General features: G+C 68.2%; 60 protein-coding genes, 1 tRNA gene and 2 pseudogenes (1 of these 63 only partly in view). 11 read left to right on the forward strand and 52 right to left on the reverse strand.

Features of this window, described 5'->3' with window-relative positions:
* Positions 1-148: 148 nt before the first annotated feature.
* From glmM to E6R60_RS22345, 4 genes are all read right to left on the reverse strand, one after another.
* Entirely contained in the window at positions 149-1,507 is a 1,359-nt protein-coding gene (gene glmM, locus E6R60_RS22330; protein ID WP_136328418.1) for a phosphoglucosamine mutase, read from the reverse strand.
* Positions 1,508-1,673: 166 nt separating this feature from the next.
* On the reverse strand, positions 1,674-2,201 hold the full coding sequence (rpsI, locus tag E6R60_RS22335; RefSeq protein ID WP_136328419.1) for a 30S ribosomal protein S9: 528 nt from the start codon (positions 2,199-2,201) through the stop codon (positions 1,674-1,676).
* Between the two features lie 45 nt (positions 2,202-2,246).
* A complete protein-coding gene (rplM, locus tag E6R60_RS22340; RefSeq protein ID WP_136328420.1) occupies positions 2,247-2,690 on the reverse strand; it encodes a 50S ribosomal protein L13 in 444 nt (147 codons plus the stop codon).
* An 846-nt stretch (positions 2,691-3,536) separates the two neighbouring features.
* Complete coding sequence (locus tag E6R60_RS22345) at positions 3,537-5,156, reverse strand: ATP-binding cassette domain-containing protein (protein ID WP_136328421.1); 1,620 nt, start codon at positions 5,154-5,156, stop codon at positions 3,537-3,539.
* A 67-nt stretch (positions 5,157-5,223) separates the two neighbouring features.
* Between E6R60_RS22345 and E6R60_RS22350 the strand changes: the two genes are divergently transcribed.
* The gene (locus E6R60_RS22350) at positions 5,224-6,072 is read left to right on the forward strand and encodes a hypothetical protein (protein ID WP_136328422.1); all 849 of its coding nucleotides are present in this window, start codon (positions 5,224-5,226) and stop codon (positions 6,070-6,072) included.
* A 25-nt stretch (positions 6,073-6,097) separates the two neighbouring features.
* Entirely contained in the window at positions 6,098-7,969 is a 1,872-nt protein-coding gene (locus E6R60_RS22355) for a hypothetical protein (protein ID WP_136328423.1), read from the forward strand.
* Positions 7,970-7,990: 21 nt separating this feature from the next.
* Here the strand turns inward: E6R60_RS22355 and truA are convergent, their stop codons facing one another.
* The 31 genes from truA to rpsJ form a co-directional block, all read right to left on the reverse strand.
* Positions 7,991-8,845, reverse strand: a complete 855-nt coding sequence (gene truA, locus E6R60_RS22360) for a tRNA pseudouridine(38-40) synthase TruA (protein ID WP_136328424.1) — start codon at positions 8,843-8,845, stop codon at positions 7,991-7,993.
* Between the two features lie 88 nt (positions 8,846-8,933).
* A complete protein-coding gene (gene rplQ / locus E6R60_RS22365; protein ID WP_136328425.1) occupies positions 8,934-9,437 on the reverse strand; it encodes a 50S ribosomal protein L17 in 504 nt (167 codons plus the stop codon).
* 266 nt (positions 9,438-9,703) lie between these two features.
* Positions 9,704-10,726, reverse strand: coding sequence for a DNA-directed RNA polymerase subunit alpha (locus tag E6R60_RS22370; protein ID WP_024755423.1), 1,023 nt, complete (start codon positions 10,724-10,726; stop codon positions 9,704-9,706).
* Between the two features lie 136 nt (positions 10,727-10,862).
* On the reverse strand, positions 10,863-11,267 hold the full coding sequence (gene rpsK, locus E6R60_RS22375) for a 30S ribosomal protein S11 (protein ID WP_003956432.1): 405 nt from the start codon (positions 11,265-11,267) through the stop codon (positions 10,863-10,865).
* 105 nt (positions 11,268-11,372) lie between these two features.
* Positions 11,373-11,753 carry a 30S ribosomal protein S13 gene (gene rpsM / locus E6R60_RS22380; protein ID WP_014154579.1) on the reverse strand — a complete coding sequence of 127 codons (381 nt, stop codon included), beginning with the start codon at positions 11,751-11,753 and terminating at the stop codon, positions 11,373-11,375.
* Between the two features lie 194 nt (positions 11,754-11,947).
* Complete coding sequence (rpmJ, locus tag E6R60_RS22385) at positions 11,948-12,061, reverse strand: 50S ribosomal protein L36 (protein ID WP_003956441.1); 114 nt, start codon at positions 12,059-12,061, stop codon at positions 11,948-11,950.
* 60 nt (positions 12,062-12,121) lie between these two features.
* A complete protein-coding gene (infA, locus tag E6R60_RS22390) occupies positions 12,122-12,343 on the reverse strand; it encodes a translation initiation factor IF-1 (protein ID WP_003956442.1) in 222 nt (73 codons plus the stop codon).
* Positions 12,344-12,653: 310 nt separating this feature from the next.
* A complete protein-coding gene (map, locus tag E6R60_RS22395) occupies positions 12,654-13,490 on the reverse strand; it encodes a type I methionyl aminopeptidase (protein ID WP_136328426.1) in 837 nt (278 codons plus the stop codon).
* A gap of 277 nt (positions 13,491-13,767) precedes the next feature.
* A complete protein-coding gene (locus E6R60_RS22405) occupies positions 13,768-14,424 on the reverse strand; it encodes an adenylate kinase (protein WP_136328427.1) in 657 nt (218 codons plus the stop codon).
* Positions 14,424-15,743, reverse strand: a complete 1,320-nt coding sequence (gene secY / locus E6R60_RS22410) for a preprotein translocase subunit SecY (RefSeq protein WP_136328428.1) — start codon at positions 15,741-15,743, stop codon at positions 14,424-14,426. Before secY ends, E6R60_RS22405 begins: the two co-directional genes overlap by 1 nt.
* A 224-nt stretch (positions 15,744-15,967) precedes the next feature.
* The gene (gene rplO, locus E6R60_RS22415) at positions 15,968-16,423 is read right to left on the reverse strand and encodes a 50S ribosomal protein L15 (protein WP_018550610.1); all 456 of its coding nucleotides are present in this window, start codon (positions 16,421-16,423) and stop codon (positions 15,968-15,970) included.
* 1 nt (position 16,424) lies between these two features.
* Positions 16,425-16,607, reverse strand: coding sequence for a 50S ribosomal protein L30 (gene rpmD, locus E6R60_RS22420; protein ID WP_018550611.1), 183 nt, complete (start codon positions 16,605-16,607; stop codon positions 16,425-16,427).
* On the reverse strand, positions 16,607-17,212 hold the full coding sequence (gene rpsE, locus E6R60_RS22425) for a 30S ribosomal protein S5 (protein ID WP_136328429.1): 606 nt from the start codon (positions 17,210-17,212) through the stop codon (positions 16,607-16,609). The genes rpmD and rpsE overlap by 1 nt, the downstream gene beginning before the upstream one ends.
* A 47-nt stretch (positions 17,213-17,259) precedes the next feature.
* Positions 17,260-17,643 (reverse strand): 50S ribosomal protein L18, encoded by a 384-nt coding sequence (rplR, locus tag E6R60_RS22430; protein ID WP_136328430.1) that lies wholly within the window; start codon positions 17,641-17,643, stop codon positions 17,260-17,262.
* A gap of 3 nt (positions 17,644-17,646) precedes the next feature.
* Positions 17,647-18,186, reverse strand: coding sequence for a 50S ribosomal protein L6 (gene rplF / locus E6R60_RS22435; protein ID WP_136328431.1), 540 nt, complete (start codon positions 18,184-18,186; stop codon positions 17,647-17,649).
* A gap of 21 nt (positions 18,187-18,207) precedes the next feature.
* Positions 18,208-18,606 (reverse strand): 30S ribosomal protein S8, encoded by a 399-nt coding sequence (gene rpsH, locus E6R60_RS22440; protein WP_136328432.1) that lies wholly within the window; start codon positions 18,604-18,606, stop codon positions 18,208-18,210.
* 224 nt (positions 18,607-18,830) lie between these two features.
* Entirely contained in the window at positions 18,831-19,016 is a 186-nt protein-coding gene (locus E6R60_RS22450) for a type Z 30S ribosomal protein S14 (protein WP_024491590.1), read from the reverse strand.
* A gap of 2 nt (positions 19,017-19,018) precedes the next feature.
* Positions 19,019-19,576 carry a 50S ribosomal protein L5 gene (rplE, locus tag E6R60_RS22455; RefSeq protein WP_014047789.1) on the reverse strand — a complete coding sequence of 186 codons (558 nt, stop codon included), beginning with the start codon at positions 19,574-19,576 and terminating at the stop codon, positions 19,019-19,021.
* Entirely contained in the window at positions 19,576-19,899 is a 324-nt protein-coding gene (gene rplX / locus E6R60_RS22460) for a 50S ribosomal protein L24 (protein ID WP_018550616.1), read from the reverse strand. Before rplX ends, rplE begins: the two co-directional genes overlap by 1 nt.
* Before the next feature lie 2 nt (positions 19,900-19,901).
* Positions 19,902-20,270: a 50S ribosomal protein L14 gene (rplN, locus tag E6R60_RS22465; RefSeq protein ID WP_003966950.1), complete on the reverse strand. Its 369-nt coding sequence runs from the start codon at positions 20,268-20,270 to the stop codon at positions 19,902-19,904.
* 107 nt (positions 20,271-20,377) lie between these two features.
* On the reverse strand, positions 20,378-20,662 hold the full coding sequence (rpsQ, locus tag E6R60_RS22470; protein ID WP_073786784.1) for a 30S ribosomal protein S17: 285 nt from the start codon (positions 20,660-20,662) through the stop codon (positions 20,378-20,380).
* Positions 20,662-20,886, reverse strand: a complete 225-nt coding sequence (gene rpmC / locus E6R60_RS22475) for a 50S ribosomal protein L29 (RefSeq protein WP_136328433.1) — start codon at positions 20,884-20,886, stop codon at positions 20,662-20,664. Before rpmC ends, rpsQ begins: the two co-directional genes overlap by 1 nt.
* Positions 20,886-21,305: a 50S ribosomal protein L16 gene (gene rplP, locus E6R60_RS22480; protein WP_003966953.1), complete on the reverse strand. Its 420-nt coding sequence runs from the start codon at positions 21,303-21,305 to the stop codon at positions 20,886-20,888. Before rplP ends, rpmC begins: the two co-directional genes overlap by 1 nt.
* A gap of 5 nt (positions 21,306-21,310) precedes the next feature.
* The gene (rpsC, locus tag E6R60_RS22485) at positions 21,311-22,150 is read right to left on the reverse strand and encodes a 30S ribosomal protein S3 (RefSeq protein ID WP_136328434.1); all 840 of its coding nucleotides are present in this window, start codon (positions 22,148-22,150) and stop codon (positions 21,311-21,313) included.
* Positions 22,150-22,497, reverse strand: coding sequence for a 50S ribosomal protein L22 (rplV, locus tag E6R60_RS22490; RefSeq protein WP_073733141.1), 348 nt, complete (start codon positions 22,495-22,497; stop codon positions 22,150-22,152). Before rplV ends, rpsC begins: the two co-directional genes overlap by 1 nt.
* A gap of 42 nt (positions 22,498-22,539) precedes the next feature.
* Positions 22,540-22,821 carry a 30S ribosomal protein S19 gene (gene rpsS / locus E6R60_RS22495; RefSeq protein ID WP_015610726.1) on the reverse strand — a complete coding sequence of 94 codons (282 nt, stop codon included), beginning with the start codon at positions 22,819-22,821 and terminating at the stop codon, positions 22,540-22,542.
* A 12-nt stretch (positions 22,822-22,833) separates the two neighbouring features.
* The gene (gene rplB, locus E6R60_RS22500; RefSeq protein ID WP_024494973.1) at positions 22,834-23,670 is read right to left on the reverse strand and encodes a 50S ribosomal protein L2; all 837 of its coding nucleotides are present in this window, start codon (positions 23,668-23,670) and stop codon (positions 22,834-22,836) included.
* Positions 23,671-23,709: 39 nt separating this feature from the next.
* Positions 23,710-24,033, reverse strand: coding sequence for a 50S ribosomal protein L23 (rplW, locus tag E6R60_RS22505; protein WP_014154589.1), 324 nt, complete (start codon positions 24,031-24,033; stop codon positions 23,710-23,712).
* Complete coding sequence (rplD, locus tag E6R60_RS22510; protein WP_136328435.1) at positions 24,033-24,683, reverse strand: 50S ribosomal protein L4; 651 nt, start codon at positions 24,681-24,683, stop codon at positions 24,033-24,035. The genes rplW and rplD overlap by 1 nt, the downstream gene beginning before the upstream one ends.
* A gap of 4 nt (positions 24,684-24,687) precedes the next feature.
* Complete coding sequence (gene rplC / locus E6R60_RS22515; RefSeq protein WP_136328436.1) at positions 24,688-25,332, reverse strand: 50S ribosomal protein L3; 645 nt, start codon at positions 25,330-25,332, stop codon at positions 24,688-24,690.
* Positions 25,333-25,346: 14 nt separating this feature from the next.
* Positions 25,347-25,655, reverse strand: coding sequence for a 30S ribosomal protein S10 (rpsJ, locus tag E6R60_RS22520; RefSeq protein WP_003948644.1), 309 nt, complete (start codon positions 25,653-25,655; stop codon positions 25,347-25,349).
* 489 nt (positions 25,656-26,144) lie between these two features.
* Here rpsJ and E6R60_RS22525 point away from each other — a divergent pair, with 489 nt between their 5' ends.
* Positions 26,145-27,815 (forward strand): RNA ligase family protein, encoded by a 1,671-nt coding sequence (locus E6R60_RS22525; protein WP_136328437.1) that lies wholly within the window; start codon positions 26,145-26,147, stop codon positions 27,813-27,815.
* Positions 27,815-30,031, forward strand: coding sequence for a poly(A) polymerase (locus E6R60_RS22530; RefSeq protein ID WP_136328438.1), 2,217 nt, complete (start codon positions 27,815-27,817; stop codon positions 30,029-30,031). The genes E6R60_RS22525 and E6R60_RS22530 overlap by 1 nt, the downstream gene beginning before the upstream one ends.
* A 3-nt stretch (positions 30,032-30,034) precedes the next feature.
* Here E6R60_RS22530 and E6R60_RS22535 read toward each other — a convergent pair.
* Positions 30,035-30,154, reverse strand: a pseudogene (locus tag E6R60_RS22535) (DUF397 domain-containing protein); the annotation flags it as partial.
* Here E6R60_RS22535 and E6R60_RS37505 point away from each other — a divergent pair.
* The 4 genes and pseudogenes from E6R60_RS37505 to E6R60_RS22555 form a co-directional block, all read left to right on the forward strand.
* Positions 30,152-30,411, forward strand: a pseudogene (locus E6R60_RS37505) (hypothetical protein); the annotation flags it as partial. The pseudogenes E6R60_RS22535 and E6R60_RS37505 overlap by 3 nt on opposite strands.
* 218 nt (positions 30,412-30,629) lie before the next feature.
* Positions 30,630-31,592: a helix-turn-helix domain-containing protein gene (locus tag E6R60_RS22545; protein WP_136328440.1), complete on the forward strand. Its 963-nt coding sequence runs from the start codon at positions 30,630-30,632 to the stop codon at positions 31,590-31,592.
* A 52-nt stretch (positions 31,593-31,644) separates the two neighbouring features.
* Positions 31,645-32,232: a Uma2 family endonuclease gene (locus E6R60_RS22550; RefSeq protein WP_136328441.1), complete on the forward strand. Its 588-nt coding sequence runs from the start codon at positions 31,645-31,647 to the stop codon at positions 32,230-32,232.
* A gap of 102 nt (positions 32,233-32,334) precedes the next feature.
* On the forward strand, positions 32,335-32,802 hold the full coding sequence (locus E6R60_RS22555) for a GNAT family N-acetyltransferase (RefSeq protein WP_136328442.1): 468 nt from the start codon (positions 32,335-32,337) through the stop codon (positions 32,800-32,802).
* Between the two features lie 95 nt (positions 32,803-32,897).
* Here the strand turns inward: E6R60_RS22555 and tuf are convergent, their stop codons facing one another.
* The 14 genes from tuf to E6R60_RS22630 form a co-directional block, all read right to left on the reverse strand.
* Positions 32,898-34,091, reverse strand: coding sequence for an elongation factor Tu (tuf, locus tag E6R60_RS22560; RefSeq protein WP_136328443.1), 1,194 nt, complete (start codon positions 34,089-34,091; stop codon positions 32,898-32,900).
* Between the two features lie 158 nt (positions 34,092-34,249).
* On the reverse strand, positions 34,250-36,379 hold the full coding sequence (gene fusA / locus E6R60_RS22565; protein ID WP_136328444.1) for an elongation factor G: 2,130 nt from the start codon (positions 36,377-36,379) through the stop codon (positions 34,250-34,252).
* A gap of 38 nt (positions 36,380-36,417) precedes the next feature.
* Positions 36,418-36,888 carry a 30S ribosomal protein S7 gene (gene rpsG, locus E6R60_RS22570; protein ID WP_014154599.1) on the reverse strand — a complete coding sequence of 157 codons (471 nt, stop codon included), beginning with the start codon at positions 36,886-36,888 and terminating at the stop codon, positions 36,418-36,420.
* Between the two features lie 2 nt (positions 36,889-36,890).
* A complete protein-coding gene (gene rpsL / locus E6R60_RS22575; protein ID WP_003948652.1) occupies positions 36,891-37,262 on the reverse strand; it encodes a 30S ribosomal protein S12 in 372 nt (123 codons plus the stop codon).
* Positions 37,263-37,697: 435 nt separating this feature from the next.
* Positions 37,698-41,597 (reverse strand): DNA-directed RNA polymerase subunit beta', encoded by a 3,900-nt coding sequence (locus E6R60_RS22580; RefSeq protein WP_136328445.1) that lies wholly within the window; start codon positions 41,595-41,597, stop codon positions 37,698-37,700.
* Between the two features lie 129 nt (positions 41,598-41,726).
* Positions 41,727-45,212 (reverse strand): DNA-directed RNA polymerase subunit beta, encoded by a 3,486-nt coding sequence (gene rpoB / locus E6R60_RS22585; RefSeq protein ID WP_136328446.1) that lies wholly within the window; start codon positions 45,210-45,212, stop codon positions 41,727-41,729.
* A 595-nt stretch (positions 45,213-45,807) separates the two neighbouring features.
* Entirely contained in the window at positions 45,808-46,191 is a 384-nt protein-coding gene (rplL, locus tag E6R60_RS22595) for a 50S ribosomal protein L7/L12 (RefSeq protein ID WP_018550656.1), read from the reverse strand.
* 83 nt (positions 46,192-46,274) lie between these two features.
* Positions 46,275-46,835 (reverse strand): 50S ribosomal protein L10, encoded by a 561-nt coding sequence (rplJ, locus tag E6R60_RS22600; RefSeq protein WP_136328447.1) that lies wholly within the window; start codon positions 46,833-46,835, stop codon positions 46,275-46,277.
* A gap of 286 nt (positions 46,836-47,121) precedes the next feature.
* Complete coding sequence (locus E6R60_RS22605) at positions 47,122-48,042, reverse strand: hypothetical protein (protein WP_136328448.1); 921 nt, start codon at positions 48,040-48,042, stop codon at positions 47,122-47,124.
* A gap of 159 nt (positions 48,043-48,201) precedes the next feature.
* Positions 48,202-48,924 (reverse strand): 50S ribosomal protein L1, encoded by a 723-nt coding sequence (gene rplA, locus E6R60_RS22610; RefSeq protein WP_136328449.1) that lies wholly within the window; start codon positions 48,922-48,924, stop codon positions 48,202-48,204.
* 78 nt (positions 48,925-49,002) lie between these two features.
* Positions 49,003-49,437, reverse strand: a complete 435-nt coding sequence (gene rplK / locus E6R60_RS22615; RefSeq protein WP_010058817.1) for a 50S ribosomal protein L11 — start codon at positions 49,435-49,437, stop codon at positions 49,003-49,005.
* A 176-nt stretch (positions 49,438-49,613) separates the two neighbouring features.
* A complete protein-coding gene (gene nusG / locus E6R60_RS22620; protein ID WP_136328450.1) occupies positions 49,614-50,513 on the reverse strand; it encodes a transcription termination/antitermination protein NusG in 900 nt (299 codons plus the stop codon).
* 73 nt (positions 50,514-50,586) lie between these two features.
* Positions 50,587-50,874 carry a preprotein translocase subunit SecE gene (gene secE / locus E6R60_RS22625; protein ID WP_037687986.1) on the reverse strand — a complete coding sequence of 96 codons (288 nt, stop codon included), beginning with the start codon at positions 50,872-50,874 and terminating at the stop codon, positions 50,587-50,589.
* Positions 50,875-50,980: 106 nt separating this feature from the next.
* A tRNA-Trp gene (locus tag E6R60_RS22630) sits at positions 50,981-51,053 on the reverse strand.
* 235 nt (positions 51,054-51,288) lie between these two features.
* On the opposite strand from E6R60_RS22630, the gene E6R60_RS22635 reads away from it, so the two are divergent.
* On the forward strand, positions 51,289-52,515 hold the full coding sequence (locus tag E6R60_RS22635) for a pyridoxal phosphate-dependent aminotransferase (RefSeq protein WP_136328451.1): 1,227 nt from the start codon (positions 51,289-51,291) through the stop codon (positions 52,513-52,515).
* A 135-nt stretch (positions 52,516-52,650) separates the two neighbouring features.
* Positions 52,651-53,673 carry an adenosine deaminase gene (locus E6R60_RS22640; protein WP_136328452.1) on the forward strand — a complete coding sequence of 341 codons (1,023 nt, stop codon included), beginning with the start codon at positions 52,651-52,653 and terminating at the stop codon, positions 53,671-53,673.
* 16 nt (positions 53,674-53,689) lie between these two features.
* On the opposite strand, the gene E6R60_RS22645 is transcribed toward E6R60_RS22640, so the two are convergent.
* Positions 53,690-54,295, reverse strand: coding sequence for a TetR/AcrR family transcriptional regulator (locus E6R60_RS22645; protein WP_136328453.1), 606 nt, complete (start codon positions 54,293-54,295; stop codon positions 53,690-53,692).
* Between the two features lie 89 nt (positions 54,296-54,384).
* On the opposite strand from E6R60_RS22645, the gene E6R60_RS22650 reads away from it, so the two are divergent.
* Complete coding sequence (locus E6R60_RS22650; protein WP_136328454.1) at positions 54,385-55,020, forward strand: NAD(P)H-binding protein; 636 nt, start codon at positions 54,385-54,387, stop codon at positions 55,018-55,020.
* A 4-nt stretch (positions 55,021-55,024) separates the two neighbouring features.
* Here the strand turns inward: E6R60_RS22650 and E6R60_RS22655 are convergent, their stop codons facing one another.
* Positions 55,025-55,299, reverse strand: the final stretch of a protein-coding gene (locus tag E6R60_RS22655; RefSeq protein WP_136328455.1) for a UDP-N-acetylmuramate dehydrogenase. 781 nt of this gene lie beyond the right edge of the window; only the last 275 of its 1,056 coding nucleotides appear in the window; the start codon falls outside the window, past its right edge; its stop codon occupies positions 55,025-55,027.

Raw genomic sequence — 55,299 nt, forward strand, 5'->3', positions numbered from 1 at the left:
TCGAGCAGGGGAGACCCCATTGCTCGCCGCGTTGTCGGGGTCGCCCCGATACAGCCAGTATCGGGGCGACCCTCCGCCTTGCGATCGCACGCACCAGACGCCGCCGAGCCCGCCCTCCGGGCGGACGCCGCTACTTTCGAAACACGCCCTAGCCGAGCGCCGACTTCACCACGTCGGCCAGCCGGCCGGCCACCGCGCGCGCCTGCTCGATGTCGGCCGCCTCGACCATGACCCGCACCAGCGGCTCGGTACCCGACTGGCGCAGCAGCACCCGGCCGGTGGCGCCCAGCTCGCGCTCGGCCTCGGCGACGGCCGTGGCCAGCTCCGGGGAGGTGCCCACGCGGGACTTGTCGACGTCCGGCACGTTGACGAGGACCTGGGGCAGGCGCTCCATCACCCCGGCCAGCTCGGCGAGCGAACGGCCGGTGGCGGCGACCCGGGCCGCCAGCATCAGACCGGTCAGCGTCCCGTCACCGGTCGTGGCGTGGTCCAGGACGATGACGTGTCCGGACTGCTCGCCGCCCAGGGCGTACCCCTCGGCCTTCATCGACTCCAGGACGTAGCGGTCGCCGACGGCCGTCTGGACGAGCTGGATGCCCTCGCGCTCCATGGCGATCTTGAAGCCGAGGTTCGACATCACGGTGCCGACCACGGTGTCCTTGCGCAGCTGTCCGGCCTCGCGCATGGCGAGGGCCAGCACGGCGAGGATCTGGTCGCCGTCGATCTCCTCGCCCGCCGCGTCCACCGCCAGGCAGCGGTCGGCGTCGCCGTCGTGGGCGATGCCGAGGTCGGCCCCGTGCGCGACGACGGCGGCGCGGAGCAGCGCCAGGTGGGTGGAGCCGCAGCCGTCGTTGATGTTGAGGCCGTCCGGCTCGGCGCCGATCGTGACGACCTCGGCGCCGGCCCGGGCGAACGCCTCGGGCGAGACGTGCGCGGCCGCGCCGTGCGCCTCGTCCAGGACGACCTTCAGGCCGTCGAGGCGGTTGGGGAGCACCCCGATGAGGTGGGCGACGTAACGGTCGAAGCCCTCGGCGTAGTCGCTGATCCGGCCCACGCCGGCGCCGGTGGGACGCGCCCACGGCTCGCCGGTGCGGTGCTGCTCGTACACCGTCTCGATGCGGTCCTCCAGCTCGTCGGCGAGCTTGTGGCCGCCGCGGGCGAAGAACTTGACACCGTTGTCCGGCATCGCGTTGTGGCTGGCGGAGAGCATCACGCCGATGTCGGCGCCCAGGGCGCCGGTCAGGTAGGCCACAGCCGGGGTCGGCAGTACGCCGACGCGCAGGACGTCGACGCCCGCGCTGGCGAGGCCGGCCACCACGGCGGCCTCCAGGAACTCTCCGGAGGCGCGGGGGTCGCGGCCGACCACGGCCGTCGGCCGATGGCCCTCGAAGGTGCCTGCCTCGGCCAGTACGTGTGCCGCCGCGACCGACAGGCCGAGCGCGAGCTCGGCCGTCAGGTCCGCATTCGCGACACCGCGCACGCCGTCCGTGCCGAAGAGTCGTCCCACTGGTGTCCTCCGAAGGTGCTCCGAAACGCAAAAAATTCAGACGAAGTAAGCAACAAGCCTATGAACGCCTTATGCCGTTATATGCCCGAGGCTGTCAATAAACGAACGCCCCGGCAGCACGAGGTGTGCCGCCGGGGCGAACGTGTAACGCGGTTGAGCAGGCGGTTTAGCGCTTGCTGTACTGCGGGGCCTTACGGGCCTTCTTGAGACCGGCCTTCTTGCGCTCGACCGCACGGTCGTCGCGGGAGAGGAAGCCGGCCTTCTTCAGCGTGGCGCGGTTGTTGTCCACGTCCGCCTCGTTCAGCGAGCGGGCCACACCGAGGCGCAGGGCACCGGCCTGACCGGAGACACCGCCACCCGAGATGCGGGCCACGACGTCGTAGCGACCGTCGAGCTCGAGCACCTTGAAGGGCTCGTTGACTTCCTGCTGGTGCACCTTGTTGGGGAAGTAGTCCTCAAGGGTGCGACCGTTGATCTTCCACTTGCCGGTGCCCGGGATGATCCGGACGCGGGCGATGGCGTTCTTGCGACGGCCAAGGCCGGCCGCGGGCTGCGGGTCGCCGAAGCGGCCAGCGAGCGACTCGGAGGTGTACTCACCCTCGACGGGGACCTCCGACTCGAAGGTGGTCACCTCGGCGAAGGTCTCTTCGCCCTCGGTGCCCTCGACGGGCGTCTCTGCAGTGGTCTCGGCCACGATTCTCCTCAGATCTTTCTTTACGTCTTTTGGGGGAGGCCGGAACTACTGCGCGACCTGGGTGATCTCGAACGGCACCGGCTGCTGCGCAGCGTGCGGGTGCTGGTCGCCCGCGTAGACCTTCAGCTTCGAGATCATCTGACGGCCCAGGGTGTTCTTGGGGATCATGCCCTTGATGGCCTTCTCGACGGCCTTCTCGGGGTTCTTCGCGAGCAGCTCGTCGTAACGAACCGAGCGGAGACCACCCGGGAACCCGGAGTGGCGGTACGCCATCTTCTGGGTCTTCTTGTTGCCCGACAGGTGAACCTTGTCGGCGTTGATGATGATGACGAAGTCGCCCATGTCCATGTGGGGGGCGTAGATCGCCTTGTGCTTGCCTCGGAGGAGGTTCGCAGCCGTGGTGGCCAGACGGCCGAGGACGATGTCCTCAGCGTCAATGATGTGCCACTGGCGAGTGACATCGCCGGGCTTGGGGCTGTACGTACGCACTTCGTAGCCTTCGCTTCTTCAGTGGATGGGGTCCAGACACATGGCACCTCTGAAGCGATCATGCAGCTGGGGCACACAATGCCGGGACGCTGCCCGTATGCGAGCCACTGGTAACTGCTCCAGGGAACCTACGTAAGGCCCTTCGCGTGAGAACGACGAAGCCAATACGTATAACAATCCCTGACAGTACCCCGCCCCGCCCGGACGGGTCAAAACGGCTCCCCTCACGGGGGTGCGGGTCCCCCTCACGGGGGTGCGGGGTCCCCCTCACGGGGGTGCGGGTCCCCCTCGCGGGGGTGCGGGTCCCCCTTGGCGCGGGGTTCCGTCCTCAAACGCCGGACGGGCTTGGGTGGTGCGGGTGCTCCGCGTTGCCGAGGCGCGGTACCCGGGTGGGTGGGGGTTCGGGGTCCCTCCGGGGCGTCTCCTCAAACGACGAACGTTCGGCGGGTACGCAGCGGACCCGGGTCGATGTTCGTCGTCCTGCGGGGACTCCCCTGCACGCCCCCGAACCCGCCCGCCGTGCGTCTGCGACAGTCGCAGGGCCGGTGCGCAGACGCAGACGATGCCGGGTGGGGGCGTGCAGGGGAGTCCCCGCAGGAAATGGCGTACGACTCGGGTCGTTTTCCCACCCGCCCGCACACGCCATTTCTGAGGAGTCTCCCCGGAGGGCCCCCACCCCCACCCACCGGACAGAGGCGAACACCCGCACAACACGACGCACCCGCACCACCACAGCCCGTCCGGCGCTTGAGGACGGAACCGGCGCGCCGAAGCACGGAGCACCGCGGAGCACCGCCACCCCGCAAGGGGAACCGCACACCGCAAGGGGCACCGCGCAGAACACCGCTACCGCGCCCGCTCCACCCGCCGCTCGTCCCACACCGGCTCCGTCGTCTCGCGTACGAACCCGTCCGAGCCGAACACCAGGTACCGGTCGAAGGACTTCGCGAACCACCGGTCGTGGGTGACGGCCATCACCGTCCCGTCGTACACCTCGAGCCCGTCCTGGAGGGCCTCCGCCGATTCCAGGTCCAGGTTGTCGGTCGGCTCGTCCAGGAGCAGCGCGGTCGTGCCGGCCAGCTCCAGGAGCAGGATCTGGAAGCGGGCCTGCTGCCCGCCGGACAGCTTCTCGAAGGGCTGGTCCCCCTGCCGCTCCAGCTCGTACCGCCGCAGCACGGACATCGCTCCGCCCCGGTCCTTGGCCTGCTCCGTCCACAGGATGTCGACGAGCGTCCTGCCGAGCAGTTCCGGGTGGGCGTGGGTCTGCGCGAAGTGGCCGGGCACGACTCTCGCCCCGAGCTTCCACTCCCCCGTGTGTGCCACCGGCTCGCCGGCCAGCAGGCGGAGGAAGTGCGATTTGCCCGATCCGTTGGAGCCGAGGACGGCGACCCGTTCCCCGTAGTAGATCTCCAGGTCGAACGGTTTCATCAGGCCGGTGAGCTCCAGGTTCTTGCAGGTCACCGCCCGTACCCCGGTCCGCCCGCCGCGCAGCCGCATCTTGATGTCCTGCTCGCGCGGCGGCTCCGGCGGCGGGCCGGCCTCCTCGAACTTCTTGAAGCGGGTCTGCATCGCGTGGTAGCGGTTGGCCATGTCCGGGCTGTTGGCGGCCTGCTGCCGCATCCGCAGGACGAGCGCCTTCAGCCGGGCGTGCTCCTCTTCCCAGCGGCGCAGCAGTTCCTCGAAGCGGGCGAACCGTTCCTTGCGGGCCTGGTGGTAGGTGGCGAAGCCACCGCCGTGGACCCAGACGTCGCTGCCGGCCGGGCTGGGCTCCACGCTGACGATCTTCTCGGCGGCGCGGGAGAGCAGTTCCCGGTCGTGGGAGACGAAGAGGACCGTCTTGCGGGTCTCCTTCAGCTTCTCCTCCAGCCAGCGCTTGCCGGGGACGTCGAGGTAGTTGTCCGGCTCGTCGAGCAGCAGCACCTCGTCGGGGCCGCGCAGCAGCGCTTCCAGCACGAGCCGCTTCTGCTCACCACCGGACAGGGTGCGCACCTCGCGCCATTGCGCCTTCTCGTACGGGACGCCGAGCGCGGCCATGGTGCACATGTCCCAGACCGTCTCGGCCTCGTATCCGCGCGCCTCCGCCCAGTCGCTCAGCGCCTGCGCGTACGTCATCTGCGCGGCCTCGTCGTCGGTGGTGAGGATCAGTTCCTCGGCCCGGTCGACCGCCTGCGCGGCCTCGCGGATCCGGGGCTGGGCGACGGATACCAGGAGGTCCCGCACCGTGCGCTCGTCGCGTACGGAGCCGACGAACTGCTGCATCACGCCGAGTCCGCCGCTCACCGAGACGGAGCCGCCGTGCGGCTGGAGCTCCCCGGCGAGCAGCCGGAGCAGCGTGGTCTTCCCGGCGCCGTTCGCCCCGACGAGGGCGACCACCGCGCCGTCCGCGACGCGGAACGAAGCATCGCCGAGCAGCACCCGCCCGTCCGGTAGGTAGTACTCGAGATGGCCTGCTTCAAGATGTCCCATGCACAGCATTGTCACGGGCCGCGAAGCCCTGGCCCAACCGGATTACCTTCCGTCTAGGATTCGCCGCATGAGCTTTGGGCAAGGGGGGCCCTCCTGGGGGCCCGGGGGCACGGGGACACCGGACTGGGCGGCACTGGCCGAGGCATCGGCGGCGCGCGCGCGGCGCAAGAGGTGGCTGATGATCGGCGGGGGCGCGCTGGCCACCGCCGTGGTCGCCGCGATCGTGGCGACGGCGGTCATCTCGACGGACGGCTCGGGCGGCGCGTCCGGGAAGAACGCGAGCGAGCTGCCGTCGGCGACCGCTCTGCCGAGCGAGACGGCGCAGCCGGAGCCGTCGTTCTCGTCGGTCGCCCCGGCGCCTCCGCCGGACCCCAAGGACTACATATCCGACGTGAGGAAGGACCGGGCGCCCGTCACGGTGGACGCCTTCTTCCCGGGCAGGAAGCTGACGATGGGGGACCGCGTCTACTCCAAGGGCGCGACGCACCGCACGGAGAAGTGCGCCACGACCACCCAGGGCGCGCTGGGCTCGATCCTGACGAAGAACGGCTGTGACCAGGTCATCCGGGCGACGTACGCCCGGAACGGGGTGGCCGTGACCATCGGCCTCGCGGTCTTCGAGACGGAGGCCCAGGCCAAGAAGGCAGCCCAGGAGGCCAGCGGGGGCCTGGCGTCGCTGAGCGGTTCGGGAGTGCCGACGTTCTGCCGGGGCGGCGCCGTCTGCCGCCGTACGGCCAACTCCTACGGCCGGTACGCCTACTTCACGGTCGGCGGCTTCACCAGCGGCAAGAACGTCACGAGGAGCGACGGGAACGTGTTCGCCGTGGGCGACGACCTGACGGACTTCACCTTCCGCCAGATCCGCCGCCGGGGCGAGGTCCAGGCCTCTCAGGCGGCCACCGCTCCCACCACCTGATTCCCGGATGCGGAGGACCGCTGCCGTGCGTCTCGTCTTCCTGGTCTCGTTCCTGCGCATCCTGCGCCACCGCGATGCGATCGGGATCGGCCTGGCCCCCGACGAGGCGGTGGTCCTGGACCCCCCGGACGCCCCGCTGCGCGCCGCGCTCACCGCGGCGACGGCGGGTGACCACGCCCCCGCGCGCGAACTCCTCGCCTCGACGAGGGTGCACGCGCAGTGGGAGCGCAGGGACGCGTACGTGAGCCGGCTGGCCCGGACGGCACTGCACCACGACGGCTGGCTGGACGCCTGGGTGGCGGAGTCCCCCGACGACCCCGACGCCCTCCTCGTCGTCGCCGACTTCCACCTGCACCAGGCGTGGAAGGTGCGGACGGGCTCCCGCGCGAGGGACGTCGAACGGGACCAGTTCCAGGCGTTCTTCGCGCTCCTGGAGGACGCGGTGCCGGTCATCGGCGCGGCGGCCGAGCTCAACCCCGCCGACCCGGTCCCGTGGCGGATCGCACTCACCCACGCTCGTGGCATGCAGGCCCCGCGCGAGGTCTTCGACGCGTATCTCGCCGAGGCCGAGGCCCGTGACCCGCACCACTACGGCTGCCACGCCCAGGCACTCGAGTACCTGTGCGCCAAGTGGTACGGCTCGCACGAGGAGATGTTCCGGTACGCGGAACGGGTGGCCGCCTCCGCTCCGCCCGGCTCGAAGCTGCACGCGCTGCCGCTCCGGGCGGCGCTGGAGTACCGGCTCTCCGAGGCAGACGGACCCGAGGACCCCGACCCGTACGGGCCCAGGGTGGAGGCGGCCATCGCCCGGGCCCTGAGCCTGTCCGACACCTACGCCGGGGCGGGCGACCGGGAGGCGGCCGGCTTCCGCAACGACCTGGCCCTGATGCTGATCCTGTGCGACCGGCCGGACGAGGCGCTCGACGTGTTCCGCGCCATCGGGGTCCATGCCACCGAGCACCCGTGGAACCGGCTCGGCGACCCCCGTACCGAGTTCCTGGAGGCCCGGTCCGACGTCCAGCTGGACCTGGCCGCACGCATCCCGCTGTTCGGCCGCCCGCCCGAGCCGCCCGCCACCACCCCCGACTGGGCGGACCTCGCCCCGCGCGCGGTCGCGATCGTCCCCGCGCCTCCGGCCGCCGTGGCCCAGGCCGCTCTGCTCTGCGGCTTCTCCTTGCGTACGGCCCCTGCGGGAGAGGGCTCCAGCTATGTGGAGGTGGTCCCCGAGGCCGCCCGCGGCCGGCGCGCGGCGCTGCTCCCGGAGGAGCCGCTGACCTCGGCGGCGGAGACCTTCACGACCGGCGAGAGCTGGCCGGCGCTGGTCCTGCACCGCACCCCCGAGCGCTGCACCGTCACCGCCCTCCACCAGGGCCGGCAGCGCGCGACGCACACGTGGGACGCCGAGTCCCCCGCCCCGGACCACGCCGACGTGAAGGCCGTCGCCGGGGAGCTCGCCCGGCTCTTCGGGGTGGCGGATCCGCGTCCGCTGGCCCACATCCTGCGCGCCACCGGCGACCCGGTCCGCCACCAGGCCGATCTGGTCACCGCCCTCGGCCTTCCGCCGGTCCCGCCGGGCTTCGGCGGGGACACGGAGATCCTCGGCGAACTCCCCGGCGCCCGGGTGCAGGCCCGCCGCTCCCTCCTGGCGGGGATGCGCGACACGATGACGACGAGCACGGGCAGTCATCCGCCCGAGTCCGGCGACGGCGCCCCACGGACGGCCCGTTGGTGGCTGACCCGCAGCGCGGCCCTGGCCGCCGTCGGCGCGGCCGCGGTCTTCTCCTGGTGGAGCCCGCGGATCGGCTGGTTCCGCTCGTCGCTGCTGAGCGGCGCGGCCCTGTACCTGGCGGGCGTCCTCACGGCCGCGCTGCGCCGCCGGAGACGTACAGCTGCCTGAGAGCCCGTCCCTGACCGCGCGTCAGCAGCAGCCCGCCTCCGGGAGCGTCCGCACGTTGCGGGCCTCCACCGCCCTGGCCGCGAGCAACTCGTCGGCCGGGTAGGCGACTTCCTCCAGCGTCAGCCCGTGCGGCCGCACGACGTGGACCCCGGGGTCGCGCACCCGGGCGCCGAGGACCTCGGCCGGCCACGGGTATGGGCGGCGCCCGTCGCCGACGAACAGCATCGCCCCCACCAGCGCCCGCACCATGTTGTGGCAGAAGGCGTCGGCCTGGACGGTCCCCGTGATGATTCCGGACGCCTCGTCACGGACCCAGCTCAGCTTCTGCAGGGTCCGGATGGTCGTCGCGCCCTCACGCTTCTTGCAGTACGCGGCGAAGTCGTGCTCCCCCGTCATGCGCGCCGCCGCCGCGTTCATCGCCCCGAGATCCAACTCCCGGTCGTGCCACAGAACATGACCGCGCACCAGCGGATCGACCCCGCCGGGCGCGTCCGAGATCCGGTACGCGTACCGGCGCCACAGGGCCGAGAAGCGGGCGTTGAACCCGGCGGGCGCCTCTTCGATGCGCCGGATCCGTACATCGGGAGCCATCCGCCCGGCCATGCGCCGCAGCAGCTTCTCGGCGTGCTCGGCCCACACCTCGGCCGGCAGGTCCGCATGGGCGACCTGGCCCCGGGCGTGCACGCCCGCATCGGTGCGTCCGGCCACGGTCAGGTCGTAGGTGCGCGAGGAGCGGGTCACGGTCCGCAGCGCATCCTCGATCTCCCCCTGCACGGTCCGCCGGCCGGTCTGCTTCGCCCAGCCCGAGAAGTCCTTGCCGTCATAGGCCAGGTCCAGCCGCACCCGTACGAAGCCGGGCTCCACCACGTCACTCACACCAGCGTTCCTCTCAAGATCCCTGCACAGCGGAACGGGCCCGCACCGCCCCGAAGGGTGATGCGGGCCCGTCCAGAGGTCAGAACGCTCAGGCGTCCTTCGACTCCTCGTCGGCCTCGGCCGGCTTGGCGTCCTCGACGGACTCGACCGGGGTCTCGTCCTTCTTGAGGGCGTCTTCCTTGACCGCACGCTTCGTGGCGGCCTCGGCCTCACCGGTGGCAGCCTGCGCCACGGTCAGGGCCTCGACCAGCTCGATGACGGCCATCGGGGCGTTGTCGCCACGACGGTTGCCGATCTTGGTGATGCGGGTGTAACCACCGGGGCGGTTCTCGTACCGCGGGGCGATCTCGGTGAAGAGCGTGTGCACGATGCCCTTGTCCGTGATCGACTGCAGCACCAGGCGACGGTTGTGGATGTCGCCCTTCTTCGCCTTGGTGATGAAACGCTCGGCGACCGGACGCAGGCGGCGGGCCTTGGCCTCGGTCGTGGTGATGCGGCCGTGCTCGAACAGCGACTTCGCGAGGTTGTTGAGAAGAAGCTTCTCGTGCGCAGCGCTGCCGCCCAGACGGGCACCCTTGGCGGGCTGAGGCATGGTTTTCTCCTTGTGTGCTGCACCGGCCGTATCAGGTACCGGTGTCAGTTCCCGCGCGGCGGTCGCCACACGGAAGTCGTATCCGCCGCCCGCGCTCGAATTCTGACATCAGCCAAAACCAAGCCCGTCCGGCGATTGAGGACGTGCCCTCACGCCCGAGCCGTCTCCGGCTCGCCGAGCCCGTTCAAGCCCGTCCGGCGATTGGGGACAAAGCCCCCGCCCGGTCCGGGGCGCCCGTGAATCCGGGCACCCCAGCCGGAGGCGTACTAGTACTGCTCGGTCTCCACGAAACCGGCGTCCGCGTCGTCGTCCGCGCCGAACGCGTCCGCGGCAGCGGTCGGGTCGAAGCCGGGAGGCGAGTCCTTCAGCGCCAGGCCCATACCGGCCAGCTTCGCCTTGACCTCGTCGATCGACTTCGCACCGAAGTTGCGGATGTCGAGCAGGTCCGCCTCGGAGCGGGCCACGAGCTCGCCCACCGAGTGGATGCCCTCGCGCTTGAGGCAGTTGTACGAGCGGACCGTGAGCTCCAGCTCCTCGATCGGCAGCGCCAGATCGGCGGCGAGCGCGGCGTCCGTGGGCGAGGGGCCCATGTCGATGCCCTCGGCGTCGATGTTGAGCTCGCGCGCCAGACCGAACAGCTCGACCAGGGTCTTACCGGCCGACGCCATGGCGTCACGGGGACGCATGGCCTGCTTGGTCTCGACGTCGACGATCAGCTTGTCGAAGTCGGTCCGCTGCTCGACACGGGTCGCCTCGACCTTGTACGTGACCTTGAGCACCGGCGAGTAGATGGAGTCGACCGGAATACGGCCGATCTCCTGGCCCGCCTGCTTGTTCTGGACGGCGGAGACGTAACCGCGACCGCGCTCGACGGTCAGCTCCATCTCCAGCTTGCCCTTGCCGTTCAGCGTGGCCAGGACGAGGTCCGGGTTGTGGACCTCGACACCGGCCGGCGGGGCGATGTCGGCAGCGGTGACCAGGCCGGGGCCCTGCTTGCGCAGGTACATCACGACCGGCTCGTCGTGCTCCGAGGAGACGACCAGCTGCTTGATGTTGAGGATGAGATCGGTCACGTCCTCCTTGACGCCCGGCACGGTGGTGAACTCGTGCAGGACACCGTCGATGCGGATGCTGGTGACAGCGGCACCCGGGATCGAGGAGAGGAGCGTGCGACGCAGGGAGTTGCCGAGCGTGTAGCCGAAGCCCGGCTCCAGCGGCTCGATGACGAACCGCGAGCGGAACTCGTCAACGACCTCTTCGGTCAGCGACGGACGCTGAGCGATAAGCATGTGTGAATCCTTCAGTCGTGGGCGCCCACTATTTGACACCCGACAGATGAAACAAGGATACGGGCGGCACACCCCGTAGGGGGCGTACCGCCCGTACCCACGCTACTGACGCACGGCCGTCACCGGCCGTGACGCATCAGACGCGGCGACGCTTCGGCGGACGGCAGCCGTTGTGCGGCGTCGGGGTGACGTCCTGGATCGAACCGACCTCCAGGCCCGTGGCCTGCAGGGAGCGGATCGCGGTCTCGCGGCCGGAGCCCGGACCCTTGACGAAGACGTCAACCTTGCGCATGCCGTGCTCCTGCGCGCGGCGGGCGGCCGACTCGGCGGCCATCTGCGCGGCGAAGGGGGTCGACTTGCGCGAGCCCTTGAAGCCGACGTGGCCGGCGGAGGCCCAGGAGATCACGTTGCCCGAGGGGTCCGTGATCGAGACGATGGTGTTGTTGAACGTGCTCTTGATGTGGGCGTGCCCGTGAGCGACGTTCTTCTTTTCCTTGCGACGCACCTTCTTGGCTGCGCCCTGACGACCCTTGGGGGGCATGTCTTGACTCCAGATGGAGAGGGGAGGTGATCGGTCCTACAGCGAAGACCGCTGGTTGCTGCGGAGGCCCGGCGGACCGGACGCTCGCAGTACGTCCGCTGAGGACTACTTCTTGCCCGGCTTCTTCTTACCGGCGATCGCGCGACGCGGACCCTTGCGGGTACGGGCGTTCGTGCTGGTGCGCTGGCCGTGGACCGGCAGACCGCGACGGTGACGGATGCCCTGGTAGCAGCCGATCTCGATCTTGCGGCGGATGTCGCCCTGGATCTCGCGGCGAAGGTCACCCTCGGTGCGGAGGTTGGCGTCCACGTACTCGCGGATCTTGACCAGGTCCTCTTCGGCCAGGTCACGAACGCGGGTGTTCGGGTTCACGCCTGCGGCGGCGAGGATCTCCTTGGACCGGGTGCGCCCGATGCCGAAGACGTAGGTGAGGGCAACCTCCACGCGCTTTTCGCGCGGGATGTCAACACCTGAAACGCGTGCCATTCAATGGCTCCAGTTGTTATTTCGGGGGTCTTCCGCAGCGCCACTCCCGACCGCCGACCTCTCGCTGGGAGAGGTGGTACGCCCGGGTCCCCGGCCCCCGCCGGAGGTGTCGTCAGCCGTGGCTTGGACGGGCACTGCGTATGTACGTTTACGTGCGTCGCGCGAAGTACTGCGAGATGCGAGGGGGTCGTGCGTCAGCCCTGGCGCTGCTTGTGGCGCAGGTTGTCGCAGATGACCATGACCCGACCGTGACGGCGGATCACCTTGCACTTGTCGCAGATCTTCTTGACGCTCGGCTTGACCTTCATGGGATGTCAGGTTCTCCGGGTCAGTGCCAGCACCCCGCCGAAGCGAGATGTGGGCAAGATCTACTTGTAGCGGTAGACGATCCGGCCACGCGTCAGGTCGTACGGGGAGAGCTCCACCACGACCCGGTCGTCCGGAAGGATTCGGATGTAGTGCATCCGCATCTTGCCGGAGATGTGCGCGAGGACCTTGTGACCGTTCTGGAGTTCCACCTTGAACATGGCGTTCGGGAGGGACTCGATCACGGTGCCCTCAATTTCGATGGCACCTTGCTTCTTGGCCACGCTTCGCCTTTCGAATCGGCTACCTTGATCGACTTCGTCACTCGTATGTGGACACACGGATGCACGAGAGCCGACGAGTCAGTCTACGTCAGCGGACTCCAAAAGACGAATCCGTCAAGTTTGCCCACCGCGGGAGATCCTTAGACCTCGCGCCGGCCCCCAATCCCCCCGGGGGTTGGGGACGCCTCACCCCAGGGGGTCGGGCGCCGCCTCCACCCCGGCCCCTCCTCCACGCAGCCCTCGCGGCTCGGCGCCGGGGCGCCTCACAGGCTTCGGCCCGCTGCGCCGGACTCCGCCCGCCGGACGCCACTCACCCCAACGGGTCGGGCGCCGCCTCCACCCCGTACTGCGCCAGCTTCTCGCGGCCGCAGTCCGGAGCGGTCAGGACCAGCGGGCCCTGCTCCGTGAGGGCGATGGAGTGCTCCCAGTGGGAGGACCAGGTGCCGTCGGTGGTGATGACGGTCCACTCGTCCTCCAGCACCTCCGTACGGGCCGTGCCGAGGGAGACCATCGGCTCGATGGCCAGGCAGAGGCCCGGGACCAGCTTGACGCCCTTGCCGCGCTTGCGGGAGACGTAGTTCAGCAGGTGCGGGTCCATGTGCATCTCGGTGCCGATGCCGTGCCCGCCGTAGTCCTCGATGATCCCGTACTTTCCGGTCGCCGGACGGGGCTGGCGGCGGATGTAGGACTCGATCGCCTTCGAGATGTCGACCAGGCGGTTGTTCACCTTCATCGCCGCGATGCCGGCCCACATCGACTCCTCGGTCACCCGGGAGAGCTCGATGAGCTCCGGAGCGTGACCGGTGCCGACGAAGGCCGTGTAGGCGGCGTCGCCGTGCCAGCCGTCGATGATCGCGCCGGCGTCGATGGAGATGATGTCGCCGTCCTTGAGGACGGTCTTGTCGTCCGGGATGCCGTGGACGACCACCTCGTTCACCGAGGTGCAGATGGTCGCGGGGAATCCGCCGTACCCGAGGAAGTTCGACTTCGCCCCGTGGTCGGCGATCACCTTGCGCGCGACCTGGTCCAGGTCCTGGGTGGTGGCGCCGGGCACCGCCGCCTCGCGGGTGGCGGCGTGAATGGCGGCGACCACCAGCCCCGCCTCACGCATCTTCGCGATCTGCTCGGGGGTCTTGATCTGCACCATTGCACGGCGCCTTTCTGCATGAGCGGGGACGGCCCGGCGGGGCCGGCGCTCGGGGGCGGGAGAAGGAGCGGGGCTGGGGGCGGGCAGCTGCAAGGCGGAGGAGAGAGGCAACGCGGAGCGTCGTCGACTGACGACAGCGCCGCAGATGCGTGCCCCCGGCCCCGCGACGCCGCCCCCGAGTGCCGGCCCCGCTAGGTCAACGATACGGCGGCAAGCAGTCGGCCGCGGCGCCCAAGGACGCCGCGGCCGACTGCACTGCTGGTACTACGGGTGTGCCTCAGCCCTTGTCGGACTTCAGAGCCTCCATGGCCCGCTCGGTCACCTCGGTGACCTTGCCGAGCGCGGAGATGGTGACCACCAGGTCCTGGGCCCTGTAGTAGTCGATGATCGGCTCGGTCTGCGTGTGGTAGACCTCGAGCCGGGTGCGGACCGTCTCTTCGCTGTCGTCGTCGCGCTGGTACAGCTCGCCGCCGCAGATGTCGCAGACACCCTCGGTCTTCGGCGGGTTGTACGTCACGTGGAACACGTGCGCGCTCTCGTTGCGGCAGACCCGGCGGCCCGCGATCCGCTTCACGACCTCGTCCTCGGGTACCTCGAGGTCGAGCACCGCGTCCAGCTTTACGCCCTCGTCCTTGAGCATCACATCGAGAGCCTCGGCCTGGCCCACGTTGCGCGGGAAGCCGTCGAGCAGGAAGCCGTTGACCGCGTCCGGCTGGGACATGCGGTCCTTGGCCATCCCGATCGTGACCTCGTCCGGCACCAGCTGTCCCGCGTCCATGTAGGCGCGGGCCTGCTTGCCAAGGTCGGTGCCCTGGCTGATGTTGGCGCGGAAGAGGTCGCCCGTGGAGATGTGCGGAATCGACAGGTTCTTGGCAAGGTACGCAGCCTGCGTTCCCTTGCCGGCACCCGGCGGGCCGACGAGGACGATTCGCATCAGCGGAGGAACCCTTCGTAATTGCGCTGCTGGAGCTGACTCTCGATCTGCTTCACGGTCTCCAGACCCACACCCACGATGATGAGGATGCTCGTCCCGCCGAACGGGAAGTTCTGGTTGGCTCCGCCGAAGCCTGCCAACGCCATCGTCGGCACAAGAGCGATCAGACCCAGGTACAGCGATCCCGGCCAAGTGATCCTGTTGAGCACGTAGCTCAGGTACTCGGCAGTAGGTCGACCGGCCCGGATACCCGGGACGAAGCCACCATACTTCTTCATGTTGTCGGCGACTTCCTCGGGGTTGAACGAGATCGCCACGTAGAAGAACGCGAAGAACACGATCAGCAGGAAGTACGTCGTCAGGTAGTACGGGTGGGTTCCCTTGACGAAGTGGTCCTGGATCCAGACCGCCCAGCCCGCAGTGGAGTTGGAGAACTGGACGATCAGGGCCGGGATGTAGAGCAGCGAAGAAGCGAAGATGACGGGAATCACACCCGCCTGGTTCACCTTCAACGGGATGTACGTGGACGTACCGCCGTACGACCGGCGGCCGATCATGCGCTTCGCGTACTGCACCGGGATGCGGCGCTGGGCCTGCTCGACGAAGACGACGAGGGCCACCATCACGAAGCCGATCAGGATGACGGTGGCGAACTCGATCCAGCCGTCCGCGAGCTTGCCGCTCGTCTTGATGGCCCACAGGGCGCCGGGGAAGCTGGCCGCGATCGAGATGAACATCAGGATCGACATGCCGTTGCCGATGCCGCGGTCGGTGATGAGCTCACCGAGCCACATGACGGCGGCGGTGCCGGCCGTCATCGTGATGACCATGACGATGGTCGTGAACATCGACTGGTTCGGGACGATCTGGTCGGCGACGGGGCAGCCGCTGAAGAGCGCGCCGCTGCGCGCGGTCGCGACCAGGCCGGTGCCCTGCAGGATGGCGAGTGCGACCGTCAGATAACGCGTGTACTGCGTGATCTTCGCCTGGCCGGACTGCCCCTCCTTCTTGAGCGCCTCGAGTCGGGGAATGACCACGGTCAGCAGCTGAAGAATGATGCTGGCCGTGATGTACGGCATGATGCCGAGCGCGAAGATCGTGATCTGCAGCAGTGCACCACCGCTGAACATGTTCACCAGGCCGAAGAGGCTGTTATTGCCCTTGCTTGCCTGATCAACACAGGTCTGGACGTTCTCGTAGCTCACTCCCGGTACCGGGATGTGTGCCCCGAGCCGGTAGAGCACGATGATGCCGAGCGTGAAGAACAGCTTCTTGCGCAGGTCGGGCGTCTTGAACGCCCGGGCGAACGCGGTGAGCACGGTGCCTCCTGCGACCCCCGCGCAATGCGTAGAGGTGACGGTCTTGAGGATCGATGAATACGTGAGAGCCAAAGGGGCCCAGGACGCTTGCGCCCAGGGCTTACCACAGCAACGGAGGCCACCTTACCGGCGTACATGCCCCCCTAGGAACGACCAACCGGGGATGCCCCAAATGAGAGGCATCCCCGGTCGGATGTTCAGGCCACCGAATGGTCCGAGTTGTCTCAGACGAGCTCGGTGACGGTGCCGCCCGCGGCGGCGATCTTCTCCTTGGCGGAGCCGGAGACGGCGTCAACCGAAACCTGCAGTGCCACGGAGATCTCGCCCTGTCCGAGGACCTTGACGAGGTGGTTGTTGCGCACAGCGCCCTTGGCGACCAGGTCGGCCACCGTGACCTCTCCACCCTCGGGGTAGAGCGTCGCGAGCTTGTCCAGGTTCACGACCTGGTACTCGGTGCGGAACGGGTTCTTGAAGCCCTTGAGCTTCGGGAGACGCATGTGGAGGGGCATCTGCCCACCCTCGAAGCGCTCCGGAACCTGGTAACGGGCCTTGGTGCCCTTGGTACCACGACCAGCGGTCTTACCCTTGGATGCCTCACCACGACCCACACGGGTCTTGGCGGTCTTGGCACCCGGGGCAGGCCGGAGGTCATGCGCCTTCAGCGGCTTGTTCTCCGCCATGTCAGTCGACCTCCTCAACCGTCACGAGGTGGCGGACGGTGTGCACCATTCCGCGGAACTCGGGGCGGTCCTCCTTGACAACCACGTCGTGCAGGCGCTTGAGCCCGAGCGAACGCAGGGTGTCGCGGTGGTTCTGCTTGCTGCCGATGTACGACTTCGTCTGCGTGATCTTGAGACGGGCCATTACGCACCTGCTCCCGCACGAGCACGAAGCAGAGCCGCGGGGGCGACGTCCTCGAGGGGCAGACCGCGGCGGGCCGCGATCTCCTCGGGACGCTGCAGGCCCTGGAGGGCCGCCACGGTCGCGTGCACGATGTTGATCGGGTTCGAAGAACCGAGCGACTTCGACAGGATGTCGTGGACGCCGGCGCACTCCAGAACGGCGCGCACCGGGCCTCCGGCGATCACACCGGTACCGGGGGAAGCAGGCTTGAGCAGAACGACGCCCGCAGCCTTCTCGCCCTGGATCGGGTGAGGGATCGTGCCCTGGATACGCGGGACCTTGAAGAAGTTCTTCTTGGCCTCTTCCACGCCCTTGGCGATGGCCGCGGGAACTTCCTTGGCCTTGCCGTATCCGACACCGACGCTGCCGTCACCATCGCCCACCACGACCAGCGCGGTGAAGCTGAAGCGACGACCACCCTTCACGACCTTGGCGACACGGTTGATCGCGACGACGCGCTCGACGTACGCGGTCTTCTCGGCGGCAGCTGCGCCGCCGTCACGGCCCTTCCGGTCCCGCCGCTCGCCGCCACCGGCACCGCTTCCGCGGCGCTGGGGTCCAGCCATTGGAATTACCTCTCTCTGTTACGTCCGCTGTGCGTAGGAACCGGGGCTTAGAACTTCAGCCCGGCTTCACGGGCGGCGTCAGCCAGAGCGGCAATCCGCCCGGCGTACTGGTTACCACCGCGGTCAAACACGACGGCCTCGACGCCTGCGGCCTTGGCGCGCTCGGCGACCAGGGCCCCGACCTGCTTGGCAAGGGCGCTCTTGTCACCCTCGGCGCCGCGGATGGAAGCGTCAAGGGTCGACGCCGACGCGAGCGTGTGGCCCGCGATGTCGTCGATGACCTGAGCGACCATGTGGCGGTTGGAACGCGTCACAACCAAGCGCGGACGCTCGGGCGAACCGGAGATGTGCTTCCGGACGCGGATGTGGCGGCGCTTGAGGGCGGCACGCTTGTAGGCGTCGCCCTTGGCGATCTTTACTCCGTATGCCATGGCTTACTTACCCGCCTTTCCGACCTTGCGGCGGATAACCTCGCCGGCGTACTTGACGCCCTTGGCCTTGTACGGGTCAGGCTTCCGCAGCTTGCGGATCTTCGCCGAAACCTCGCCGACCTTCTGCTTGTCGATGCCCTCGACAGTGAACTTCGTGGGCGACTCGACCTTGAAGGTGATGCCTTCGGGGGCCTCGATGAGGATCGGGTGGCTGTAGCCCAGGGCGAACTCCAGGTTGGAGCCCTTCGCCTGGACGCGGTAACCGACACCGCTGATCTCGAGCGCCTTGATGTATCCCTGGGTCACGCCGGTGATCATGTTCGCCACCAGCGTGCGGGACAGGCCGTGAAGGGCCTTGTTCTGACGCTCGTCGTTCGGGCGGACGACGTTCAGAACGCCGTCCTCACCCTTGGTGACCTCGATCGGCGCGGCAACGGTGTGCGAGAGGGAACCCTTGGGTCCCTTCACCGCGACCGTACGGCCATCGATGGTGACGTCCACACCGGCGGGAACCTGGATGGGGAGCTTGCCGATTCGCGACATGAGCTTTTCCTCCGTTCCCGACTACCAGACGTAGGCGAGGACTTCCCCACCTACGCCCTTCTTGCTGGCCTGCTGGCCGGTCAGGAGACCGTGGGACGTGGAGATGATCGCCACGCCCAGGCCGCCGAGAACCTTCGGCAGATTGGTGGACTTTGCGTATACACGCAGACCCGGCTTCGAAATGCGCTTGATGCCGGCGATCGAACGCTCGCGGTTCGGCCCGAACTTCAGGTCCAGAACGAGGGTCTTGCCGACCTCTGCGTCCTCGACCTTCCAGCCGGTGATGAAGCCCTCCTGCTGGAGGATCTCCGCGATGTGCGACTTGATCTTGCTGTGCGGCATCGACACGTCGTCGTGATACGCCGAGTTCGCGTTACGCAGACGCGTGAGCATGTCTGCGATGGGATCAGTCATGGTCATGAGTTGGCCTTCGGCCTCTCTCGCCGGGGTTTCCTGTATGCGCCATCCCTCTCCCCACTCAGTGGTGGGACGGGTGCGGTGCGGGGACCTACGGCGTAGTAAGTCGGTCTAGGGCGGCAGGCGCCCAACCCCACAAGCCTACGGCATGCGAGGAGGGGCTCCTGCCGACCAGATACTTACCGAGAGCTTCCGGGTAATCCCAACGCCCAGGGGGCGAAGGAGAATTACCAGGAGCTCTTGGTCACGCCCGGCAGCTCGCCACGGTGAGCCATCTCACGAAGGCACACGCGGCACAGGCCGAACTTGCGGTAGACGGAGTGGGGCCGGCCGCAGCGCTGGCAGCGGGTGTACCCGCGGACGCCGAACTTCGGCTTACGGGCGGCCTTAGCGATCAGGGACTTCTTCGCCACGGTCAGTTCTCCTTGAACGGGAAGCCGAGGTGACGAAGGAGGGCACGACCCTCGTCGTCATTGGTCGCCGTGGTGACCACGGTGATGTCCATGCCCCGGACCCGGTCGATCTTGTCCTGGTCGATCTCGTGGAACATGACCTGCTCCGTGAGACCGAAGGTGTAGTTGCCACGGCCGTCGAACTGCTTCGGCGACAGACCACGGAAGTCACGGATACGCGGAAGCGCGAGCGACAGCGTACGGTCCAGGAACTCCCACATGCGGTCACCACGGAGGGTGACGTGGCAGCCGATCGGCTGCCCCTCGCGCAGCTTGAACTGCGCGATCGACTTGCGGGCCTTGGTGACGGCCGGCTTCTGACCGGTGATCGTGGTGAGGTCGCGCACGGCGCCATCGATCAGCTTGGAGTCGCGGGCGGCGTCGCCCACACCCATGTTGACCACGATCTTGACCAGACCGGGGACCTGCATGACGTTCTCGTACGAGAACTCCTCACGCAGCTTGCCGGCGATTTCCTCGCGGTAGCGCGTCTTGAGACGCGGCGCAGTGGTGGTAGTCATCAGATGTCCTCACCGGTGCGCTTGGCAACGCGGATCTTGTTGCCCTCGTCGTCAAAGCGGTAGCCGACGCGAGTAACGACCTTGTTGCCGTCCTTCTCAACAACCAGCTGCACGTTGCTGACGTGGACGGGGGCCTCGGTCGTCACAATGCCACCGGTCTGCGAACCGCGAGCGGTCTGACCGGCCTTCGTGTGCTTCTTGACCCGGTTGACACCCTCGACGAGAACGCGGTCCTGAGCGGGGTAGGCAACGATGACCTTGCCCTGCTTGCCCTTGTCCTTGCCGGTGATGACCTGAACCAGGTCGCCCTTCTTGATCTTCATGCTTACAGCACCTCCGGCGCGAGCGAGATGATCTTCATGAACTTCTTCTCGCGCAGCTCACGGCCCACCGGGCCGAAGATACGGGTGCCGCGGGGGTCGCCGTCGTTCTTCAGAATGACGGCGGCGTTCTCGTCGAAGCGGATGTACGAGCCATCCTGACGACGACGCTCCTTGACGGTGCGAACGATGACGGCCTTGACGACGTCACCCTTCTTCACGTTGCCACCGGGGATCGCGTCCTTGACGGTGGCGACGATGACGTCACCGATGCCCGCGTAGCGGCGACCCGAGCCACCGAGAACACGGATGGTGAGAATTTCCTTCGCACCCGTGTTGTCGGCGACACGCAGTCGCGACTCCTGCTGGATCACGTCTATCTCCTGATCGTCTGCCGGTTCCCGGCGGGGGCCGCTCCGTTACCGGAACGGACCCCCGCCGAGCCTGGCGGAACCTGCCTGAAGGGGAAGCCCCTCAGGAATTACTTGGCCTTCTCGAGGATCTCGACGATGCGCCACCGCTTCGTGGCGGACAGCGGCCGGGTCTCCATCAGGAGGACGCGGTCGCCGACGCCGGCGGCGTTCTGCTCGTCGTGGGCCTTGAGCTTGTTCGTACGGCGGATGACCTTGCCGTACAGCGCGTGCTTGACGCGGTCCTCGACAGCGACGACGACGGTCTTGTCCATCTTGTCGCTGACGACCAGACCCTCACGGGTCTTGCGGAAACCGCGGTCGGTGTTCGTCTCAGTCACAGTCTTCTCGCTCATCAGACGCTCTCCACCGTCTCAATGCCGAGCTCGCGCTCGCGCATCAGGGTGTAGATCCGGGCGATGTCCTTACGGACGGACTTGAGCCGGCCGTGGTTCTCGAGCTGTCCGGTCGCCGCCTGGAAGCGGAGGTTGAACAGCTCTTCCTTGGCCTCGCGGAGCTTGTTGAGGAGCTCCTCGTCGCCCAGCTCGCGCAGCTCGGACGTCTTGGTACCGGCCGACATCACGACTCACCTGCCTCGCGCCGAACAATCCGGCACTTCATCGGAAGCTTGTGAGCAGCGCGGGTGAGCGCCTCACGAGCAATCTTCTCGTTCGGGTAGGACAGCTCGAACATCACCCGGCCCGGCTTGACGTTCGCGATCCACCACTCGGGAGAACCCTTACCGGAACCCATGCGGGTCTCGGCAGGCTTCTTCGTGAGGGGGCGGTCCGGGTAGATGTTGATCCAGACCTTGCCGCCACGCTTGATGTGACGGGTCATCGCGATACGAGCGGACTCGATCTGACGGTTCGTCACGTACGCCGGGGTCAGCGCCTGGATGCCGTACTCGCCGAACGCAACCTGCGTGCCACCCTTGGACATACCGCTGCGCTTCGGGTGGTGCTGCTTGCGGTGCTTGACCCTACGGGGGATCAGCATTTCGGTCAGGCCTCCGTTCCGGTGCTCTCAGCAGCCGGAGCAGCGGCGGACGCGTCGGCCTTGGGGGCCTCGGCGGCCGGAGCCGTCTGCTGCGGCTTGCGGCCGCGACCGCCACGCTCACTGCCACCGCGGCCACCGCGGCCGGCCGGACGGTCAGCGCCGCCACGGGCCGGGCGGTTGCCCGCACGGGCAGCAGCGTTCTCGGCGCGGACCTCGGCGATGTTCTTGACGTCGCCCTTGTAGATCCAGACCTTCACGCCGATGCGGCCGAAGGTCGTCTTGGCCTCGAAGAAGCCGTAGTCGACGTTCGCACGGAGGGTGTGCAGGGGCACGCGGCCCTCGCGGTAGAACTCCGAGCGGGACATCTCGGCGCCGCCGAGGCGGCCACCGCACTGGATCTTGATGCCCTTGGCGCCGGCCTTCATCGTGCTCTGCATGCTCTTGCGCATGGCACGACGGAAGGAGACGCGGGAGGAGAGCTGCTCGGCGACGGCCTGGGCCACCAGCTGGGCGTCCACCTCGGGGTTCTTGACCTCGAGGATGTTCAGCTGGACCTGCTTGCCGGTCAGCTTCTCCAGCTCGCCACGGATGCGGTCGGCCTCGGCGCCGCGGCGGCCGATGACGATGCCCGGGCGGGCGGTGTGGATGTCAACGCGGACGCGGTCGCGGGTGCGCTCGATCTCGACCTTCGAGATGCCGGCCCGCTCCATGCCCTTCGTCATCATGCGACGAATGGCGACGTCTTCCTTGACGTAGTCCTTGTACAGCTTGTCGGCGTACCAACGGGACTTGAAGTCCGTGGTAATGCCGAGCCGGAACCCGTGCGGGTTTACCTTCTGGCCCATTACCGGGTTCCTTCCTTGCTGCTGACGACCACGGTGATGTGGCTGGTCCGCTTACGGATCCGGTAGGCACGGCCCTGAGCACGCGGACGGAACCGCTTCAGGGTCGGACCCTCGTCCACAAACGCCTCGCTGATGACCAGCGAAGAGGCGTCGGGGTGGTCGTAGTTGTGTGCAGCGTTGGCGATGGCGCTGTCAAGCACCTTGCCAACCGGCACGCTCGCGGCCTGCGGGGCGAAACGCAGGACCGCCTGAGCCTCCGTGGCATCCATGCCACGGATGAGGTCCACCACTCGGCGGGCCTTCATGGGCGTGACGCGGATGTACCGCGCCTGGGCCCTGGCTTCCATGGTTGTCCCTTCGGTGTGAGTCATAGTCGTTTCCACCCCGCGCTAGCGGCGCTTCGACTTCCGGTCGTCCTTGACGTGGCCGCGGAAGGTGCGAGTCGGCGAGAACTCGCCGAGCTTGTGGCCGACCATCGACTCGGTGACGAACACCGGGACGTGGATCTTGCCGTTGTGCACCGCGATGGTGTGACCCAGCATGGCCGGGATGATCATCGAGCGACGGGACCAGGTCTTGATGACGTTCTTGGTGCCTGCTTCGTTCTGTACGTCCACCTTCTTGACGAGGTGTCCGTCGACGAAGGGCCCCTTCTTGAGACTGCGCGGCATCTAAACCCGCTCCTAGCGCTTCTTGTTCGTCTTGCGGCGGCGGACGATGTACTTGCTCGATGCCTTCTTCGGCGAGCGAGTACGACCTTCCTTCTGACCCCACGGCGAGACCGGGTGACGTCCACCGGAGGTCTTGCCTTCACCACCACCGTGCGGGTGGTCGACCGGGTTCATCGCAACACCGCGGACGGACGGGCGAACGCCCTTCCAGCGCATGCGACCGGCCTTGCCCCAGTTGATGTTCGACTGCTCGGCGTTGCCGACCTCGCCGATCGTGGCGCGGCAGCGGGCGTCGACCAGGCGGATCTCACCCGACGGCATACGAAGGTGGGCCATGGTGCCCTCCTTCGCCAGCAGCTGCACGGAGGCACCCGCGGAACGGGCGAACTTCGCGCCGCCGCCGGGCCGCAGCTCGATGGCGTGGATGGTCGTACCGACCGGGATGTTGCGCAGCGCCAGGTTGTTGCCGGGCTTGATGTCGGCGGCCGGGCCGTTCTCGACACGGTCACCCTGGCCCAGGCCACGCGGCGCGATGATGTAGCGCTTCTCGCCGTCCGCGTAGTGCAGGAGCGCGATGCGCGCGGTGCGGTTCGGGTCGTACTCGATGTGCGCGACCTTGGCCGGCACGCCGTCCTTGTCGTGACGACGGAAGTCGATCACGCGGTAGGCGCGCTTGTGGCCACCACCCTGGTGGCGAACGGTCACACGACCGGTGTTGTTACGGCCGCCCTTGCTGTGCAGGGGGCGGACCAGCGACTTCTCCGGCGTGGACCGCGTGATCTCGACAAAGTCGGCGACGCTGGAGCCACGACGGCCCGGGGTCGTCGGCTTGTACTTGCGGATACCCATTTCTCAGTCCTCGTCCGATTCCGGACGACTCGACCTCCGTTAGGAGGTCGGGCCGCCGAAGATGTCGATTCGGTCGCCCTCAGCGAGGGTCACGATGGCGCGCTTGGTGTCAGCGCGCTTGCCGAAACCGGTCTTGGTGCGCTTGCGCTTACCCTGACGGTTGATCGTGTTGACCCCGGTGACCTTGACCGAGAAGACCGCTTCCACGGCCTGCTTGATCTGGGTCTTGTTGGAGCCGGGCGCGACGATGAACGTGTACTTGTTCTCGTCGAGCAGCGCGTAGCTCTTCTCCGAAACAACCGGCTTGACGAGAACGTCACGCGGGTCGGAGTAGGTCTTGCTGGTAACGGTCGCCTCGCTCATCAGGCGTCGCTCCCTTCGGTCTCAGCGGTCTGGGGGCCAGACACGAAGGACTCGAAGGCGGCCTGGGTGAAGACCACGTCGTCAGAGACGATCACGTCGTACGTGTTCAGCTGGCCCGGCTCCAGGATGTGCACCTGGGGCAGGTTGCGTGCGGAGAGCCACGCGGCCTCGTCGTTGCGGTCGACGACCAGGAGCACGTGCTTGCGCTCCGAGATCTTGCCGAACAGCGACTTGGCGGCCTTCGTGGAGACTCCACCCTCGACCACGCCGGTGACGACGTGGATGCGGGAGTGACGCGCCCGGTCGGAGAGGGCACCGCGCAGGGCGGCGGCCTTCATCTTCTTGGGGGTGCGCTGCGAGTAGTCACGCGGCTGCGGGCCGTGGACGACGCCACCGCCGACGAACTGCGGCGCGCGGGTCGAACCCTGGCGCGCACGGCCGGTGCCCTTCTGGCGGTAAGGCTTGCGCCCACCACCACGGACTTCGCCGCGACGCTTGGTCTTGTGCGTGCCCTGACGGGCAGCTGCCAGCTGTGCGACAACGACCTGGTGGATCAGCGGAACGCTGGTCTTCGCGTCGAAGATCTCCGCGGGGAGCTCGACGGTACCGGCCTTGTCGCCTGCCGGCGAAAGGATGTCAATGGTGCTCATTACCTCAAGCCCCCTTGGCCGCGGTACGGACCAGGACGAGGCCGCCGTTCGGACCGGGGACTGCGCCCTTGATGAGGAGCAGACCCTTCTCCGCGTCAACCGCGTGGATGGTCAGGTTCTGGGTGGTGACGCGCTCGTTACCCATCCGACCGGCCATGCGCATGCCCTTGAAGACACGCCCAGGGGTGGCACAGCCACCGATCGAACCGGGGGAACGGTGCTTGCGCTGGACGCCGTGACCGGCGCCGAGGCCCTTGAAGTTGTGACGCTTCATGACACCGGCGAAGCCCTTGCCCTTGCTCTTGCCCGTGACGTCGACCTTGACGCCGGACTCGAACACCTGGGCGGTGATCTCCTGGCCGAGCGTGTACTCGCTCGCGTCAGGGGTGCGGAGCTCCACCAGGTGGCGGCGGGGGGTCACGTCGGCCTTGGCGAAGTGGCCCTTGAGGGGCTTGTTCACCTTGCGCGGGTCGATCTCGCCGAAGGCGATCTGGACCGACTCGTAGCCGTCGCTGTCGTTCGTGCGGACCTGCGTCACGACGCACGGACCGGCCTTGACGACGGTCACCGGGACGACCCGGTTGTTCTCGTCCCAGACCTGGGTCATGCCGAGCTTCTCGCCCAGGACGCCCTTGATGTTCTTGCTCATCTCGGCCCGTCCCCTCAGAGCTTGATCTCGATGTCGACGCCAGCCGGCAGGTCGAGGCGCATCAGCGAGTCAACCGTCTTCGGGGTGGGGTCGAGAATGTCGATGAGGCGCTTGTGCGTGCGCATCTCGAAGTGCTCGCGAGAGTCCTTGTACTTGTGCGGCGACTTGATGACGCAGTACACGTTCTTCTCAGTGGGCAGCGGCACCGGGCCCGCGACCGACGCACCAGTGCGGGTCACCGTCTCGACGATCTTCTTCGCCGAGGAGTCGATGACCTCGTGGTCGTAGGCCTTGAGCCGGATGCGGATCTTCTGTCCCGCCATGGCTACTAGTAGTCCTGTCTCTCGTAACGCTCTGGAACCCGTGGTTCTGGTAACTCCGCCTCCGACCCACGCGGTCGGGCGTGTCGCATCCCCTCTACGAAAATCTCCCGAAGGAGATCCCAACCAAGGGGGTGCGGGCCTGAGACCGCGCTGCCGGGGGTGAAACCCCACCGGGCGCCTGGCCGGTGCCACACATACGCTTCCCGAAAGATTCCCGTACGTCCGGCCCTGGGGGCCGACGAGTACTGTGGGACTCGCTTCCGGTCCTCCCGGCGGGAGGCGCGCAGCATTGACACTCAACCGAGCAACCTGGCTAGTGTGCCATACGGGGCACGAGCCTGGCCAATCGGGCGGAGGATCTTACCCCCCGCGTCGCCATGGTCAAACGCGGGCACGAGCCGGGCCGGGCTCCCCCGCGTTATTCGGTCGAGCGCCACCCGTCGCCGCCCCTACAGTGACCGCCGGACAGAGGCCAGGGGGGCACAGCACATGCGTACGCACTATCCGCGGACCCCGCATCTGCCCTGGTCGCCCGGGGCCACCTCCGACGACGTGCGCCTGACCGACCTCGCGGGGCTCACCGGCACGCAGGTCGTGGTCACCGAGAAGCTCGACGGCGAGAACACCACGCTGTACGCCGACGGCCTGCACGCCCGCTCCCTCGACTCGGCCCACCACCCTTCGCGCGGATGGGTCAAGGCGCTCCAGAGCAGGATCGGCCCCCGCATTCCGGCGGGGTGGCGGATCTGCGGCGAGAACGTGTTCGCCCGGCACTCGATCCCGTACGAGGACCTGGCGGGCTACTTCTACGGCTTCTCCGTCTGGGACGGCGACGTCTGTCTGGACTGGGACCGGACCGTGGACTTCCTCCGCGACCTCGGGGTCCCGACACCGCCCGTGCTGTGGCGCGGCGTCTTCGACGCCCGCGCCGAGAAGACGCTGCGCGCGATGAGACCCGACACGGACCGCCAGGAGGGTTACGTCGTCCGCCCCGCCGAAGCCTTTCCCGCCGCCGCGTTCGAACGGCGGGTCGCGAAGTGGGTGCGGCCGGGCCACGTGACCACGGACACCCACTGGATGCACGCGGCGGTGGTGGAGAACGGGCTGGGCCCGGCCGCCGCCCTCTGGTCCGTGCGTTCGGGCGCCCCCGTGGACCCGGCGGCCCTGGCCGTCGCCACGGGCACCGGCCCGGGCGACGCACCGGCCGCCCTCGCGACGGCCGACGCCCTGGACGCGCGCGGCAGCACCGGCGACGACCGGCTGGCCGGGGTGCTCGCCGCCCTGGTGCACCGCACCCGACGGGCCGCACTCGCCCCGGCGCTCGCCGGACCGCTCGGGATGCGGCTCGCCCGGCAGACGGCGGACCTCGTCGGCCTGTACCCCGCGCTGCACCGCCCCTACCCGGACGAGCAGCGCCACGGCGGTCTGGCGTGGATGGCGCTCGCCGCCCGCCTGCCGGTCCTGCACGCGCTGGCGGACGCGCTGGCCGAGGGTCCGGAGGCCCGCGAGGAGGTGGAGTGGTCCGAACTGCACGCCCGGGACGTGGCCGAACCGGACGGACTGCGTGAGGCCTTCGCCGGTCTGGAGCCGGACGCCGCCGACCGCTGTCTGGCGCAGGCCCGTGAGGCGTACGCGCGCGGCCGCGTCACCACCGCGGAGGAAGCGGTCGCCGCGACCTGGCGATGGCGGTCCGGTGGCTTCCCTCGCCTGATCCACCTGGCCGGCCCCTCCGGCAGCGGGAAGAGCACCTTCGCCCGGGGGCTGCCGGGCATCACCACGTACATCTCGCTCGACGACCTGCGCCAGGCCCGGGGCTCGCGCGCCGACCAGAGCGCCAACGAGGAGGTCATGCGGGAGGGCCTGCGCCGCCTGGACGCCGCCCTGGTCCCCGGCGCCACCGTGGTCTGGGACGCCACCTCCCTCAACCCGCACCAGCGCTCCGTGATCCACGCGACCGCCCACCGCCACGACGCCCTGCTCACCCATGCGGTGGCCTGGGTGGGAGCGGAGGAGCTCACCGCGCGCAACGGCCGGCGCGACCATCCGGTGCCGCCGGACGTCCTGGCCTCGCAGCTGCGCCGCTTCGTGCCCCCGTATCCCGGCCAGGCGCACCGCACCTGGTACATCGGGACGAGCGGAACCGTGGAGGACCGGGCCTGATGCGTACGAGCGAGGAGATCTACCACCGGGTCCGCTGGGACCCCCGGTTCGACCCGGCGCGCTTCGTCCTGGGCGTCGCCCAGCGCGGCCGGGACCCTGAGCGGGTGCCGCTGGACCGCTTCACGCCGGGCGGCGACATCCCCTGGCACCGCGTGCTGTTCGTCGAGGCGGACGGCGAGGTGGTGTGGGACCGGTCCACGGGGGCCGACCGGATCGACGCGACGGACGCGGGCCGGGTCAGCACCCCGCGCCGGCTCCCCTCCCCCTACTTCACCTCCCGCACCCCGCACGCCTTCTCCCCTGCCACGGGCACCTGGGAACCGGCGCCCGCCCGGACCCCGGGCCCGTCCGGTCCGCTGACGGTGCTCACCTGGAACACCCTCTGGGACCGCTACGACAGCGACCGCATCGACACGGCCCGCCGCCGCCCGCTCCTCCTCGACGCCCTGCGCGCGGCGGACGCCGACGTCATCGCGCTCCAGGAGGCGGAGCCCGTGCTGCTGGACCTCCTGCTCGGCTGCGACTGGCTGCGGGCGGGATACGTCCTCGCCGCCGGCCCGGCCGGCCGCGACGTGGCGGACAACGGCCTGCTGCTGTTCAGCCGCCTGCCGGTGAGCGAGGCGGGTCTGCACGCACTCGGCCCGCACAAGGCGGTGGCCGCGGCCGTCGTCGAGACGGCCGAGGGCCCCGTCACGGTCGCCGTGACGCACCTCAGCAGCGACCACTCCCCCGACGGAGCGGCCCGCCGCGACCACGAACTCGCCGACCTGGCAACCGGGTTGGCCGCGATACAGGGCGAGCTGCTCCTCGTCGGCGACTTCAACGACGGCGGCGACCGCCCGCAGACACGCCTGACGATGACGGACGCCTGGAGCGAGGCGCACGGCGCCGCCGACCACACCCCCACCTTCGACCCCTCCGTGAACCCGCTGGCCGCGGTCTCCTCCCTGTCCGGCCGCGCCTCCCGCCTGGACAGGGTCCTGCTGCGTACCGAACGGCTGCGCACCCGGTCGGCGGCCCTGACGGGCGAGGTGCCCGGACCGGAGGGGCTGTACGTCTCCGACCACTACGGCGTACGGGCGGAGCTGGGCCCGCCGCTCGCGGCGTCCGACACGGACCGCGTCGCTGAGCTGAGCCCACCACGTCCGGCGGCCGACACGGACCGCATCACGGAGCGGGTCACCGCGGCCCTCCCCGGCGCCCGGGTCCACGTCGTCGGCTCCCGCCGCATGGGCTGTGCGGCCCCCGACGCGGACCTGGACCTGGTCGCGGCGCTGCCCGGGGCCCCCGATCCGGCGGGGGTACGTCAACGGCTGGCCGCCGCGTTCCCGGAGGCGCGGGACCTGCGCGAGGTGACGGGGGCCCGGGTCCCCGGCCTCCGCTGGCGGCTCGACGGCCTCCGGGTCGACCTCGCCACGGTGCCGACCGGCTCCCTCTCCCCCGCCGAGGCGGTCGCCCGCCGGACGGAGCTGGGCGAGGCGGCCGCCGTCGCCCTGAGCGCGGTGAGCGACGCCGAAGCGGTACTCGCGGCGACGGACCCGCACCGGGACGCCTTCGCCGCCCTCGCCCGGGACGTCAAGGCGTGGGCGGCGGCACGGGGCCTCGACTCCGCGCCGTGCGGCGGACTGCCCGGGCTGGCCTGGGCGGTCCTCGCGGCCCGTACCGCACACGAGGCCGGCGACCTGCCGCCGCTCGCGCTGCTCCGGCACTTCTTCGCTACCTGGGCGATGTGGGACTGGGGAGCACCGGTGGGCCCCGGCCCTTCGCGGGGCCCCGTCACGGTGCTGACGCCGACAGCGCCGGTGCGGTCCTGCACCACCCAGGTCTCCGCCGCCGGCCGCGATCTGCTCACCGCCGAGCTCTACCGCGCCTGGGAGATCACGGACGCCGCCGAGGACGACCAGGACCCGCGCCCTCTGCTCTGCACCTCGCCGCACCTCTCGGAGCAGCACATGTCGTGGGCCCTCGCCTCGATCCCCTCGGGCGCTCCGGACGAGGGGCGGCTACGCGGCCGCCTCCTCGCCCTGTCCGCCGCCCTCACCGACGCGGGCGCCCCCGACTGCCGCATCTGGCCCCGCCCGCTCACGGCCGACGGCCGCACGGGGTACGCGATCGGGCTGGGGGCGACCCCGCCGGACGCCGTCCGGCTGGCGGAGATCGGGGCGGAGGTGCTGCGAGGAATCCGGGGGGCGTCGGTGGTCCCGGTACGTATATAGGGGTCAGCGCCCAGCGGCGTACGGGACGAGACCCGCCCACGCGTCCTCACCGAAGGTGAGCTGCGGCACCGACAGGTCCTTCGAGTCACGGACGTGCACCGCCCCGGGTGCAACCGCGACCTGCGGATCGAGCTGACCGACACCGGGGCGACCGTCTCCCCACCCCCTCCGCCCCCGACGCTCACGAGGAGGGCGGGCGCTGCCTGCTCATCGTCGACGCGCTCGCCGACCGCTGGGGCGTGATCGAGGGCCCGGTTCCGCGGAAGACGGTCTGGGCGGAACTCGACCTCCCACCCGGCCGAGTCCACCGGGTCGTGGTCACCCGCGACCCCCGGGGCCACGACCCGGTGACCCACGACGCGGCTGTCCACGACGTCTAAAGGCTTTTAAAGAACTCAGGGAAACAACCCCACCCAACCCGACCCGGCCCCCGTCCTGACCTGCATCACTCGCGCGAGTGAACCTGGGCAACTGGGCTGGATTCGAGGCCGGTTGTTCGGCATATGCTCGCCGCGACAACCACAGAACTGAGACGGCCCCCGCCGAGACTGACAATCTCAACCGGGGGCCTGACCACGAGGAAGGCAACAACTTCCCGATGGCTATCCCGCAGGTTATCGCGCCCCCGTGCGCCCAGTCCGGCTCCCCCGGCACCCTCCCCGACGTCACGCCGACATCCGGCGTCATCCACGTCAACGCCCGCCACGTCTCCGGCTTCGTGATCATCGGCAACCACCTCGCCCAGCATCACGAGCTCTCCCTCATCGCGATCGGCCTCGCCGTCCACATCCAGTCACTGCCCGCCGGAGCGAAGGTCGGCATCAAGGTCCTCACCGACCGCTTCCCCGAGAGCGAAGCCCGCATCACCGCCGCCCTGCACGAACTGGAAGCCAAGGGCTACCTCCACCGCAGCCGGGTACGCCTCTCCGACGGCCGCGTCATCACCCGCACGATCTCGTACAACCGCCCGGGCGCCGACGCGCCCCCGGCCACCACACCTCCACAACGACAGCCCCGGCGGCACGCACCCGCCGAGCCGCCCCCCGCGCCCGCTCCGCCTCCGCCCCCTCCCCCGGTCGCGGAACCCGCGCCACCGCTCCCCGCGCCCGTCCGCGTACCGGCACCCACCGCACCCAGGACGCCACTCCCGCCGCTGCCCCAGCCCCACAAGCCCACCGAGGAACTACTCCGAACCGCCGCGGCCGTCCTCGCCGACCTACGCCGCCACGCTCCCCAACTCACCTTCCGGATGGCCGACATCGAGGAACTCGCCCCCGGCATCGCCGCCTGGCTCGAACGCGACACCCACCCCGACGCCATCCGCCACGCGCTCACCAGCGACCTCCCCACCCCCGTCAAACACCCGGCGAAGTTCATCCGCCACCGCATCACCACCCTCGTGCCGCCCCCACTCCCCGGCACCACGGACCTCGCACCCCCACCCCGCCGCAAGGCCCTCGTCATCCCGCTCCAGAACTGCGACACCTGTGACCGTGCCTTCCGCGCCACCCACCCCGGCCACTGCCGCGACTGCCGAACCGATCTCCTGGAGGCCGCTTAGCATGAACGTGACGACCCCCCTTGCCTCCGGGCACAGACGAGGAGCGCACGCCATGGCCATCGCCTCAGAACGTGCAGAGCGGGACTCGGCCCGCTACCGGGCCATGCGCGAGATCGTCGGACAGATGCAGGACAGCGTTCCCGGCAAGCTGGAGATCACCAAGGAAGGGATCGTGCACGACATGATGGCCCCGGGGCGCCCCCACGAACTGACCACGGCCCGGGTGAGTCGTCGCCTGGAGAAGCTGATGCCGGACGAGATCGTGGCGCACACAGGGACCCCGGACGTCGAGGAAGAACCGGCGGGCATCATGCGCCATCCGGACGTCATGGTGATCGCCGAGGCCGACATGGAGGGGCAGGGGTCCTTCGATCCCCGGACCGTCATCGCGGCCGTCGAAGTCGTCTCGCAGTCGAACCCGGACAACGACTGGGTGAGCAAGATGCGCGACTATCCGCTTCTCGGCATCCCCGTCTACGCCATCTTCGATCCGCGCTCGGGTACGGGCGCCGTCCTGTCCGACATCCACCCGACGCCGCAGGGCCCCCGCTACGCCACCCGCAAGGATTTCGTGTACGGAGAGGACGTCACCATCGCGGAGTGGACCATTGCGACCAGTGACCTCCCCCGCTACGAGTAGACCGTCCCGGTGCTGGACCTACTCGGGTAGCGCGCCCGGGAGCGCCGGCCGCACCTGATACGCCTCGGGCCGGACCCGCCCGCCCTCTGGCAGACTCCCGTCATGCCTGTACGCACCACTCAAAGCTGGGCCCTGCGCCCCGCCACCCCCGACGACGTCGAGGCCATAGCCGATCTCCGGGCTGTCGTGATGCGCCCGGATCTCGTCCGCCTCGGCCGCTACGACGAACACCGGGTGCGCCAACGGCTGCGCGACTCCTATCTTCCCGAGTACACCTCGGTGATCGTCGTCGACGGCCGGTTCGGCGGGAGCGTCACGCTGCGGCCGTTCGAGGAGGGCCGGTGCCTGGAGAGCTTCTTCCTCGCCGAGGAGCACCAGGGGCGGGGCATCGGATCGGCCGTGCTGAGCGCCCTGCTCGCCCGTACGGACGCCGAAGGGACGCCGGTCCGGCTCAACGTGCTCCAGGGCAGCGCCGCCCGGCGGCTCTACGAGCGGCACGGATTCGCCACGGAACGCGAGGACCCGGTCGACGTGTTCATGGTGCGCCGGGCGCCCGTACCCGCCGTATGAGACAAGAAGAAGGGCCCCGTCCCACCGCTTGCGCGGCGGGACGGGGCCCTTCTCGGTGCTCTTGTGCGGAGCTACCAGGTCAGACGCTCAAGTGATTACTTGAGGATCTTGGTGACCTGGCCGGCGCCCACGGTCCGGCCACCCTCACGGATGGCGAACTTCAGGCCCTCTTCCATGGCGACCGGCTGGATCAGCGCGACGTCCATGAGGGTGTTGTCACCCGGCATGACCATCTCGGTGCCCTCGGGAAGGGTCACAACGCCCGTCACGTCCGTGGTACGGAAGTAGAACTGCGGGCGGTAGTTGTTGAAGAAGGGGGTGTGACGGCCACCCTCGTCCTTCGACAGGATGTAGGCCTGGGCCTGGAAGTCCGTGTGCGGCGTGACCGAACCCGGCTTGATGATGACCTGGCCGCGCTCGACGTCCTCGCGCTTGATGCCACGGAGGAGCAGACCGACGTTCTCACCGGCCTGGCCCTCGTCGAGCAGCTTGCGGAACATCTCGATGCCCGTGACCGTGGTGGTGGTCTTCTCGGTCTTGATACCGACGATGTCGACGGTCTCGTTGACCTTCAGGACACCACGCTCGATACGACCGGTGACGACGGTGCCACGACCGGTGATCGTGAAGACGTCCTCGATCGGCATCAGGAACGGCTTCTCGACGTCACGCTCGGGCTGCGGGATGGACTCGTCGACGGCCTTCATCAGGTCGAGAACGGTCTGGCCCCACTCGGCGTCGCCCTCAAGAGCCTTGAGCGCCGAGACCTTGACGACCGGAAGGTCGTCGCCCGGGAACTCGTACTCGGAGAGGAGCTCACGGACCTCGAGCTCGACGAGCTCCAGGATCTCCTCGTCGTCCACCATGTCGGCCTTGTTCAGGGCGACGACGATGTACGGAACGCCGACCTGGCGGGCCAGGAGCACGTGCTCCTTGGTCTGCGGCATCGGGCCGTCGGTGGCGGCGACGACGAGAATGGCGCCGTCCATCTGCGCCGCACCCGTGATCATGTTCTTGATGTAGTCAGCGTGACCCGGGCAGTCGACGTGCGCGTAGTGACGCGACTCCGTCTGGTACTCGACGTGCGCGATGGAGATGGTGATACCGCGCTGACGCTCTTCCGGCGCCTTGTCGATCTGGTCGAAGGCCGAGGCCTCGTTCAGGTCCGGGTACGCGTCGTGCAGCACCTTGGTAATGGCGGCCGTGAGGGTCGTCTTACCGTGGTCAATGTGACCGATGGTGCCGATGTTGACGTGCGGCTTAGTCCGCTCGAACTTTGCCTTCGCCACTGGGGTCCTCCTGAGTGGTTCTGTACGCCTTGCTTCATCGGCGCCAGGTGATCTTTGCTGGGATGCCGGTGCCGGGGGCATTCGCCACGCTGCTTACGCGCTGCGACGAATGCCCGACCGGGCTCCGGTGATAAGCCTAAAGCGTGTGCTCCGAAGAGTTACTCGCCCTTGGCCTTCGCGATGATCTCCTCGGCGACGTTCCGCGGAACCTCGGCGTAGGAGTCGAACTGCATCGAGTAGCTTGCGCGACCCGAGGTCTTGCTGCGGAGGTCTCCGACGTAGCCGAACATCTCCGAGAGGGGCACGAGGCCCTTCACGACGCGAGCGCCGCTGCGCTCCTCCATGGCCTGAATCTGGCCACGGCGGGAGTTGAGGTCGCCGATGACATCGCCCATGTAGTCCTCGGGCGTGGTGACCTCGACGGCCATCATCGGCTCCAGGAGCACGGGGGACGCCTTGCGGGCACCCTCCTTGAACGCCTGGGAACCGGCGATCTTGAAGGCGAGCTCCGAGGAGTCGACCTCGTGGTAACCACCGTCGAGAAGGGTGACGCGGACGCCGACCATCTCGTAGCCGGCCAGGATGCCGAACTGCATGGCTTCCTGGGCGCCCGCGTCCACCGAGGGAATGTACTCACGGGGGATGCGGCCACCGGTGACCTTGTTGACGAACTCGTAGGACGCGTCGCCACCCTCGATGGGCTCAAGGGCGATCTGCACCTTCGCGAACTGGCCGGTACCACCAGTCTGCTTCTTGTGCGTGTAGTCGATGCGCTCGACGGCCTTGCGGATCGTCTCGCGGTACGCGACCTGCGGCTTGCCGACGTTCGCCTCGACGCGGAACTCGCGCTTCATGCGGTCGACGAGCACCTCGAGGTGAAGCTCGCCCATACCACCGATGATGGTCTGGCCGGTCTCCTCGTCGGAGTGCACCTGGAAGGACGGGTCCTCCTCGGAGAGGCGCTGGATGGCGACACCCAGCTTCTCCTGGTCACCCTTGGACTTGGGCTCGATGGCGACCTGAATGACCGGCGCCGGGAAGTCCATGGACTCCAGGATGACCGGGTTCTTGTCGTCACACAGCGTCTCACCGGTGGTGGTCTGCTTCAGGCCCATGACGGCGATGATGTCACCGGCGCCCACCGACGCGATCTCCTCACGCTTGTTCGCGTGCATGCGGTAGATCTTGCCGATGCGCTCCTTCTTGCCCTTGACCGAGTTCAGCACCGCGGTGCCGGCCTCGAGGCGACCGGAGTAGATCCGGACGAAGGTGAGCTTGCCGAGGTGCGGGTCGCTCGCGATCTTGAACGCCAGGCCGGAGAACGGCTCGTCGTCCGAAGGCTTGCGCTTGATGACGACCTCGGGGTCCTTGACGTCGTGGCCTTCGATGGCCTCGACGTCCAGGGGGGAAGGCAGGTAGCGCACGACCGCGTCGAGCAGGGGCTGAACGCCCTTGTTCTTGAACGCGGTGCCACAGAACACCGGGGTGACGGTGACCGAGTCGGCACTGCCCTTCGACGCGAGGGTGATCCGACGGATCGCGTCGTGCAGCTGGTCCTGGGTGGGCTCGACGCCCTCCAGGTACAGCTCCATCATCGCGTCGTCGTTCTCCGAGACGGCCTCAAGGAGCTTGCCGCGCCATTCCTCGGCGGCTTCCTTGTGGGTGTCCGGGATCTCCACGGTGTCGTACATCTCGCCCTTGGCGGCCTCTTCGGGCCACACGAAGGCCTTCATCGACACGAGGTCGACGACGCCCTTGAAGTCGGCCTCTGCGCCGATGGGGAGCTGCATGACGAGCGGGACGGCGCCCAGGCGGTCGACGATCATGTCGACACAGCGGTGGAACTCCGCACCGGTGCGGTCGAGCTTGTTGACGAAGCAGATACGCGGCACGCCGTAGCGGTCCGCCTGACGCCACACGGTCTCGGACTGCGGTTCGACGCCGGCCACACCGTCGAACACGGTGACAGCGCCGTCGAGGACGCGGAGCGAACGCTCCACCTCGACGGTGAAGTCGACGTGACCCGGGGTGTCGATGATGTTGATGGTGTGGTCAACATCGTTGAGCGGCCAGTGACAGGTCGTCGCGGCGGACGTGATCGTGATGCCGCGCTCCTGCTCCTGCTCCATCCAGTCCATCGTGGCAGCGCCGTCGTGGACTTCACCGATCTTGTAGCTCACACCGGTGTAGAAGAGGATCCGCTCAGTGGTGGTCGTCTTGCCCGCGTCGATGTGGGCCATGATCCCGATGTTGCGGACCTTGGCCAGGTCAAGCGAAGTGGTGGCCATAAGGCTCAATCTTCTCTCGGTCTCGATGGGGTAAGCGACTACCAGCGGTAGTGCGCGAAGGCCTTGTTGGACTCGGCCATCTTGTGGGTGTCCTCGCGCTTCTTGACGGCAGCGCCAAGACCGTTGGAGGCGTCGAGCAGCTCGTTCATGAGCCGCTCGGTCATCGTCTTCTCGCGACGGGCGCGGGAGTAACCCACGATCCAGCGCAGCGAGAGGGTGGCGGCACGACCGGGCTTGACCTCGATCGGCACCTGGTAGGTCGCGCCACCGACGCGGCGGGACTTGACCTCGAGCGAGGGCTTGACGTTCTCAAGCGCGCGCTTCAGCGTGATGACCGGGTCTGCGCCGGTCTTCTCGCGGAGGCCTTCCATGGCGCCGTACACGATCCGCTCGGCGGTGGAACGCTTGCCGTCGAGCAGGATCTTGTTGATCAGCGACGTGACAAGAGGAGAGCTGTAGACCGGGTCGATGATGACCGGGCGCTTCGGGGCGGGGCCCTTACGAGGCATTCTTACTTCTCCTTCTTGGCGCCGTAGCGGCTGCGGGCCTGCTTGCGGTTCTTGACACCCTGGGTGTCGAGCGAGCCGCGGATGATCTTGTAGCGAACACCCGGCAGGTCCTTCACACGGCCACCACGCACGAGCACGATCGAGTGCTCCTGCAGGTTGTGTCCCTCACCCGGAATGTAGGCCGTGACCTCGATGCCGGAGGTCAGACGCACACGCGCGACCTTACGGAGCGCCGAGTTCGGCTTCTTCGGGGTGGTCGTGAAGACACGCGTGCAGACGCCACGACGCTGGGGCGAACCCTCGAGCGCGGGCGTCTTGTTCTTCTCGACCTTGTCCTGCCGGCCCTTCCGGACCAGCTGCTGAATCGTAGGCACTACTTCTCCGGTTTCTGTGTGCCGTCGGTGAAACTAACCTGGAACATCGCCGACCCACGCGGTCGGGTGTGTCGGATACTGCGGGCCACTCCCCTGGAGCAGTGGAAGCACAGATCGCGGTGACCAAAGACGGGCTCGGCGTGCGGTTGAGGACACGCACACGAGACCAGGCACACCCCAGGCACAAGGTCTGAGCGTACCTACCTCACGGAGCTGGGTCAAAACAAATGCTGTCCGCCCCGGCTCGCCGGGACCGGCCCCCGGCTGGTCCGCGCCCGTACGGGACGCCACAGGGCCCCTCACAGGCCCCGCAGCGCCTTCCGGGCCACGCCGCCCACCGTGCGCCCACCCCGCGGGAGTGACGCATCGCACGCCGGAGGGCGGCCACCCCGTGTGTACGGGATGACCGCCCTCCGGTCGTGTCAAGCGACTCGCTTACTGGTTGTACGGACCGTAGTCGTAGTCCTCCAGCGGAACGGCCTGGCCGGAGCCGGTGCCGAACGGCGAGTAGTCGATGTCGTCGTAGCCGACGGCCGAGTACATCGCGGCCTTGGCCTCTTCGGTCGGCTCGACCCGGATGTTGCGGTAGCGGGACAGACCCGTACCGGCCGGGATGAGCTTACCGATGATGACGTTCTCCTTGAGGCCGATCAGGGAGTCGGACTTGGCGTTGATCGCCGCGTCCGTCAGGACCCTGGTCGTCTCCTGGAAGGAAGCCGCGGACAGCCACGACTCCGTCGCCAGCGAGGCCTTGGTGATACCCATCAGCTGCGGCCGGCCGGAGGCGGGGTGACCGCTCTCCTGGACCACACGACGGTTCTCGGTCTCGAACTTCGAACGCTCGACGAGCTCGCCCGGCAGCAGTTCCGCGTCGCCGGACTCGATGATCGTCACGCGGCGGAGCATCTGCCGGATGATGATCTCGATGTGCTTGTCGTGGATCGACACACCCTGCGAGTTGTAGACCTTCTGGACTTCGCCGACCAGGTGGACCTGGACCGCGCGCTGACCGAGGATCCGCAGCACGTCGTGCGGGTTGGTGGCACCCACGGTGAGCTTCTGGCCCACCTCGACGTGGTCGCCCTCGCCCACCAGCAGACGGGCGCGCTTGGAGATCGGGAAGGGAATCTCGTCGCTGCCGTCGTCCGGCGTGACCACGAGCTTCTTGGTCTTCTCGGTCTCCTCGATCCGGACCCGGCCCGCGGACTCCGAGATCGGGGCGACACCCTTCGGCGTACGGGCTTCGAAGAGCTCGACGACTCGGGGCAGACCCTGGGTGATGTCGTCACCGGCCACACCACCGGTGTGGAAGGTACGCATCGTCAGCTGGGTACCGGGCTCACCGATGGACTGGGCGGCGATGATGCCGACCGCCTCACCGATGTCGACCAGCTTGCCGGTGGCGAGCGAGCGTCCGTAGCAGAAGGCACAGGTGCCGACCGCGGACTCACAGGTCAGGACCGAGCGGGTCTTGACCTCCTCGACGCCGGCGCCCACCAGGGCGTCGATCAGGACGTCACCGAGGTCGACGTTGGCAGGCGCGATGACCTTGCCGTCGACGACGACGTCCTCGGCGAGCATGCGGGCGTACACCGAGGTCTCGACGTCGTCCGTCTTGCGGAGCACGCCGTCGGCGCCCTTGACCGCGATCTTCAGCTTGAGGCCGCGGTCGGTGCCGCAGTCCTCCTCGCGGATGATCACGTCCTGCGAGACGTCCACCAGACGACGGGTCAGGTAACCCGAGTCGGCGGTACGCAGGGCGGTGTCCGCCAGACCCTTACGGGCACCGTGCGTGGAGATGAAGTACTCCAGAACGGTCAGGCCCTCACGGAAGGACGCCTTGATGGGACGCGGAATCGTCTCGTTCTTGGCGTTGGACACCAGACCACGCATACCGGCGATCTGACGCATCTGCATCATGTTTCCTCGGGCACCCGAGTCAACCATCATGAAGATGGGGTTCGTCTTGGGGAAGTTCGCGTTCATCGCCTCGGCAACCTCGTTGGTCGCCTTGGTCCAGATCGCGATGAGCTCCTGCGTGCGCTCGTCCTTGGTGATCAGACCGCGCTCGTACTGCTTCTGGACCTTCTCGTCCTGCTCCTCGTAGCCCTTGACGATGGCCTTCTTGGCCTCGGGCACGACGATGTCGGCAACGGAGACGGTCACGCCGGAGCGCGTCGCCCAGTGGAAGCCCGCCGCCTTCAGGTTGTCGAGCGTCGCCGCCACGATGACCTTGGGGTAGCGCTCGGCGAGGTCGTTGACGATCTCGGAGAGCTGCTTCTTGCCGACCGAGTAGTCGACGAACGGGTAGTCCTCGGGCAGCAGCTCGTTGAAGAGCGCGCGGCCCAGGCTCGTCCGCAGCCGGAAGGTGTCACCCGGCTGGTACTCGGGCTCGCCCTCCTCGGCGACCGGCGGCACCCAGCCACGCGGCGGGATGGTGCCCACCGGGAAGCGGATGTCGACGGACGACTGGAGCGCCAGCTCGCCGGCGTCGAACGCCATGATCGCCTCGGCCGTGGAGCCGAACGCGCGGCCCTCGCCCTTGGTGTCACGGAGCTCGCCGTCGGTGGTCAGGAAGAACAGACCCAGCACCATGTCCTGCGTGGGCATGGTGACGGGACGACCGTCGGCCGGCTTCAGGATGTTGTTCGAGGACAGCATCAGGATGCGGGCCTCGGCCTGCGCCTCCGCGGAGAGCGGCAGGTGCACGGCCATCTGGTCACCGTCGAAGTCCGCGTTGAACGCGGTGCAGACGAGCGGGTGGATCTGGATGGCCTTGCCCTCGACCAGCTGCGGCTCGAAGGCCTGGATGCCGAGGCGGTGCAGGGTCGGTGCACGGTTCAGCAGCACCGGGTGCTCGGCGATGACCTCTTCGAGGACGTCGTACACCACGGTGCGGCCGCGCTCGACCATGCGCTTGGCCGACTTGATGTTCTGCGCGTGGTTCAGGTCCACCAGGCGCTTCATCACGAACGGCTTGAAGAGCTCCAGCGCCATGGCCTTGGGCAGACCGCACTGGTGCAGCTTGAGCTGCGGGCCGACGACGATCACGGAACGCGCGGAGTAGTCCACACGCTTACCGAGAAGGTTCTGACGGAATCGGCCCTGCTTGCCCTTCAGCATGTCGCTGAGGGACTTGAGCGGGCGGTTACCGGGACCGGTGACCGGGCGACCGCGGCGGCCGTTGTCGAACAGCGCGTCGACGGCCTCCTGCAGCATCCGCTTCTCGTTGTTCACGATGATCTCGGGGGCACCGAGGTCAAGGAGACGCTTGAGGCGGTTGTTGCGGTTGATCACACGGCGGTACAGGTCGTTCAGGTCGGAGGTCGCGAAGCGGCCACCGTCCAGCTGCACCATCGGACGCAGGTCCGGCGGGATGACCGGCACGCAGTCGAGCACCATGCCCTTGGGCTTGTTGCTGGTCTGCAGGAACGCGGAGACGACCTTGAGGCGCTTGAGCGCACGGGTCTTCTTCTGGCCCTTGCCGGTACGGATGATCTCGCGGAGGCGCTCGGCCTCCTCGTCGAGGTCGAACGACTCGAGGCGCTTCTGCAGGGCGGCGGCGCCCATGCAGCCGTCGAAGTACGTGCCGAAGCGGTCACGCAGCTCGCGGTAGAGCAGCTCGTCGCCCTCGAGGTCCTGGACCTTGAGGTTCTTGAAGCGGCTCCACACCTCGTCGAGGCGGTCGATCTCGCGCTGCGCACGGTCGCGCAGCTGCTTCATCTCACGCTCGGCGCCTTCGCGCACCTTGCGGCGCACGTCGGCCTTGGCGCCCTCGGCCTCGAGCTCGGCCAGGTCGGTCTCGAGCTTCTTGGCGCGGTTCTCGAGGTCCGAGTCGCGACGGTTCTCGACCTGCTGGCGCTCGACGGAGACGTGGGCCTCGAGCGACGGGAGGTCGCGGGTGCGGCGCTCCTCGTCGACGAACGTGATCATGTACGCGGCGAAGTAGATGACCTTCTCGAGGTCCTTCGGCGCGAGGTCCAGCAGGTAGCCCAGGCGTGACGGGACGCCCTTGAAGTACCAGATGTGGGTGACGGGAGCGGCAAGCTCGATGTGGCCCATGCGCTCACGACGCACCTTGGCGCGCGTGACCTCGACGCCACAGCGCTCACAGATGATGCCCTTGAAGCGGACACGCTTGTACTTGCCGCAGTAGCACTCCCAGTCCCGGGTCGGACCGAAGATCTTCTCGCAGAAGAGTCCGTCCTTTTCGGGCTTGAGCGTGCGGTAGTTGATGGTCTCCGGCTTCTTCACTTCGCCGTGGGACCAGGTCCGGATGTCGTCCGCGGTGGCAAGGCCGATCCGCAGCTCGTCGAAGAAGTTGACGTCGAGCACTTGTCGTCAATCCCTCTTTCGGGGGTTCGAGCCCCCTCGCTTCACGCGAGAAATCGGGGCACTTCAGCAATGGTCTGAACGGGTCCGGGGAGAGCCGGCCGGATCACTGGGATCCGGCCGGCCAACCCGTCAGACCTCTTCGACGCTGCTCGGCTCGCGCCGGGACAGGTCGATACCGAGCTCCTCCGCCGCGCGGAAGACGTCCTCGTCGGTGTCACGCATCTCGATGGACATGCCGTCCGAGGACAGCACCTCCACGTTGAGGCAGAGCGACTGCATTTCCTTGATGAGCACCTTGAAGGACTCGGGAATGCCGGGCTCGGGGATGTTCTCGCCCTTGACGATGGCCTCGTAGACCTTCACGCGGCCGGTCACGTCGTCGGACTTGATCGTCAGCAGCTCCTGGAGGGCGTATGCGGCGCCATAAGCTTCAAGGGCCCACACCTCCATTTCACCGAAGCGCTGTCCACCGAACTGTGCCTTACCACCCAGCGGCTGCTGGGTGATCATCGAGTACGGGCCCGTCGAACGAGCGTGGAGCTTGTCGTCGACGAGGTGGTGGAGCTTGAGGATGTACATGTAGCCGACCGAGACCGGCTCCGGGAACGGCTCGCCGGAGCGGCCGTCGAACAGGTTGGCCTTGCCCGAGGGCTGGACCAGCCGGTCGCCGTCGCGGTTCGGGATCGTGGCCTGGAAGAGGCCGGTGATCTCGTCCTCGCGCGCACCGTCGAAGACGGGCGTGGCGACGTTGGTGCCGGGGGCGACCTGGTCGGCGCCGATGGACTGCAGGCGCTTGGCCCACTCGTCACCGAGGCCGGAGACGTCCCAGCCGCGGCTGGCGAGCCAGCCGAGGTGGATCTCCAGGACCTGTCCCGGGTTCATTCGGGACGGGACACCCAGCGGGTTGAGGATGATGTCGACCGGGGTGCCGTCCTCCAGGAACGGCATGTCCTCGATCGGGAGGATCTTCGAGATGACGCCCTTGTTGCCGTGACGGCCGGCGAGCTTGTCACCATCGGTGATCTTGCGCTTCTGCGCGACGTAGACGCGGACCAGCTGGTTCACGCCCGGCGGCAGCTCGTCGCCCTCTTCGCGGTCGAAGACGCGGACGCCGATGATCTTGCCGATCTCACCGTGCGGCACCTTCAGCGAGGTGTCGCGCACTTCGCGCGCCTTCTCACCGAAGATCGCGCGGAGCAGGCGCTCCTCGGGGGTCAGCTCGGTCTCGCCCTTGGGCGTGACCTTGCCGACGAGGATGTCACCGGCCGTGACCTCGGCGCCGATCCGGATGATGCCGCGCTCGTCGAGGTCCGCGAGGACCTCTTCGGAGACGTTCGGGATGTCCCGGGTGATCTCCTCCGGACCGAGCTTGGTGTCACGGGCGTCGACCTCGTGCTCCTCGATGTGGATCGAGGAGAGGACGTCGTCCTGCACGAGGCGCTGCGACAGGATGATCGCGTCCTCGTAGTTGTGGCCTTCCCACGGCATGAACGCCACGAGCAGGTTCTTGCCGAGGGCCATCTCACCGTTCTCGGTGGCCGGTCCGTCGGCGAGCACCTGGTCGGCGACGATCCGGTCGCCCTCGGAGACGACGACCTTCTGGTTGACCGAGGTGCCCTGGTTGGAGCGCATGAACTTCGCGATCCGGTACGTGGTGTACGTACCGTCGTCGTTGGTCACGGTGATGTAGTCCGCGGAGACCTCCTGGACCACACCGTCCTTCTCGGCCTTCAGCACGTCACCGGCGTCGGTGGCGCAGCGGTACTCCATGCCGGTGCCGACGAGCGGCGCCTCCGACTTGATGAGCGGCACCGCCTGCCGCATCATGTTCGCGCCCATGAGGGCACGGTTGGCGTCGTCGTGCTCCAGGAAGGGGATCATCGCGGTGGCGACGGACACCATCTGGCGCGGCGACACGTCCATGTAGTCGACTTCGGTGCCGGGCACGTAGTCGACCTCTCCGCCACGACGGCGGACCAGGACGCGGGGCTCGGTGAAGCGCAGCTCGTCGGAGAGCGTCGCGTTCGCCTGGGCGATGACGTAACGGTCTTCCTCGTCGGCCGTGACGTAGTCGACCTCGTCGGTGACCTGGCCGTCGACGACCTTGCGGTACGGCGTCTCGATGAAGCCGAACGCGTTGACGCGGCCGTACGAGGCGAGCGAACCGATCAGACCGATGTTCGGGCCTTCAGGGGTCTCGATCGGGCACATGCGTCCGTAGTGGGACGGGTGCACGTCACGGACCTCGAAGCCGGCCCGCTCACGGGACAGACCACCCGGGCCAAGAGCCGACAGGCGGCGCTTGTGGGTGAGACCCGACAGCGGGTTGTTCTGGTCCATGAACTGCGACAGCTGGCTGGTGCCGAAGAACTCCTTGATGGAGGCGACGACCGGCCGGATGTTGATCAGGGTCTGCGGCGTGATCGCCTCGACGTCCTGAGTCGTCATGCGCTCACGAACGACGCGCTCCATCCGCGCCAGACCCGTGCGGACCTGGTTCTGGATGAGCTCGCCGACGTTGCGCAGACGACGGTTGCCGAAGTGGTCGATGTCGTCGGTCTCGACGACGATCTCCCGGCCGGACTCGCCGACGGTCTCGGTCTCCCCGGCGTGCAGCTTCACCAGGTACTTGATGGTCGCGATGATGTCGTCGCTGGTGAGGACACCGGCGTCGAGCGGCTCATCCGCGCCGAGCTTCTTGTTCACCTTGTAGCGGCCGACCTTCGCGAGGTCGTAGCGCTTCGGGTTGAAGTAGAGGTTCTCGAGCAGCGTCTGAGCAGCCTCGCGCGTCGGCGGCTCGCCGGGACGCAGCTTGCGGTAGATGTCGAGCAGTGCGTCGTCCTGGCCCTGGGTGTGGTCCTTCTCCAGGGTGGCGCGCATGGACTCGTACTCGCCGAACTCCTCGAGGATCTGCTCGGTGCTCCAGCCGAGAGCCTTCAGGAGGACGGTGACGGACTGCTTGCGCTTGCGGTCGATGCGGACACCGACCATGTCGCGCTTGTCGATCTCCATCTCCAGCCAGGCACCCCGGGAAGGGATGATCTTGGCGGAGAAGATGTCCTTGTCGGACGTCTTGTCGATCGACGAGTCGAAGTAGACACCCGGCGAGCGGACCAGCTGCGACACCACGACACGCTCGGTGCCGTTGATGACGAAGGTGCCCTTGTTGGTCATGAGCGGGAAATCGCCCATGAAGACCGTCTGGGACTTGATCTCGCCGGTCTCGTTGTTGGTGAACTCGGCCGTGACGAAGAGCGGGGCGGCGAACGTGAAGTCGCGCTCCTTGCACTCGTCGATCGAGTTCTTGGGGGGCTCGAAGCGGTGGTCGCGGAACGTAAGCGACATCGACCCGGAGAAGTCCTCGATCGGTGAGATCTCCTCGAAGATCTCCTCCAGGCCGGACTTGGTGGGGACGTCTTGTCCACTGTCCAGAGCAGCCTCGACGCGAGCCTTCCAGGCGGCATTACCGAGGAGCCAGTCAAAGCTCTCGGTCTGCAGCGCGAGGAGGTTCGGAACCTCGAGGGGCTCCTTGATCTTTGCAAAAGAGATGCGCAGCGGGGCGGTGCTGGCACCGTTGTTCGTATTCGCGGTCGAGGCGTTGCGCGAGGCGGCCAAGAGGGGGTCCTTCCGAGGGCTCGGACTCACTACGCGCGTACCGGTCCCAAACTGGACAGGTGGACAGATTTCCCTGGTCAGGGATGAAGGTCCACGGTGCACAAGATGGGTATGCCCCTGGTGACGGGCAGGAGGCAGCTAACAGGCAGCGCAAAGGGTCAGTGTAGCCAAGCGGCACACTGATGTCCAGTCGGGGTTCTCAGAGACCCACGTTGCTCTCAACAGCTGTTCTCAACACCTATGTCTAACCCTGCGCGAGCTGCGCTCTTCTTTACTGCCCTCTTCGCCGTCGATCCATGCCTCGGATTCGGATCGATGTGACGACGCGCCTTGAGAATTGCGCGCCTCGTGCGGTTCGTCAAGGCCCCCCAGCCGGTACGGGCCCCGAGACCCGCGTCCCGCCGCCTCTCGGCGCCACCCGTGCTCCCCACGAGAGGCGCACGGCGAAGATCACCATACTCGTCACCGCGCGAAGAGCAAGGCACCCGCTCCGGGTACGCCGAAAGGCGACCACCCGAACGGGTGATCGCCTTTCGCGAAGTGACGCCCACGCCTCGCGGCACGGGGGTCCAGAGGAGTCAGAAGACTCGCTGGGTCACTTGACCTCGACGGAGGCGCCGGCGGCCTTGAGGGACTCGGCAGCCTTCTCGGCGGCCTCCTTGGCGACCTTCTCGACGACGGGCTTCGGGGCGCCGTCGACGAGGTCCTTGGCCTCCTTCAGGCCGAGGGAGGTCAGCTCACGCACGACCTTGATGACCTGGATCTTCTTGTCACCGGCGGCGGTGAGGATGACGTCGAACTCGTCCTTCTCCTCAGCGGCCTCGACCGGGGCGCCCGGGCCGGCGGGGCCCGCAACGGCGACGGCCGCGGCGGCGGTGACGTCGAACTTCTCCTCGAAGGCCTTCACGAACTCGGAGAGCTCGATGAGGGTGAGCTCCTCGAACTGGGCGAGCAGGTCTTCCTGGCTGAGCTTCGCCATGATGGCGTCCTTCCACTATTCGGCAGGTGCCGGATGTATATGTCGGCGGGCGTACGTGGAGCCCGCTGGACCGCTGAGCGAAATTACTCGGCGGCCTCGGCGGGAGCCGGAGTACCGGCACCGCCCTGCTCTTCTTCCCGCTTGGCACGAAGGGCTTCCGCGGTGCGGACGAACTTCGACGGCAGAGCCTGGAAGAGCTGCGCAGCCTGAGTCTGCTTGCCCTTCATGGCACCGGCCAGCTTGGAGAGCAGAACCTCGCGGGACTCGAGGTCCGCGAGCTTCTTGATCTCATCGGCGGACAGCGCCTTACCGTCAAGGACACCGCCCTTGATGATGAGGTTGGGGTTGTCCTTGGCGAAGTCACGAAGACCCTTCGCCGACTCCACCGGGTCACCGGTGACGAAGGCAACCGCCGTCGGACCTGCGAACAGGTCGTCCAGCGTGTCGATCCCGGCCTCGTTGGCCGCGATCTTGGTCAGCGTGTTCTTCACCACGGCGTACTGGGCGTTCTCACCGAGCGAACGGCGCAGCTGCTTGAGCTGTGCCACGGTGAGGCCCCGGTACTCGGTCAGCACGGCGGCGTTCGAGCTGCGGAACTGGTCCGCGAGCTCGGCTACCGCTGCAGCCTTGTCGGGCCTTGCCATGAGCGTGGCCTCCTTCCGGGTGATGAGGACCGCTCAAAAGGGCCCGGAAAAGACGAAACGCCCCGGCGCAGGCGCCAGGGCGAAGCTCGACCGAACAACATCCGGGAGCTTTTCCACAGTCACCTGCGCAGGTCGTCCGTATTCAACGGATCCTTCGGTTGCCGTCCCCCTTGCGGGTTCCAGCAACGACCAGCGGTCTTTGGCTTCTGCAGAAGAGTACGCGACCGGGGTCGCGCCGGGCAAATCCGTCCCGGTTCGGGCGGTCCGGAAGGTTTGAGCGCCCGTTCTACGAGGCAGTGCCGGCCGCGCCCTGCTGCTGGAGCAGTTCCTTGAACCCGATGGTCTCGCCGGCCGGCGGCCGCTCGACCGCGACCTTGGTGCCGTAGTCGCTGTAGAACACGGTCGAGTTGAGCTCGCCTGTCTTCATCTGCCCGCGCTCGGTCTTCTTCACCAGCAGGTCGTTCCCGTCGACCCAGATGTCGATGGTCTCCGTGGTGATCCCCGCGTCGGTCAGCTGCTTCTTGAGAGCGGCCAGCCGGCCCGCGTCCAGCTTCGACGTCCTGGCGGTCAGCTCGGCGACGTCGACCGTTCCGGAGTAGTGCGTGGCGGCGACCCCGCGCACCTCCTCCTTGCCGACCTCCTTCACCTCGCCGGAGGCCAGCAGCGCATTCACTCCCTGGCTGGGGGAGGTGTTCTGCATCTGGTCCTTCATCACGGCCCCGGAGGCGCCCCCGAGCTCCGCCAGGACGTCGTAGGAGTAGCTGATCCAGTGCTTGCCGCCGGTCTGCCGGGCCAGGGCCGCGCCCATGTCCGCCGCGTAGCCGTCCTTGAAGTAGCGGGCCTCCATCGTGCTGCTGCCGCCGGCCTTCTTCAGCGTGTCGGCCATCGCACCCCCGGTGTACGTGATCTTCATGGAGCCGCTGATGCCATCGCTCCAGTCCAGCGCCCCGGACTGCTTCATGGACATGGCACTGCCCAGAACCATGGTGGCGTCGACCTTGGCCGAGCTCGCCGCACCGGTCTTCTTCTGCACGTCGAGCAGCGCGGCGATCGCGTTGGTCTTCACCACGGCGGTGCCGCGGCTCTCCGCCTTGCCGTCGCCCTTGGCCGCGCCGCCGTCGTCCGGTCCGCCGCAGGCCCCGACCGACGTCAGCGCCGCCGCCACAGCCACGGCCAGGCCCACGCGCCGTACGGTACTGATCCTCATGTCCGCTTCCACCCCTCGTTCGGCTCTCCCTGACCCGCACACTCACGCACGGCTCCGACAGCCACTGATCCGTACATACGAGGACGGGCCCCGCACCTCGAAAGGTTGCGGGGCCCGTCCATGTCACACGTGACGCGGCGGTCGTACGAGCGCGGAGGCTCAGACGGAGGCCGGGTCCTCCTCGACGAGGAGGTTACGGGTGCGGTTGGAGTCCAGCGGGATGCCGGGGCCCATCGTGGTGGCCAGCGTGGCCTTCTTGATGTAGCGGCCCTTGGCGGCGGACGGCTTCAGACGGAGGATCTCCTCCAGCGCCGCTGCGTAGTTCTCCACCAGCTTGGTCTCGTCGAACGAGGTCTTGCCGATGATGAAGTGCAGGTTCGAGTGCTTGTCGACGCGGAACTCGATCTTGCCGCCCTTGATGTCGTTGACAGCCTTCACGACGTCGGGGGTGACGGTGCCGGTCTTCGGGTTCGGCATCAGACCACGCGGACCGAGCACGCGGCCCAGGCGGCCGACCTTGCCCATGAGGTCCGGGGTCGCGACGACGGCGTCGAAGTCCAGACGGCCCTTCGCCACCTCGTCGATGAGCTCGTCGGCGCCGACGATGTCGGCGCCCGCGGCTTCCGCGGCCGCAGCACGGTCACCGGTCGCGAAGACCAGGACCCGGGCGGTCTTGCCGGTGCCGTGCGGGAGGTTCACGGTGCCACGGACCATCTGGTCGGCCTTGCGAGGGTCTACACCCAGGGCGAAGGCGACCTCGACGGTGCTGTCGAACTTCGTGGAGGCGGTGTCCTTGGCGAGACGGACGGCCTCGAGCGGGGCGTAGTTACGCGCCCGGTCGACCTTGGCGTCCGCAGCGCGGAGGTTCTTGCTGCGCTTCACTTCTACTCCTGTGGTTTCAGAGTGTGGAGTCGTGGTGCGGACCAGCGCTTGGTCCTACCACTGGGGGGTGGGGCTGAATCAGCCTTCGACCGTGATGCCCATGGAACGGGCGGTGCCGGCGATGATCTTCGACGCGGCGTCGAGGTCATTGGCGTTCAGGTCGGGGAGCTTCGTCGTGGCGATCTCGCGGACCTGGGCGGCCGTCAGCTTGGCGACCTTGGTCTTGTGCGGCTCGCCGGAGCCCTTGTCCACACCCGCGGCCTTGAGGATCAGCTTGGCGGCCGGCGGAGTCTTGGTGATGAAGGTGAAGGAGCGGTCCTCGTAGACCGTGATCTCCACCGGCACGACCATGCCACGCTGCGACTCGGTCGCGGCGTTGTAGGCCTTGCAGAACTCCATGATGTTGACGCCGTGCTGGCCCAGTGCGGGGCCGACCGGCGGGGCCGGGTTGGCCGCACCGGCGTTGATCTGGAGCTTGATAAGCCCCGTGACCTTCTTCTTCTTGGGAGGCATGTGCTCTCTCCGGGTCCTAGTGAGAGTTTTCGCCGTCATCCGGTCATCCGGATGCAGGCATACCGCACAACGATAACGGGTATAGCTGCGCGACCAAAAACCGAGCAGGTCAGACCTGCTGTGACAGCCGGTCTGACCTGCTCGGTAGGCATGTGTCCAGAAGCTGGCGGGAAGCGCTAGTTCTTCTGGATCTGGTCGAAGCTGAGCTCGACCGGGGTCTCGCGGCCGAAGATCTCGACGAGACCCTTGACCTTCTTCGAGTCGGCGTTGATCTCGTTGATCGTCGCCTGCAGCGTCGCGAACGGGCCGTCGGTGACGGTGACGGAGTCGCCGACCTCGAAGTCCAGCACCTGGACCTCGACCTTGCGGGACGGAGCCGGCTTGCCCTCGGCCTCGGCCGCCTCGCGGGCGGCCTTCTCCTCGGCCTCCGGGGCGAGCATCTTGACGATCTCGTCCAGGGTCAGCGGGTACGGGTCGTAGGCGTTGCCCACGAAGCCGGTGACGCCGGGCGTGTTGCGGACGACGCCCCAGGACTCGTTCGTCAGGTCCATGCGCACCAGGACGTAACCCGGGAGCTTGTTCTGCCGGACGTTCTTGCGCTCGCCGTTCTTGATCTGGACGATTTCCTCCTCAGGCACCTCGGCCTGATAGACGAACTCCTCCACGTTCAGCGAGACGGCGCGCTGCTCCAGGTTGGCCTTCACACGCTTCTCGTAACCGGCGTACGTGTGGATGACGTACCACTCGCCGGGGAGGGTGCGGAGTTCCTCGCGCAGGGCGGTGACGGCGTCGACGGGCTCGGCCGGCTCGGCCTCTTCCTCGTCGGCGGCTTCGTCGGCCTCGGGGCTCTCGTCCTCGTCGTCACCGGCTTCCGCCTCGACGGCCTCGTCGGCTTCGTCGGACTCCTCGGCGTGCACGGCGGCCTGCTCGGCGGGCTCGCCCGCGGCGTCGTCGGCAGCTTCAGCCTGGTCCGGCTCCACAGCGTCCGCCGCCTCGACGATGTCGAGCTCGTCCTCGGCGGACTCGAAGGCGCCCGCCGTCGGCTCGACGGCGTCGTTCAGGTTCGGGTCAGACACGGTGGCTGCTTCTTCCTGGATACAAATGGGTGGAACATGCGAAAGGGGCGCCCATGAGGCGCCCTCCGCGGGATCAGCCGAAGACGTACTTGATGACCCGCTGGAACCCGAAGTCAATCACGGTAACGAGACCAATCATGACGACGACGAACACGATCACCACTGAGGTGTACGTCGTCAGCTGATTGCGCGTGGGCCAGACGACCTTGCGGAGCTCCGCGATGATCTGGCGGTAGAAGAGCGCGAGACGGCCCAGAGGGCCCTTCTTGCCGCGCTTGCCGCCCTTCCGGGTCTTCTTCTTCGACTCGGGGACTTCATCCTCGGCATCAGGCATGTCGATGGAGCCCACGGCGTCCGTCACGCTTCTCACCTGATTCCGGGTCATGGCCGTGCCGCGCCCGGTGGAGCCGCACGGCGGTGCATTGAAGTACGTACATGCGCACACATCCTGGCGAAGGAGTGTGTAGCAGGGCCGGAGGGACTTGAACCCCCAACCGCTGGTTTTGGAGACCAGTGCTCTACCAATTGAGCTACGACCCTTTGTGGTGTCCACCAACCTACCGCATGTCCCGGGAGGCCCGGGTGCAGGAACGGTGCGGCTGGTGAAGGCCAACGACAGGTGAGTGTACGTGCTCAGCGGCCCGGCGTCGAACAGATAGCTCCCGACCGTTCTTGTCCGATGCTGCACGGCCGTCTGTCCGCATGCTGTCCGAGTGCTGTCCGGTCACTGAAACCCCTGTGCCGACGGGGAATACGGTCTGGGAGCATGGGGCGCATGAGCGCTGCTACTTCTCCCTCCGAGCGCCGGGTCTCCGCCCGCATCGGTGCCATTTCCGAGTCCGCAACCCTCGCCGTCGACGCCAAGGCCAAGGCCCTCAAGGCCGCCGGCCGTCCGGTGATCGGCTTCGGCGCGGGCGAGCCCGACTTCCCGACCCCTGGCTACATCGTCGACGCCGCGGTCGAGGCCTGCCGCAACCCGAAGTACCACCGCTACACCCCCGCGGGCGGGCTCCCCGAGCTCAAGGCCGCCATCGCCGAGAAGACGCTGCGCGACTCCGGTTACGAGGTCGACGCCTCCCAGATCCTGGTGACCAACGGCGGCAAGCAGGCCATCTACGAGGCCTTCGCCGCGATCCTCGACCCGGGTGACGAGGTCATCGTCCCCGCGCCGTACTGGACCACCTACCCCGAGTCGATCCGCCTCGCCGGCGGCGTTCCGGTGGAGGTCGTCGCCGACGAGACCACCGGTTACCGGGTCTCCGTGGAGCAGCTGGAGGCGGCGCGCACGGAGCGTACGAAGGTCGTCCTGTTCGTCTCCCCCTCGAACCCGACCGGCGCGGTCTACAGCGAGGCGGACGCCGAGGCGATCGGCAGGTGGGCCGTCGAGCACGGTCTGTGGGTGCTGACCGACGAGATCTACGAGCACCTGGTCTACGGCGACGCGACGTTCACCTCGCTGCCGGCGATCGTGCCCGAGCTGCGCGACAAGTGCATCGTGGTCAACGGCGTCGCCAAGACGTACGCGATGACCGGCTGGCGCGTCGGGTGGATCGTCGGCCCCAGGGACGTGGTGAAGGCGGCGACGAACCTCCAGTCGCACGCCACCTCCAACGTCTCCAACGTGGCCCAGGTCGCCGCGCTGGCCGCCGTCTCGGGGAACCTGGACGCGGTCGCCGAGATGCGCACCGCCTTCGACCGGCGCCGCAAGACCATCGTGCGGATGCTCAACGAGATCGACGGCGTGCTGTGTCCGGAGCCCGAGGGCGCGTTCTACGCGTACCCGTCGGTGAAGGAGCTGCTCGGCAAGGAGATCCGCGGCAAGCGCCCGGCCACCTCCGTCGAGCTGGCGGCGCTGATCCTGGACGAGGCCGAGGTCGCGGTCGTTCCGGGCGAGGCCTTCGGCACGCCGGGCTACCTCCGGCTGTCCTACGCGCTGGGTGACGACGACCTCGTCGAGGGCGTCTCGCGGCTCCAGAAGCTGCTGGGCGAGGCCAAGGCGTAGTCCCCCGCCCCCCGCGTTTGTGGCGACCCCCGGCTCCGGCCGGGGGTCGCTTTCTCGTTCGCCCATGCGTTCGGCAGACAACTCGATCGGGAATCCGGGTACCGCGACACGCCGTCCGTACGGCAAGATCCTTGAATGGAGCGTGACGTACGGCTGTTGCCCAAGGCCCACCTGCACCTGCATTTCACCGGGTCGATGCGGCCCACGACGCTGCTCGAACTCGCCGACAAATACGGCGTGCGGCTTCCCGAGGCGCTGACGGGCGGTGAGCCCCCCAAGCTGCGGGCGACCGACGAACGCGGCTGGTTCCGCTTCCAGCGGCTCTACGACATCGCCCGGTCCTGTCTGCGGACCCCCGACGACATCCAGCGGCTCGTGCGCGAGGCCGCCGAGGAGGACGTGGCGGACGGGTCCGGCTGGCTGGAGATCCAGGTCGACCCCACCTCGTACGCACCGCTGCTCGGCGGGCTCATTCCGGCGATCGAGATCATCCTGGACGCGGTGGACAGCGCCTCCCGCGCGACCGGCCTGCCGATACGGGTGGTGATCGCCGCCAACCGGATGAAGCATCCGCTGGACGCCCGGACGCTGGCACGGCTGGCGGTGCGGTACGCGGACCGGGGCGTCGTCGGTTTCGGGCTCTCCAACGACGAGCGGCGCGGCATGGCCCGGGACTTCGACCGGGCCTTCGCCATCGCCAGGGAGGGCGGCCTGCTGGCGGCACCACACGGCGGTGAGCTGTCGGGCCCCTCCAGCGTCCGCGACTGCCTGGACGACCTCGACGCCTCGCGGGTCGGACACGGGGTGCGGGCGGCCGAGGACCCGCGGCTGCTGCGCCGGCTCGCGGAGAGCGGGGTGACGTGCGAGGTGTGCCCGGCGTCGAACGTGGCGCTCGGCGTCTACGAGAAGCCGTCCGACGTACCCCTGCGCACTCTGTTCGACGCCGGCGTGCCGTTGGCGCTCGGCGCGGACGACCCCCTGCTCTTCGGCTCCCGCCTGGCCGCGCAGTACGACCTGGTGCGGCGCCATCACGCGTTCACCGACGAGGAGCTGGCCGAGCTGGCCCGCCAGTCGGTACGGGGTTCGGCGGCGCCCGACGCGGTGCGGACCGAGCTGCTGGCGGGCGTCGACGACTGGCTGGCCAAGCCGGCGGGCTGACCGGCCCCGGGACGGGCTACTCCCCCAGCCCGCGCAGCAGCGTCCGGGCGAGGGACGCCGCGAAGTCGTCGAGGGACTGCGGCGGGCCGCCGGTCTCCGTGGCGTCGTAGGCGAACGCCCGCTGGGCACAGGCCCCCAGCAGCAGGGAGGCGGCGGCGTAGGTGTCGGCGTCGGCCCGCACCCGTCCCGCGGCCTGTTCGGCACGCAGATACGCGTCCACCCCGCGGATGGGCGCGTGGGGCCCGGTGCCCAGCTTGCGCATCGCCTCGTTGTGGCGCTCCTTGAGCCTCGGCTCGGCATACAGGGACGCGGCGATCGGGAAGCTCTGCTCGTAGAACAGGGCGGCTTCGCGGGCGATCTCGGTGAGGTTCCGCTCGACGGTGCGCTCCGCCTTGCGCGGGTCGGCCATCAAGCGCTCGAGGACTCCGCCGATCTCGGGCAGCCGCTCCTTCAGCACCACGACGAAGAGCTCCTCCTTGCTCGCGAAATGCTTGTAGAGCGCGGCCTCCGAGCAGCCGGCCGCCTTGGCGATCTCCTTGGTGGTGGCCCGGGCCAGTCCGATGGTGAGCATCAGCTGGTGAGCGGCGTCGAGGATGCGGGCGCGGGCCGGCTTCTGCTCCATGTGCACTCCGATGAAGCTTGACGAGAGGGTGAGTACCCGCTCACTCTAGAGGGTGAGTGAACACTTACCCACCCGAGGAGGGTGCGCCCATGAAGCTCACAGTGTTCGGCGCGACAGGCGGCATCGGGCAGGAGATCGTCCGCCAGGCGGTGGCGGCGGGACACGAGGTGACGGCGGTGGTCCGCGATCCCGCGCGGCTGCCGGTGCCGCTCTCCGGTCTCACCGTCCACACCGCGGCCCGGATCGACGACCCCGAGGAATTGCGGGAGGCGGTCGCGGGCCGCGACGCGGTGCTCTCCGGTCTGGGCTCACGGGGACGGAAGGCCGGCGGCATCGCCGAGCGGCTGACCCGGAGCGTACTGACGGCGATGGAGGCGGAGGGGACCCGGCGGCTGCTCGTGGTGAGCGCGGCCCCGGTCGCCCCGAAGCCCTCGGACGAACCGCTGCTCGACCGGATGATGCTCGGGGCGATCGGCGCGATCCTGAAGGAGGTCTACGCGGACCTCACCGCCATGGAGGCGGCGCTGGCGGCCTCCGCCACGGACTGGACGTCGGTACGTCCCCCGAAGCTCACGAACGGGCCGCTGACCGGCGCCTACCGGACGGTCATCGGCGGCAACCCGCGCAGCGGCCGCTCGATCTCCCGGGCCGACGTGGCGCACGCGATGCTCGCGCTGGTCGACGACCCGGCGTCGGTGAAGCAGGGGGTGGGCGTGGCGTACTGACCCGTTACAGGCTCACTCCGACGGTCACCGGTTCGTTGACGAGCGTGACGCCGAAGGCGGCCTCGACCCCGGCGACGACCTCGCGCGCCAGGGCGAGCAGGTCCTCGGTGCTCGCCGCGCCCCGGTTGGTGAGAGCCAGGGTGTGCTTGGTGGAGATACGGGCCGGCCCGGAGCCGTATCCCTTGGTGAAACCGGCCCGGTCGATGAGCCAGGCCGCCGAGGTCTTGGTGCGTCCCCCGCCCGCGGGGAAGGCGGGGGGCGTCACGTCCGGGCCGAGGC

It is taken from the genome of Streptomyces sp. A0642 (assembly GCF_004795105.1).
In the GTDB taxonomy this organism is placed as follows: domain Bacteria; phylum Actinomycetota; class Actinomycetes; order Streptomycetales; family Streptomycetaceae; genus Streptomyces.

Bases quoted from the DNA above. Each gene is read 5' to 3' on its own strand.
- E6R60_RS22345 (WP_136328421.1), bottom strand. From the start codon at position 5,156: ATGGGACATCTTGAAGCAGGCCATCTCGAGTACTACCTACCGGACGGG.
- E6R60_RS22405 (WP_136328427.1), bottom strand. From the start codon at position 14,424: ATGCGAATCGTCCTCGTCGGCCCGCCGGGTGCCGGCAAGGGAACGCAG.
- E6R60_RS22545 (WP_136328440.1), top strand. From the start codon at position 30,630: ATGGCTATCCCGCAGGTTATCGCGCCCCCGTGCGCCCAGTCCGGCTCC.
- rplJ (WP_136328447.1), bottom strand. From the start codon at position 46,835: ATGGCAAGGCCCGACAAGGCTGCAGCGGTAGCCGAGCTCGCGGACCAG.
- rplF (WP_136328431.1), bottom strand. From the start codon at position 18,186: ATGTCGCGAATCGGCAAGCTCCCCATCCAGGTTCCCGCCGGTGTGGAC.
- E6R60_RS22650 (WP_136328454.1), top strand. From the start codon at position 54,385: ATGAAGCTCACAGTGTTCGGCGCGACAGGCGGCATCGGGCAGGAGATC.
- E6R60_RS22555 (WP_136328442.1), top strand. From the start codon at position 32,335: ATGCCTGTACGCACCACTCAAAGCTGGGCCCTGCGCCCCGCCACCCCC.
- E6R60_RS22605 (WP_136328448.1), bottom strand. From the start codon at position 48,042: ATGAGGATCAGTACCGTACGGCGCGTGGGCCTGGCCGTGGCTGTGGCG.
- rpmD (WP_018550611.1), bottom strand. From the start codon at position 16,607: ATGGCCCGTCTCAAGATCACGCAGACGAAGTCGTACATCGGCAGCAAG.
- rplP (WP_003966953.1), bottom strand. From the start codon at position 21,305: ATGCTGATCCCCCGTAGGGTCAAGCACCGCAAGCAGCACCACCCGAAG.
- rplV (WP_073733141.1), bottom strand. From the start codon at position 22,497: ATGGAAGCCAGGGCCCAGGCGCGGTACATCCGCGTCACGCCCATGAAG.
- rpsM (WP_014154579.1), bottom strand. From the start codon at position 11,753: ATGGCACGCGTTTCAGGTGTTGACATCCCGCGCGAAAAGCGCGTGGAG.
- rpsH (WP_136328432.1), bottom strand. From the start codon at position 18,606: ATGACCATGACTGATCCCATCGCAGACATGCTCACGCGTCTGCGTAAC.
- rplD (WP_136328435.1), bottom strand. From the start codon at position 24,683: ATGAGCACCATTGACATCCTTTCGCCGGCAGGCGACAAGGCCGGTACC.
- E6R60_RS22525 (WP_136328437.1), top strand. From the start codon at position 26,145: ATGCGTACGCACTATCCGCGGACCCCGCATCTGCCCTGGTCGCCCGGG.
- rplE (WP_014047789.1), bottom strand. From the start codon at position 19,576: ATGACTACCACCACTGCGCCGCGTCTCAAGACGCGCTACCGCGAGGAA.
- rpsS (WP_015610726.1), bottom strand. From the start codon at position 22,821: ATGCCGCGCAGTCTCAAGAAGGGGCCCTTCGTCGACGGACACCTCGTC.
- E6R60_RS22550 (WP_136328441.1), top strand. From the start codon at position 31,645: ATGGCCATCGCCTCAGAACGTGCAGAGCGGGACTCGGCCCGCTACCGG.
- rplL (WP_018550656.1), bottom strand. From the start codon at position 46,191: ATGGCGAAGCTCAGCCAGGAAGACCTGCTCGCCCAGTTCGAGGAGCTC.
- rplB (WP_024494973.1), bottom strand. From the start codon at position 23,670: ATGGGTATCCGCAAGTACAAGCCGACGACCCCGGGCCGTCGTGGCTCC.
- rpsE (WP_136328429.1), bottom strand. From the start codon at position 17,212: ATGGCTGGACCCCAGCGCCGCGGAAGCGGTGCCGGTGGCGGCGAGCGG.
- rplC (WP_136328436.1), bottom strand. From the start codon at position 25,332: ATGAGCAAGAACATCAAGGGCGTCCTGGGCGAGAAGCTCGGCATGACC.
- E6R60_RS22530 (WP_136328438.1), top strand. From the start codon at position 27,815: ATGCGTACGAGCGAGGAGATCTACCACCGGGTCCGCTGGGACCCCCGG.
- E6R60_RS22645 (WP_136328453.1), bottom strand. From the start codon at position 54,295: ATGGAGCAGAAGCCGGCCCGCGCCCGCATCCTCGACGCCGCTCACCAG.
- rplX (WP_018550616.1), bottom strand. From the start codon at position 19,899: ATGAAGATCAAGAAGGGCGACCTGGTTCAGGTCATCACCGGCAAGGAC.
- rpsG (WP_014154599.1), bottom strand. From the start codon at position 36,888: ATGCCTCGTAAGGGCCCCGCCCCGAAGCGCCCGGTCATCATCGACCCG.
- E6R60_RS22640 (WP_136328452.1), top strand. From the start codon at position 52,651: ATGGAGCGTGACGTACGGCTGTTGCCCAAGGCCCACCTGCACCTGCAT.
- rpmJ (WP_003956441.1), bottom strand. From the start codon at position 12,061: ATGAAGGTCAAGCCGAGCGTCAAGAAGATCTGCGACAAGTGCAAGGTG.
- map (WP_136328426.1), bottom strand. From the start codon at position 13,490: ATGGTGCAGATCAAGACCCCCGAGCAGATCGCGAAGATGCGTGAGGCG.
- rpsJ (WP_003948644.1), bottom strand. From the start codon at position 25,655: ATGGCGGGACAGAAGATCCGCATCCGGCTCAAGGCCTACGACCACGAG.
- fusA (WP_136328444.1), bottom strand. From the start codon at position 36,379: ATGGCCACCACTTCGCTTGACCTGGCCAAGGTCCGCAACATCGGGATC.
- rplR (WP_136328430.1), bottom strand. From the start codon at position 17,643: ATGGCATACGGAGTAAAGATCGCCAAGGGCGACGCCTACAAGCGTGCC.
- E6R60_RS22350 (WP_136328422.1), top strand. From the start codon at position 5,224: ATGAGCTTTGGGCAAGGGGGGCCCTCCTGGGGGCCCGGGGGCACGGGG.
- rplW (WP_014154589.1), bottom strand. From the start codon at position 24,033: ATGAGCGAGGCGACCGTTACCAGCAAGACCTACTCCGACCCGCGTGAC.
- rpsQ (WP_073786784.1), bottom strand. From the start codon at position 20,662: ATGAGCGAGAAGACTGTGACTGAGACGAACACCGACCGCGGTTTCCGC.
- rplQ (WP_136328425.1), bottom strand. From the start codon at position 9,437: ATGCCTCAGCCCGCCAAGGGTGCCCGTCTGGGCGGCAGCGCTGCGCAC.
- rplO (WP_018550610.1), bottom strand. From the start codon at position 16,423: ATGGCGGAGAACAAGCCGCTGAAGGCGCATGACCTCCGGCCTGCCCCG.
- rpsK (WP_003956432.1), bottom strand. From the start codon at position 11,267: ATGCCCCCCAAGGGTCGTCAGGGCGCAGCCAAGAAGGTGCGTCGCAAG.
- E6R60_RS22635 (WP_136328451.1), top strand. From the start codon at position 51,289: ATGAGCGCTGCTACTTCTCCCTCCGAGCGCCGGGTCTCCGCCCGCATC.
- rpsC (WP_136328434.1), bottom strand. From the start codon at position 22,150: ATGGGCCAGAAGGTAAACCCGCACGGGTTCCGGCTCGGCATTACCACG.
- rplK (WP_010058817.1), bottom strand. From the start codon at position 49,437: ATGCCTCCCAAGAAGAAGAAGGTCACGGGGCTTATCAAGCTCCAGATC.
- rpmC (WP_136328433.1), bottom strand. From the start codon at position 20,886: ATGTCGGCCGGTACCAAGACGTCCGAGCTGCGCGAGCTGGGCGACGAG.
- E6R60_RS22370 (WP_024755423.1), bottom strand. From the start codon at position 10,726: ATGCTTATCGCTCAGCGTCCGTCGCTGACCGAAGAGGTCGTTGACGAG.